At 59.4% G+C, this 47,990-nt stretch carries 44 protein-coding genes and 1 tRNA gene (1 of these 45 only partly in view); 29 read left to right on the forward strand and 16 right to left on the reverse strand.

Features of this window, described 5'->3' with window-relative positions; genetic code table 11:
* The 7 genes from nadA to OHL16_RS18445 form a co-directional block, all read left to right on the forward strand.
* Positions 1-982, forward strand: partial view of a quinolinate synthase NadA gene (nadA, locus tag OHL16_RS18415; protein WP_263368663.1) — the 3' portion only. It extends 158 nt beyond the left edge of the window; 982 of the gene's 1,140 nt are visible here — the last part of the coding sequence; its start codon lies beyond the left edge, outside the window; it ends in the stop codon at positions 980-982.
* 13 nt (positions 983-995) lie between these two features.
* Positions 996-1,433, forward strand: a complete 438-nt coding sequence (locus tag OHL16_RS18420; RefSeq protein ID WP_263368664.1) for a DUF2203 domain-containing protein — start codon at positions 996-998, stop codon at positions 1,431-1,433.
* A gap of 171 nt (positions 1,434-1,604) precedes the next feature.
* Entirely contained in the window at positions 1,605-2,453 is an 849-nt protein-coding gene (locus tag OHL16_RS18425; RefSeq protein ID WP_263368665.1) for an FkbM family methyltransferase, read from the forward strand.
* A gap of 89 nt (positions 2,454-2,542) precedes the next feature.
* Positions 2,543-2,971, forward strand: a complete 429-nt coding sequence (locus OHL16_RS18430) for a Fur family transcriptional regulator (RefSeq protein WP_263368666.1) — start codon at positions 2,543-2,545, stop codon at positions 2,969-2,971.
* A 33-nt stretch (positions 2,972-3,004) separates the two neighbouring features.
* Positions 3,005-4,501 carry a catalase gene (locus tag OHL16_RS18435; protein ID WP_263368667.1) on the forward strand — a complete coding sequence of 499 codons (1,497 nt, stop codon included), beginning with the start codon at positions 3,005-3,007 and terminating at the stop codon, positions 4,499-4,501.
* A 212-nt stretch (positions 4,502-4,713) separates the two neighbouring features.
* On the forward strand, positions 4,714-5,253 hold the full coding sequence (locus OHL16_RS18440) for a peroxiredoxin (protein WP_263368668.1): 540 nt from the start codon (positions 4,714-4,716) through the stop codon (positions 5,251-5,253).
* 91 nt (positions 5,254-5,344) lie between these two features.
* A complete protein-coding gene (locus tag OHL16_RS18445; protein ID WP_263368669.1) occupies positions 5,345-5,893 on the forward strand; it encodes a carboxymuconolactone decarboxylase family protein in 549 nt (182 codons plus the stop codon).
* Positions 5,894-5,939: 46 nt separating this feature from the next.
* Here the strand turns inward: OHL16_RS18445 and OHL16_RS18450 are convergent, their stop codons facing one another.
* Entirely contained in the window at positions 5,940-6,884 is a 945-nt protein-coding gene (locus tag OHL16_RS18450) for a M28 family peptidase (protein ID WP_263368670.1), read from the reverse strand.
* A 213-nt stretch (positions 6,885-7,097) separates the two neighbouring features.
* Between OHL16_RS18450 and OHL16_RS18455 the strand changes: the two genes are divergently transcribed.
* Positions 7,098-8,237: a lactonase family protein gene (locus tag OHL16_RS18455; protein ID WP_263368671.1), complete on the forward strand. Its 1,140-nt coding sequence runs from the start codon at positions 7,098-7,100 to the stop codon at positions 8,235-8,237.
* Between the two features lie 197 nt (positions 8,238-8,434).
* A complete protein-coding gene (locus OHL16_RS18460; RefSeq protein WP_263368672.1) occupies positions 8,435-9,577 on the forward strand; it encodes an SH3 domain-containing protein in 1,143 nt (380 codons plus the stop codon).
* Between the two features lie 9 nt (positions 9,578-9,586).
* Here the strand turns inward: OHL16_RS18460 and OHL16_RS18465 are convergent, their stop codons facing one another.
* The gene (locus tag OHL16_RS18465; protein ID WP_317891095.1) at positions 9,587-10,741 is read right to left on the reverse strand and encodes a DegT/DnrJ/EryC1/StrS family aminotransferase; all 1,155 of its coding nucleotides are present in this window, start codon (positions 10,739-10,741) and stop codon (positions 9,587-9,589) included.
* Positions 10,742-10,969: 228 nt separating this feature from the next.
* On the opposite strand from OHL16_RS18465, the gene hfq reads away from it, so the two are divergent.
* From hfq to atpC, 9 genes are all read left to right on the forward strand, one after another.
* Positions 10,970-11,278, forward strand: coding sequence for an RNA chaperone Hfq (gene hfq, locus OHL16_RS18470; protein ID WP_263368673.1), 309 nt, complete (start codon positions 10,970-10,972; stop codon positions 11,276-11,278).
* Positions 11,279-11,321: 43 nt separating this feature from the next.
* Positions 11,322-12,818 carry a GTPase HflX gene (gene hflX, locus OHL16_RS18475; RefSeq protein ID WP_263368674.1) on the forward strand — a complete coding sequence of 499 codons (1,497 nt, stop codon included), beginning with the start codon at positions 11,322-11,324 and terminating at the stop codon, positions 12,816-12,818.
* A gap of 338 nt (positions 12,819-13,156) precedes the next feature.
* Positions 13,157-13,624: a F0F1 ATP synthase subunit B family protein gene (locus OHL16_RS18480; RefSeq protein ID WP_263368675.1), complete on the forward strand. Its 468-nt coding sequence runs from the start codon at positions 13,157-13,159 to the stop codon at positions 13,622-13,624.
* On the forward strand, positions 13,621-14,340 hold the full coding sequence (locus OHL16_RS18485) for an ATP synthase F0 subunit B (protein WP_263368676.1): 720 nt from the start codon (positions 13,621-13,623) through the stop codon (positions 14,338-14,340). The genes OHL16_RS18480 and OHL16_RS18485 overlap by 4 nt, the downstream gene beginning before the upstream one ends.
* A complete protein-coding gene (gene atpH / locus OHL16_RS18490) occupies positions 14,340-14,879 on the forward strand; it encodes an ATP synthase F1 subunit delta (RefSeq protein WP_263368677.1) in 540 nt (179 codons plus the stop codon). The genes OHL16_RS18485 and atpH overlap by 1 nt, the downstream gene beginning before the upstream one ends.
* Before the next feature lie 71 nt (positions 14,880-14,950).
* On the forward strand, positions 14,951-16,492 hold the full coding sequence (atpA, locus tag OHL16_RS18495; protein WP_263368678.1) for a F0F1 ATP synthase subunit alpha: 1,542 nt from the start codon (positions 14,951-14,953) through the stop codon (positions 16,490-16,492).
* Between the two features lie 2 nt (positions 16,493-16,494).
* Positions 16,495-17,586 carry a F0F1 ATP synthase subunit gamma gene (locus OHL16_RS18500; RefSeq protein WP_263368679.1) on the forward strand — a complete coding sequence of 364 codons (1,092 nt, stop codon included), beginning with the start codon at positions 16,495-16,497 and terminating at the stop codon, positions 17,584-17,586.
* A gap of 18 nt (positions 17,587-17,604) precedes the next feature.
* Positions 17,605-19,047, forward strand: a complete 1,443-nt coding sequence (gene atpD, locus OHL16_RS18505) for a F0F1 ATP synthase subunit beta (RefSeq protein WP_263368680.1) — start codon at positions 17,605-17,607, stop codon at positions 19,045-19,047.
* 110 nt (positions 19,048-19,157) lie between these two features.
* The gene (atpC, locus tag OHL16_RS18510; RefSeq protein ID WP_263368681.1) at positions 19,158-19,589 is read left to right on the forward strand and encodes an ATP synthase F1 subunit epsilon; all 432 of its coding nucleotides are present in this window, start codon (positions 19,158-19,160) and stop codon (positions 19,587-19,589) included.
* Positions 19,590-19,705: 116 nt separating this feature from the next.
* Here the strand turns inward: atpC and aroE are convergent, their stop codons facing one another.
* Positions 19,706-21,334 carry a shikimate dehydrogenase gene (gene aroE / locus OHL16_RS18515; protein WP_263368682.1) on the reverse strand — a complete coding sequence of 543 codons (1,629 nt, stop codon included), beginning with the start codon at positions 21,332-21,334 and terminating at the stop codon, positions 19,706-19,708.
* A gap of 195 nt (positions 21,335-21,529) precedes the next feature.
* On the opposite strand from aroE, the gene pgeF reads away from it, so the two are divergent.
* Positions 21,530-22,381: a peptidoglycan editing factor PgeF gene (pgeF, locus tag OHL16_RS18520; RefSeq protein ID WP_263368683.1), complete on the forward strand. Its 852-nt coding sequence runs from the start codon at positions 21,530-21,532 to the stop codon at positions 22,379-22,381.
* Between the two features lie 137 nt (positions 22,382-22,518).
* Here the strand turns inward: pgeF and OHL16_RS18525 are convergent, their stop codons facing one another.
* Complete coding sequence (locus tag OHL16_RS18525) at positions 22,519-22,854, reverse strand: HU family DNA-binding protein (protein WP_263368684.1); 336 nt, start codon at positions 22,852-22,854, stop codon at positions 22,519-22,521.
* 251 nt (positions 22,855-23,105) lie between these two features.
* The gene (gene sppA / locus OHL16_RS18530; protein WP_263368685.1) at positions 23,106-24,215 is read right to left on the reverse strand and encodes a signal peptide peptidase SppA; all 1,110 of its coding nucleotides are present in this window, start codon (positions 24,213-24,215) and stop codon (positions 23,106-23,108) included.
* Between the two features lie 252 nt (positions 24,216-24,467).
* Here sppA and OHL16_RS18535 point away from each other — a divergent pair, with 252 nt between their 5' ends.
* From OHL16_RS18535 to OHL16_RS18545, 3 genes are all read left to right on the forward strand, one after another.
* Positions 24,468-25,298, forward strand: coding sequence for a dolichyl-phosphate beta-glucosyltransferase (locus OHL16_RS18535; RefSeq protein WP_263368712.1), 831 nt, complete (start codon positions 24,468-24,470; stop codon positions 25,296-25,298).
* Positions 25,299-25,610: 312 nt separating this feature from the next.
* Positions 25,611-27,524 (forward strand): NHL repeat-containing protein, encoded by a 1,914-nt coding sequence (locus tag OHL16_RS18540; RefSeq protein WP_263368686.1) that lies wholly within the window; start codon positions 25,611-25,613, stop codon positions 27,522-27,524.
* A gap of 123 nt (positions 27,525-27,647) precedes the next feature.
* A complete protein-coding gene (locus tag OHL16_RS18545; RefSeq protein WP_317891096.1) occupies positions 27,648-28,526 on the forward strand; it encodes a proline dehydrogenase family protein in 879 nt (292 codons plus the stop codon).
* Positions 28,527-29,448: 922 nt separating this feature from the next.
* Here OHL16_RS18545 and OHL16_RS18550 read toward each other — a convergent pair.
* The 3 genes from OHL16_RS18550 to OHL16_RS18560 all read right to left on the reverse strand — a co-directional run bounded on the left by OHL16_RS18550 (position 29,449) and on the right by OHL16_RS18560 (position 31,579).
* On the reverse strand, positions 29,449-30,048 hold the full coding sequence (locus OHL16_RS18550) for a DUF3106 domain-containing protein (RefSeq protein WP_263368688.1): 600 nt from the start codon (positions 30,046-30,048) through the stop codon (positions 29,449-29,451).
* Positions 30,049-30,214: 166 nt separating this feature from the next.
* Positions 30,215-30,700: an anti-sigma factor gene (locus OHL16_RS18555; RefSeq protein ID WP_263368689.1), complete on the reverse strand. Its 486-nt coding sequence runs from the start codon at positions 30,698-30,700 to the stop codon at positions 30,215-30,217.
* A 93-nt stretch (positions 30,701-30,793) separates the two neighbouring features.
* Positions 30,794-31,579, reverse strand: coding sequence for an RNA polymerase sigma factor (locus OHL16_RS18560; protein WP_317891097.1), 786 nt, complete (start codon positions 31,577-31,579; stop codon positions 30,794-30,796).
* Positions 31,580-31,742: 163 nt separating this feature from the next.
* Here OHL16_RS18560 and OHL16_RS18565 point away from each other — a divergent pair.
* A tRNA-Val gene (locus tag OHL16_RS18565) sits at positions 31,743-31,817 on the forward strand.
* 26 nt (positions 31,818-31,843) lie between these two features.
* Here OHL16_RS18565 and OHL16_RS18570 read toward each other — a convergent pair.
* Positions 31,844-32,377 carry a tyrosine-type recombinase/integrase gene (locus OHL16_RS18570; protein WP_396127222.1) on the reverse strand — a complete coding sequence of 178 codons (534 nt, stop codon included), beginning with the start codon at positions 32,375-32,377 and terminating at the stop codon, positions 31,844-31,846.
* A 214-nt stretch (positions 32,378-32,591) separates the two neighbouring features.
* Between OHL16_RS18570 and OHL16_RS18575 the strand changes: the two genes are divergently transcribed.
* From OHL16_RS18575 to OHL16_RS18590, 4 genes are read left to right on the forward strand one after another with little or no spacing between them, the layout of a single operon-like run.
* Positions 32,592-33,623 carry a DNA recombination/repair protein RecA gene (locus OHL16_RS18575; RefSeq protein ID WP_263368690.1) on the forward strand — a complete coding sequence of 344 codons (1,032 nt, stop codon included), beginning with the start codon at positions 32,592-32,594 and terminating at the stop codon, positions 33,621-33,623.
* A complete protein-coding gene (locus OHL16_RS18580) occupies positions 33,620-35,134 on the forward strand; it encodes a DNA polymerase Y family protein (protein ID WP_263368691.1) in 1,515 nt (504 codons plus the stop codon). The genes OHL16_RS18575 and OHL16_RS18580 overlap by 4 nt, the downstream gene beginning before the upstream one ends.
* Positions 35,127-38,345, forward strand: coding sequence for a DNA polymerase III subunit alpha (locus OHL16_RS18585; RefSeq protein ID WP_263368692.1), 3,219 nt, complete (start codon positions 35,127-35,129; stop codon positions 38,343-38,345). The genes OHL16_RS18580 and OHL16_RS18585 overlap by 8 nt, the downstream gene beginning before the upstream one ends.
* 57 nt (positions 38,346-38,402) lie before the next feature.
* A complete protein-coding gene (locus OHL16_RS18590) occupies positions 38,403-39,053 on the forward strand; it encodes an SOS response-associated peptidase (RefSeq protein WP_263368693.1) in 651 nt (216 codons plus the stop codon).
* 312 nt (positions 39,054-39,365) lie between these two features.
* On the opposite strand, the gene OHL16_RS18595 is transcribed toward OHL16_RS18590, so the two are convergent.
* The 4 genes from OHL16_RS18595 to OHL16_RS18610 all read right to left on the reverse strand — a co-directional run bounded on the left by OHL16_RS18595 (position 39,366) and on the right by OHL16_RS18610 (position 43,063).
* Positions 39,366-40,019 (reverse strand): response regulator transcription factor, encoded by a 654-nt coding sequence (locus OHL16_RS18595; RefSeq protein WP_263368694.1) that lies wholly within the window; start codon positions 40,017-40,019, stop codon positions 39,366-39,368.
* The gene (locus OHL16_RS18600; RefSeq protein ID WP_263368695.1) at positions 40,016-41,149 is read right to left on the reverse strand and encodes a sensor histidine kinase; all 1,134 of its coding nucleotides are present in this window, start codon (positions 41,147-41,149) and stop codon (positions 40,016-40,018) included. The genes OHL16_RS18595 and OHL16_RS18600 overlap by 4 nt, the downstream gene beginning before the upstream one ends.
* 69 nt (positions 41,150-41,218) lie before the next feature.
* Entirely contained in the window at positions 41,219-42,019 is an 801-nt protein-coding gene (locus tag OHL16_RS18605; protein ID WP_263368696.1) for an ABC transporter permease, read from the reverse strand.
* 84 nt (positions 42,020-42,103) lie between these two features.
* Positions 42,104-43,063 carry an ABC transporter ATP-binding protein gene (locus tag OHL16_RS18610; protein ID WP_263368697.1) on the reverse strand — a complete coding sequence of 320 codons (960 nt, stop codon included), beginning with the start codon at positions 43,061-43,063 and terminating at the stop codon, positions 42,104-42,106.
* A 103-nt stretch (positions 43,064-43,166) separates the two neighbouring features.
* Here OHL16_RS18610 and OHL16_RS18615 point away from each other — a divergent pair, with 103 nt between their 5' ends.
* Positions 43,167-43,433 carry a hypothetical protein gene (locus tag OHL16_RS18615; protein ID WP_263368698.1) on the forward strand — a complete coding sequence of 89 codons (267 nt, stop codon included), beginning with the start codon at positions 43,167-43,169 and terminating at the stop codon, positions 43,431-43,433.
* A 315-nt stretch (positions 43,434-43,748) separates the two neighbouring features.
* On the opposite strand, the gene OHL16_RS18620 is transcribed toward OHL16_RS18615, so the two are convergent.
* Entirely contained in the window at positions 43,749-43,904 is a 156-nt protein-coding gene (locus OHL16_RS18620) for a hypothetical protein (protein WP_263368699.1), read from the reverse strand.
* Between the two features lie 682 nt (positions 43,905-44,586).
* Between OHL16_RS18620 and OHL16_RS18625 the strand changes: the two genes are divergently transcribed.
* The gene (locus OHL16_RS18625) at positions 44,587-45,645 is read left to right on the forward strand and encodes a metallophosphoesterase (protein ID WP_263368700.1); all 1,059 of its coding nucleotides are present in this window, start codon (positions 44,587-44,589) and stop codon (positions 45,643-45,645) included.
* Here the strand turns inward: OHL16_RS18625 and OHL16_RS18630 are convergent.
* Both OHL16_RS18630 and OHL16_RS18635 read right to left on the reverse strand, forming a co-directional pair.
* The gene (locus OHL16_RS18630; protein ID WP_263368701.1) at positions 45,642-46,130 is read right to left on the reverse strand and encodes a CDP-archaeol synthase; all 489 of its coding nucleotides are present in this window, start codon (positions 46,128-46,130) and stop codon (positions 45,642-45,644) included. The genes OHL16_RS18625 and OHL16_RS18630 overlap by 4 nt on opposite strands.
* A gap of 705 nt (positions 46,131-46,835) precedes the next feature.
* Positions 46,836-47,666, reverse strand: a complete 831-nt coding sequence (locus OHL16_RS18635) for a helix-turn-helix transcriptional regulator (RefSeq protein WP_263368702.1) — start codon at positions 47,664-47,666, stop codon at positions 46,836-46,838.
* Positions 47,667-47,990 lie beyond the last annotated feature (324 nt).

Raw genomic sequence — 47,990 nt, forward strand, 5'->3', positions numbered from 1 at the left:
GCACCACTATCAGCGCGACGAGGTCATCCGCTTCGCCGACTACACTGGCGACAGCTACAAGCTCTCAAAGATCGCCTCGCAGACCGATGCAAAGTACATGCTCTTCTGCGGCGTGCACTTCATGGCGGAGACTGCCGATGTTCTCGCCCGCCCCTGGCAGCAGGTCATCCTGCCCGACCTCAACGCTGGCTGCTCGATGGCCGACATGGCCGAGATCGGCCAGGTCGAGGACTGCTGGGACTCGCTCGAGCGCGCCGGTCTCACAGGCGACCTGATTCCGCTCACCTACATGAACTCCGCGGCAGCGATCAAGGCGTTCTGCGGAGAGCACGGCGGCCTCGTCTGCACCTCGTCGAACGCTCGCGGAGCCTTCGAGTGGGCCTTCGAGCGCGGCAGCAGAATTCTCTTCCTGCCTGACCAGCACCTCGGCCGCAATACCGCGTTCGCCATGAATATTCCTCTCAGCGAGATGGTCGTCTGGGACCCGTACCAGATCAATGGGGGTGTCAGCCCCGACCGTCTGCGCGCGGCGAAGGTCATCCTCTGGAAGGGCCACTGCTCGGTCCATCAGCGCTTTCTCCCCGAGCACGTCGATCGCGTTCGTCGCGACTACCCTGAGATGCAGGTCATTGTGCATCCTGAGTGCCGCTGGGAGGTCTGCCAGAAGGCCGATGCACTGGGCTCGACCGAGCGCATCATCGAAGTCATTGAGAAGGCTCCAGAGGGCGCGAGCTTCGCCGTCGGCACGGAGATCCATCTCGTCAACCGGCTCGCCAAGCGGTTCGCCCCGCTGGGCAAGCGGGTCATAACGCTTGACGACTCCGGCTGCCTCTGCACGACGATGTATCGCATCTCGCCGCAGCATCTCGCCTGGTCGCTCGAAAACCTGGTTGCAGGCCACGTCGTCAACCGCATCCAGGTGGATGAGGATGTCAAGCATTGGGCGAAAGTTGCCCTTGATCGTATGCTTGAGGTGAAGTGAGAGGGAAGCACGATTGAGCCGCATCTTTACACTCAGCGAGGCGCAGACTCTGCTGCCTGTCGTCGAGGCGCTTCTACGCAAGGCGCAGACCGCAGGTCAGCACGTCTCTGAGCTTGAGGACGAGATGCAGCAGCTCAGCCAGCGGATTTTTCTGCTCGGCGGCGTGCACGTCGACGTCGCGGTCGCTGCGCGCCGCCGCGCCGAGCGGGATAAGTCTGTGCAGGAGGCAAAGGACACGCTCTCCGAGATCGACGCAATCGGTGTGCAGGTGAAAGACCTGGAACAGGAGCTGCTCGACTTTCCCTCCGTTCTCGACGGCAAGTCGATCCTGTTGTGCTGGAAGCTCGGCGAAAAGGAGATCGCCTACTGGCACACTCCCGAAGACGGCTTCGCTGGACGCAAGCCGCTGGATCCGCGCCAAGGCAAGACGGAACGCGAACGGCTGAACTGAGGAACTGCTTCCCGGCGTTCTCGCGGAAATTCATTGAATGGTATGGGATTCTAGGTAGACTCGAATGGTTATGGTCCCAGGCAGTATTCTGTGTCCAGCAACTCATCCTCCCCATGGTGGCCACGTATGGCGTTTCAAAATACGAGAAGCATCCTGAGTCTTCAATCACCGTTGAGCAGTTGGAAGCTTCTGCTTGTTGCGGCAACATTTACCCGTCCCAAATTCCGCTTCATCTCGCGGCCACTTCTCTGGCCTTTCATTCACAAGGGTGAGATCTCTCTCCGTTATTGGTGCTCCCAGCGCTATCTGAAGATCTTTCTGCGAACATCCGAGTTATCAAGCGATTTTCAAAGCGCTCTCGAACTCTGCGCTCGAGATACCTACCATCTCGACCATGGCTTCCATCCTGATCTCGTCATCGATGGAGGCGGCAATGTGGGTCTCTTTACGCTTCGTGTAGCGGCAATGGAGTCTTCGGCTGCCAAGCCTCCGAAATTTGTGATTTATGAACCGATGCCGCATAACAGCGAGCAGTGCCGAAGGCATCTTGCAATCAACCGGATTGACGCAGAGATCGTGAATGCCTGCCTGGGTGGGACCCGCAGATCGATCCCGTTTTACTGCCGCGGAGCGATCGACAGCAGCTTCGACGCTGCGAAGCCCTACGACAGTGTCCTGCAGATGCCCGTCCATCTCCTGAAGGATGCGATTGGCACTTACCCTGCGAAGCGTATCCTCATCAAACTCGATATCGAGGGTATGGAAGTGGAAGCTCTCTCCGCTCTTCTGCCCACAGAGGAGCGGCCAGTGTATGTCGTCGGTGAACTGCATGATGTCTCTGTGAACCTGCCCGCGTTGGAGCGGCTTATGGAGGAGCACGGTTGGAGCTTCGAGTGCGGGGAAGTCGCCGGCGACCAGGCAATCTTCCGGGCATGCTCTCCTGCGGCTCTTCCGCTCCTCCCCTCCATAATGCAGATAAAAGGACGTGCTGCCGCGGGTCGCTCGATCGAGATGGCTTAGCGGCCAGCCTGCCTTCCCAGGGAAGCCTGTGGATAACTTAATTTATCGAACGATAATATTTATCATCTTTTCCGGGATAGACTGAGGAAGTGCAGACCCTGTCGAAACTGACGTTCCGTGAACTCTGTGCCGAACATGGCATCGCAGTGACGCATCAGCGTCAGATGCTGTACGAGGTCATGCAGAGCATGGAAGGCCATCCCAGTCCGGAAGAAGTCTACGCCCGGATCAAGAAGAAGGTGCCAGCGATCTCGCTGGCAACCGTCTACAAGAACATCCACTTGTTTGTAGAGAGCGGCATCTTTCGCAAGATGAGCATGCACCATGGCTCAGTGCGCGTGGAGATGAACGACGAGGCACATCACCACATGGTGTGCTCACGCTGTAAGTCAATTACCGATATCGGAGAGCAGGAGCTCGGACTTGTGTCGAAACGGCATCGCCTGCCCGGAGGCTTTTTGGTCGAGCGGTATGCCGTCGATGTGATTGGCCTCTGTGCAAAGTGTCAGAAGGCTTAGTTTCAACCTTATAACCGTATTTTGAGGTGAAGCATGGCAGAAGAGCTAAAAGGCAAAGTAATGACAACGGATGCAGGCCGGCCAGTCGGCGATAATCAGAACTCTCTTACGCTCGGACCGCGCGGTCCTGTCGTGTTCGAAGACTTCCTTCTGTTCGAGAAGATGGCGCACTTCAACCGCGAGCGTGTCCCGGAGCGCGTCGTTCACGCCAAGGGCTCAGCCGCATACGGCACGTTTACCGTGACGAATCCGGATATGGCGAAGTACACAACTGCCAAACTCTTTGACAAGGTGGGCAAGCAGACCCCCACCTTCCTCCGCTTCTCGACCGTTGGCGGCGAGAAGGGTTCAGCCGACACTGAGCGTGACCCACGCGGCTTCGCGCTGAAGTTCTACACCGAGGAAGGGAACTGGGACATGGTGGGCAACAACACCCCAGTGTTCTTCATCCGCGATCCGCTCAAGTTCAGCGACTTCATCCACACGCAGAAGCGCGACCCCGCGACCAACCTCAAATCGCCGACGATGATGTGGGACTTCTGGAGCCTGTCACCTGAGTCGCTCCATCAAGTGACGATTCTGTTCTCTGATCGCGGAACTCCGGACGGCTACCGCCATATGAATGGCTACAGCAGTCACACCTTCTCGCTCATCAACGCCAAGGGTGAACTCTTCTACTGCAAGTGGCACTTCAAGACCAAGCAGGGGATCAAGAACTTCACGCGCGAGGAGGCCGATAACATGAAGTCGGTCGACATGGACTACTCGCAGCGCGACCTCTTCAACGCCATCGAGAAGGGCGATTTTCCCAAGTGGAGGGTTCAGGTCCAGATCATGCCCGAGGCCGATGCCGCCACGTATCACATCAATCCGTTCGATCTCACCAAGGTTTGGCCGCATAGCGATTACCCGGTCATCGAGGTCGGCGAGCTTGAGCTCAACCGCAACCCGGAGAACTACTTCGCCGAGGTGGAGCAGGCGGCGTTCGACCCGAAGAACGTTGCCCCCGGCATGGGATTTTCGCCGGACAAGATGTTGCAGGGACGCCTCATCAGCTACCCTGACGCACATCGCTACCGCATCGGTGTCAACTACAACCTGCTGCCGGTGAATGAGCCGAAGTGCCCGTACAGCACTTACAATCGCGACGGCTCCATGCGCTTCAATGCGAACGGCGGCAGCACTCCGAACTACGAACCGAACAGCTTCGGCGGCCCGACGCAGCACCCGAAGTATGTCGAGCGTCCGACAAGCTACAGCACGTCCACTGTTGGCCGCTTCAGCCACCGCGAGCACGACAGTGACTACTACACGCAACCCGGCAACCTCTTCCGTCTGATGAGTCCGGACGCGCAGGAGCGGCTGGTGGGCAACATCGGCTCCAGCCTCAGTCAGGTTGAGCAACGTATCCAGGACCTGCAGATCAACCACTTTTACAAGTGCGATCCGAAGTATGGTGAAGGCGTTGCAAAGGCCATCGGTCGTAAGATCGAGGACATTGTGAAGAAGGAAGAGTTAGTTTCAGCCTAGGTAGGAATAACTACCTTACTAGCCTGTTGTCACAACTTGAAACTATGCAAAAAACGGCCTGAAATATGGCCGTTTTTTCTGCTTTAAGTGGCTATAACTGATATGATTGTAAATGTAGTTTAAGTGTCTTTTGTCCGTTTTCTAGCTACGTAACTTGTAAACTTACTGTTCATGACTAATTGATTGATCGAACCCTGGGAGGGTACTGCAATATGCTTCAGATTGGCGAAAAATTTCCTGACTTCAGCCTGACGGCAACTATCTCGACTGAAAAGGACGAGGCCAAGGCATTCACCACCATCACGGAAGAGTCGTACCCCGGCAAGTGGAAGGTGTACTTCTTCTGGCCCAAGGACTTCACCTTCGTGTGCCCGACTGAGATCGCTGCCTTCGGCAAGTTGAACGGCGAGTTCGCGGACCGCGATTGCCAGATCCTGGGAGGCAGCACCGACAACGAATATGTCCACGCTGCGTGGCGCACGCACCATGCAGACCTGAAAGATCTGCCCTTCCCCATGCTGTCAGACATCAAGCGTGATCTCTGCGGGCAGCTCGGTATCCTTGACGAGAAGGCCGGTGTTGCGCAGCGCGCCACGTTCATCGTCGACCCGGACAACATCATCCGCTTCATCTACGTGACAGACCTCTCTGTGGGACGTAATCCGCAGGAGGTGCTGCGCGTGCTCGATGCGCTGCAGACCGATGAGTTGTGCCCCTGCAACTGGCAGAAGGGCGAGGCGACACTCGCTTAACGTTTCCACAGTAAATACGGGCGTGGCCGCTCACGCGGTCGCGCCCCTTTTTCATACGTGGCTCTTACGCACGTGAAGGATGGACTCTGTAATGGCACTGGATGAGTTGATCGGCGGCCTCCCCGCCTATGCAAAAGACCTCAAGCTGAACTATTCCTCGCTGGTCAAACAGAACAACGAACTGACCCCACAGCAGCTCTGGGGAACCGTTGTCGCGGCCGCAATCGCAACGCGCAACCCTGACCTCACTGCGGCAGTCATCGCAGAGTCCGAGGCGAACGGCCTCAATGCGGGAGCGCTCGACGCGGCCAAGGCGGCGGCGGCGATTATGGGGATGAACAACGTCTACTACCGTTTTCATCACCTCACCTCGAACGAGAAGTATGCGGCCTTGCCGGCGCGCCTGCGCATGAATGCGCTTCGCGGGCACTCGGTCGACCACGTCGACTTCGAACTCTGGTGTCTCGCTGTAAGCGCCGTGAACGCCTGCGGTAAGTGCGTTGATTCCCACGAGCACGTGCTTCGCCAGAAAGGCGCGACCGAGGAGCTGATCAATGCGGCCATCCGAGTGACTGCGATCATTCACGCCATCGGCGTAGTGCTTGATTCGGAGAAGGCATCGCCAACTCCTGCGGCATAATCTCTTTCAGCCGTAATAGAAAGGTGCGGACCGAGTCAGCACCTTTCTATTTTGCGGGAGTTGTTGCTACCGACTCCGGCCTGCCTCCGTTGCTCCACTTTGGCTTCCACCCTGTATTCGCCAGCCACTGAATCGGCTGCACCATTGACGCGATTGCGTTCGTCATATGAGCAAAGTCAATCGTGCGAATCTCATCCGACGGCTGGTGGTAGTCCTTGTGTAGGCCGTAACTGGATACCGTGTGCGCGATGATCCCGCGCCGCGCAAGCGCATAGTTATCGGAGCGCTGGTAAAAGCCCTCCGTAGGATGGGGGTCTTTCACTAAATGCGCTCCGTGTTTAGCGAGTTCTGTCCCGAGATCTGACCGTTCAAAACCCGTTAACCACAACGCCCCCGCAGGTACCGTCGAATCTGGGCGTCCAATCATCTCGAACTCGAGGTTTGCGACGATATTCGCAAGCGGGACCGGAGGATGATCGAGGAATGCGCGATTCCCAAAGCCGCCAATCTCCTCAGAGCCGAAGAGGGCAAAGATGATCGTGCGCCTTGGCCTCGGACCGGCCGCGAGCAGATGCGCAAGGCTCAACACCGCTGTCGTGCCTGAGGCGTCATCGTCCGCTCCGTTATAGATGCTGTCACCGTTCACAGCGGGGCCGACGCCCAGATGGTCGAGGTGTGCGGTCAGCAGGACCACCTCATTCGGCAACTCCGATCCGCGAAGAATCCCGACGGCGTTCCACGTCTCTTTGCGAGGCGTGTCTTCGAATTTGGAGAACCGCTGCTGCATACGCGGAGGCAAAGGGTTCGGGAGCGGAGTCTTTTGAAGGTAGGTTCCGTTGTCGCCTCCGGCCTCCAGGCCAATCTCTGCGAACTGGGATGCAGCAAAGAGGGCGGCGATGTGTTCGTCACGGGTAGCCGAACCCCGCCCATGCAACTCGTCATCGGCGAGAAATGCCATGTCGGCGCGTATCTCGTGCTCCAGCGAGAACATACTCGCTGCCGTTTTCGTTCCCGCCGAGTCCAATGGATGGGTCTGTTGCCCATGGCAGGCAGGTTCAGGAAATAGCGCAAAAACCAGGACGGCAGCAGACACCAGACGCAGGGATTGAAGCGACGACATGACGCCGATTATAGAAGAGCTTCCTCAGAGGTTTACGGGAACTCGCTGGCTTGCGAAGATGTAGATCGGAGAGGTCAAGGCGCAATGAAGGCAACAACAGTGGCCAGGCAGTGGAGCGTGGTTTTTTTCATTCTGGTTGTGCTGTCAGCTTTGACAGGCTGTGGCGATTTCTTTATTTCACCCCACGCAGCCGGCGGAGGGGGCGGAACGACGACCGGCAACTACGTCTACGTCGCGAACGGCACGACCGACACGTTAGCAGGATACTCCATCGGAACCGGCACTCTAACGGCAATCTCAGGCTCTCCGCTTTCGGTCGGATACGCTCCTCTCGCTGTGGCTGTTACTCCTTCCAACACCCTCCTTTACGTCGCCGGCGCAGGCGCCATCTATGTTTACAAGATCAACTCCAATGGCTCACTCACCGGCTCCAGTGGTGGCGCGGCCGTTGCCGTTGTTAACGTCGCATCACTCGCTGTCTCGCCCGACGGCCAATGGCTCTTTGGTCTCGACGTCACAACTACGGTCTTGGACGAGTTCAAGATTGATCCATCGACCGGCGCACTAGCCGGGGTGGGAACCATCCCCTACGTAGTCTCAGACGCCCATGTAGCGCCCAAGGAGGTGCGCGTCGCGCCTACTGGAAACTTCGTCTTCGCCGCGCTTGGGACGGGTGGAGACGTCGTCTTCACCCTCAATACGACAACTGGCGCCGTAGCCACCAGCCAGCACCTTGCGCTCAACTCGTCGCAGACCAGCGACAATGGGATCGCCATCGACAGCACGACCTCAAACCTCTTCATTGCGCGCAGTGGGCTCAATGGCGGAGTCGCTGTCTACAGCATCGGCGCGGCCGGAGCGCTTACCCAGATCAGCGGATCACCGTTTAGCGCCGGATCGGGGCCGGCCTCGGTCGTGCTCGATAAATCAGGCAAGTATGTGTACGTCGCCAACCGCACCGACGCTACTATCTCGGGCTACTCCATCGGCGCGACGGGAGCTCTGAGCGCACTCAGGGGTTCACCCTACACCAGTGGCACGCTGGTCACGTCGCTCGGTACCGATAAGACCGGAGCCTACATCCTCGCCGGGGCGTTCGGCGGTTCGCCCGACCTCTCCATGTACACCATTGGTACCACCAATCTTGGGCAACTTGCGCTAGCCACCAGCACCGCTACGGGAATGGATCCAGCCGGCGTCAACGAAATCGCTCTTACTCACTAACTTTGGAGCGGTTGACCAGAATGGTATCCGGTCCTGGATTTCCGAGGCAGTTTTACAGGTCTGTCTTTCTATCTCGATAATATGTGTACAGCGGCCCATGAAGGCTGCGGGGTTTTACGGCCATCTTCACCACCTTGCGACAATCCGGTTCAATCAGCGCGTTCTCCGCACTGGCGCGAAGCCTCGGAGCCTGTCTCGTGCTGGCCCTCACGTTGACCGGCTGCTCTCGTCTTCGCCCGAAGCCCCCTCAGCAATACGTCTACGTCACAGCGAAACAGACCTTCCTGAGGGACCGTGTCGCCGCCGTCTCCAACCGCGTAGGCACCGTCGAGAACGGAGAGAAGCTCCAGGTCCTTGAGCGTGGACGCCGCTTCCTGCGCGTTCAGTCCGAGAAGGGCGAGCAGGGTTGGATTGACGAGAAGGCCGTCGCGACCCAGGAGATCTTCGATCAGTTCGGAGCCTTGAAGCAGCAGCATCAAGGTGACCCCACGATCGCCTCCGCTGTTGTGCGAGACGACGTCTACCTGCACTCCAAGCCCGGACGCGATACCGACCGCTTCTACCGGCTGTCTGAGGGGGAAAAGCTCAAGCTTCTGCGCCGGGCGACGCTGCCTAAGCCACTGCCTCCGGGCCAACGGCCGCCAAAGCCGGTTGCGCCTGCCGATTCGGGGGATAAGCCCGCGGAAGAAGACAAGGCAGAGACTTCGGTCCAGCCAGTTCAGCCGATGGAAGACTGGTGGCTGGTTCGCGACTCCAAAGGCGACACCGGATGGCTTTACAGCCGCATGATCGACGTGGATGTGCCCGACTCGGTCGCTCGCTACTCCGAGGGCCAGCGTATGGTCGGGGCTTACGTGCTTACCACTGTCAACGATCCGGACGCGCCGCAGGACGACAAGAACATCCCCATCTACGTCACGGTGTTTGGCCCTTACAAGGCCGGCCTGCCCTACGATTTCGACCAGGTGCGTGTCTTCACGTGGAACATTAAGAAGCATCGCTACGAGACGGCCTTCCGCGAGCGCAACTTTGAGGGCTATCTTCCAATAGAGATCAAGATGGCCGCCGATCGGTACGGAAAGGCCCCCGCTGCCACGGCGCCCGCTCCCACCTTCACATATCGGGTACTCTCAGCCGACGCGGCGCCCGTCGTTCCCGATCCCGTTACTGGGGATATAGTGCCGGGCAGGACCGTCCTCAAGACCTATCGGCTTGAGGGCAATGTTGTTCGTCGTATTCTTGCGCCCGGCGAGACGGCCCCCGACGTGGCCCACCCCGAGCCCATCGCCGACAAAAAGAAAGACCTCAAGAAGAAGGGAATAGCGAAGAAGCGGCATTAGCCGTGTTCCTCAGCGATAGAACTCCCGTATCGCCTCGACCACTGTCTGCTGCTCGTCCTCTCGCAGTTCCGCATACATCGGCAGCGCGAGCACCTCGTCGGCGGCCCTTTCGCTAACCGGGAAATCTCCCTGTTTGTATCCCAGGCTGCGCAGGCTCTCTTGCAGGTGCAGCGGAAGGGGATAGTAGATCTCACTGCCAACCTGTCGCTCCATCAGGTGCTCTCGCAGCGCATCGCGTCGAGGTGCGCGAATCACATACTGGTGGAAGACATGCGTGGCGCGAGCGTCGGTCTCCGGAAGCACGACGCCATCCGCAACGTTCGTTGCCGCAAGTCCAGCCTGCCGGAACAGTTCGTCGTAACGGACAGCCCGTGCCTGCCGCTGCCGGTTCCACTCCGGCAGATAGCGCAGCTTCACCTCCAGCACTGCAGCCTGAAGCGTGTCGAGCCGCGAATTCCAGCCCACCTCGTCGTGGTAGTAGCGCCGCCGCATCCCGTGGGCGCGCAGCATCTGTGCCCGTTCCGCGAAGGCGTCCGATCCAGTCGTCACCAGCCCGGCATCCCCCATCGCGCTCAGGTTCTTCGTCGGATAGAAGCTGAAGGCCGCAAGATCGCCCAGAGCGCCCGCGTGAACTCCTCTCCACGCTGCACCGAAGGCCTGTGCCGCGTCCTCGATCAACAGAACACCGTGCCGCTGCTTCAGGGCCGCAAAGGCGTCCCAGTCGGCGCATTGCCCATAGAGGTGGACCGGCATCACGGCCCTAACCTTCCCTCCATCCGCAGTTGCGAGAACGCGCTCGACGGCCTCGGCAGAAAGATTGAAGCTGCCCGGTTCGATGTCTGCCAGCAGAGGCCGCGCTCCCGCGCGCAGGATCGAGCTGACTGAAGCAAAAAAGCTGAAGGGAGCCGTGATAACGGCGTCGCCGGGCCCGATTCCAGCCGCAACCATCGCCAGCCAAAGGGCATCGGTCCCGCTGGCGCAGCCTATGCCGTGGCTTGCTCCGCAGGCCACGGCAGCCGCGCGCTCGAAGCTCTGGACCTCTGGCCCCAGAATAAAACGCTGCGAAGTGCAGACTTTTTCGATGGCAGTCAGAATCTCTTCGCGGATCCCGGTGAATTGGCGGGAAAAGTCAAGCATTGGTACGGGTTGAAGCTTGGTAGGCACGACTCTCATGGTATATCGGCACCGCGTCATAAATCGCTCGCCGTTCGTCTAATAGACAACGGGAGAGTCCCATCAGGGCTCTCCAAGTTGAAAATTGTTACTGATACTCGTATCGTTTACCTCTCAGCTCCTTTCGACGGCGTTTCCGTCGGCCGGAGTCGTCTGAAGTCGGTGGAGTACGGCGGGACTTCTTGTTGGAACTACTTTTACCTAAAGGAGATCGGCACCATGGAATCAAAGCCGGCACAGAACATTCAGGATACGTTTCTTAACACGGTGCGCAAAGACAAGAGCCCGATAACGATCTATCTGGTTAGTGGAGTCAAGCTCACAGGAAAGATTCGCTCCTTCGACAAGTACTCCGTGCTGCTTGAGAACAACAGCCAGGAACAGTTGATCTTCAAGCATGCCATCTCGACTGTGGTTAGCGGACGAATCGCGGGGGGCGCGTCTCACACTGAAAGCAGACCAGCTGCTACGCACGCTCCCGCGGCTCCCGTGGCCGAGATTACGAGTGCGGCAGCAGCCAGCCGTTGATCGTTAATATTGCGGCGCACCGCTTGACTTGTTGCCTGATACGTTGACAGACTCCTTCATTGGCGTAGATGGGAAGACCTCGCCCAAGCGGCGCTCCCTCGTCGAGCTTCAACAGGCGGCAGCAGCAGAAGACCGCCTGCCGCCCGGCCGGTCCCGTGCCGAGCGAGCCGCGCTGGTCGCAGTCGAGTTCACTGGCGAGCGTCGCAAACTGACCTCGGCAGCAACGCTCGCGCGAAAGGCCGCACAGGTTCTTGCAGAGGCAGGCAGCGAAGCCCCCGATCCCGTGCCGCACTCCGCAGATCTTGATTTCGAAGCCTCCGTCGCTGAGTTCGAGGAACTCGCCCGCAGCGCCGGAGCTGAGATCGCCGCGACTCTTGTCCAGCACCGTCCCCGCCCCGATCCCGCGACACTTGTCGGCCGAGGCAAACTCGAAGAGATTTCTGGCGTCGTCGGCTCCACGCATGCCAACCTCGTGCTCTTCGATCATGACCTGACGCCCTCGCAGCTCCGCAACCTCGAGGCGAAGCTCCCCTGCCGCGTCATTGACCGCACGCAGCTCATCCTCGACATCTTCGCCCGCCACGCGCGCACTCGCGAGGGCCAGCTTCAGGTCGAGCTCGCGCAGCTTGAATACCAGCTCCCGCGCCTTGCGGGTCGCGGCCGCACGATGAGCCAGCTGGGTGGCGGCATTGGTACTCGAGGTCCCGGCGAGACGCAGCTCGAGACCGACCGGCGCAAGATCAACCTCCGCATCGACCACGTCAAGCGCCAGCTCGAATCCGTGCGGCGCATTCGCCGGCAGCAGCGTCAGCGCCGCGAGGCAGTGCCTGTCCCGGTCGTCGCTCTGGTCGGTTACACCAATGCTGGAAAGAGCACGCTCTTCAACGCGCTTACCGAGGCTGGCGTGCTTGAGTCCTCGCGCATGTTCGCAACGCTCGACCCCAAGCTCAGCCAACTTGTGCTGCCTTCGCGCCGGCGCGTGCTTCTCTCAGATACGGTGGGCTTCATCCGGAACCTTCCCCACACACTCGTCACCAGCTTCCGGGCAACGTTGGAAGAAGTGGAACGCGCCGAGCTTCTGCTCCATGTCCGCGACGCCTCAAACCCCATGCTCGACGAGCAGAAGGTGCAGGTGGAGCGGGTTCTCGGCGAACTCGACGTCGCCGGCAAGCCCATCATCGAGGTATGGAACAAGATCGACCTGCTCGCGCAGGAGCAGCGCGGCCAGATCGCCGGGCCAGGCAGGGCCGCCGTCTCGGCGCTCACCGGGGAGGGCCTCGACGGTCTTCTGGCCGCCATTGACGCAGCCCTGACTGCTGACCCCATCATCGAGATGCAGTTCCGCCTTCCGCAGTCGGAGGGAGCCATCCTGGCCTCGCTCGAGGCAGGAGCCATCCTCAGCGACAAGCGATTTGACGGTAATCTGGCGTTCTTCACCGCACGCGGGCCCGCTTCGCTACTTGATCGCTTCCGCAGGTTTCAGGAGAAGGGTCGTGAAGCTGGAAAAGTGGTTGAAAAACAAGCTCCAGAATTAGCATAGGTCGCCTGAAAGGGGAGCGGAGGTGGTGTCCCCAATCACGCGACCTATGTGACCCAGAGAAGGGTCCGGGTGGTGTTTAAAATTCTACGGGTTTTGCCGCGGAAGTCAAAGGCGACCCCGTGACCAAATGGAGACCCAAAAAACGTTCTAAAACCGCACGTATCAATCGATTATCGAAACGCCCTGGTTTGACACTCGACGAAACGCTTTGCTAAAACAAGGTGTACCGCAATCTTGCAATTTAATAAGCAGGTCATCCTTCTATCAGTTCGCTCTACTCGAAAGGCTGGGTAGACGGCGAACAACAGTACATCCCAACGGCTTCGGCCACCCTATTCATGGACGAGATACTCAATCAACTCGGTGGACTTGTGCTCGGCTCCGTGCCGACCATGATCCTCTTTATTCTTCTGGTCACCGCGTACGGCCTGCTGGTTCGCCGGCCTTTGAACCGCGTGCTGGCCGAGCGGCGCGCTCGCACCAGTGGCGCTATGGATCAGGCCCGCGGAGCAATTGCAGCAGCCGAGGCCGAAGCGACAGCCTACGAAGAGAAACTGCGCGCCGCCCGCGCTGAGATCTTCGCCGCCCGCGAAGCCCGGATCAAACAGTGGAACGCAGAGCGGGAAGTCGCACTCGATCAGGCGCGCCAGGCCTCGCAGAACCGTATCGCCGTCGCCCGCCTAGACATTGAAAAGAGCGCAGACGAGGCTCGCGGTCATATCGAAGCCCTCAGCAGCGAGCTCAGCTCCCGTATCCTCACCGCCGTGCTGCCTGCCAGCGTCGCCGCCACGGAGGTCGCCCAGTGAGCCGCTCCACGCACAAGAAACTCTTCGCTGGTCTCTTCCTCGCATCGATGCTGATCATGCCAGTAGCTTCGCGCCTCCACGCTCAGGGGGCTGCACCGGTCGCCACCTCCGCTGCTAGTTTCAGCGCGCCGGAGACGCAGGCGCCCGAGAAGAATAAGGAAGAGGATGAAACCGAAGCCTTCCGTCACTCCGCCGCCGTCAAGGCCATCGGAGCGAAGCTCGGTCTCAATCCCGACCAGGCTGCAACAGTCTTTTCCGTTCTCAACTTCGCAGTCCTCGCCATCCTGATTGGCGGGTTCCTTCTGAAGAAACTGCCCAAGACCTTCCGTGATCGCTCCTCGTCGATTCAAAAGCACTTAGTCGAGGCCCGCACGGCTACCGAGGAGGCCAATGCCCGCCTCTCGGGAGTTGAAGCCCGTCTCAGCAAGCTAGATGCGCAGATCGCTGCGATGCGCGCCCAGGCAGAGAAGGACATCGCCGCCGAAGAGCAGCGCATCAAGGCATCCGTAGAAGAGGAGAAACAGCGTATTCTCTCCTCAGCCGAGCAGGAGATCACCTCGGCCACGGCGCAGGCCCGCCGCCAGTTGCAGCAGTATGCCGCCGAGCTTGCGATCGAGCAGGCTGCGCGCAAGCTCGCCGTGAATGCAGAGACCGACCGCCTGCTCGTACAGGATTTTGCCCGCCGCCTTACTGGTGAGAAAGAGGGGCATAACTAATGTCGGCCATCGCTCTCCGCTACGCACAGGCCTTTGCTGCAGTTGTTGCATCGCACAAGCTCGATGCCCTCGCGACCCGCAAGCAGCTCTCCGATTTCAACGACACCCTGGCCGAGAGCCACGCACTCCGCGAGGTGCTCTCGAACCCCGCGATCCCGAGCGATCAGAAGCTGAGGGTTCTCGATGTCATCGCTTCGCGCCTTGGCGTGCTCCCGCAGGTTCGCAACTTTCTCGCGGTCATCATGGATCACCAGCGTATCTATGAGCTCAGTGAGATTCTTGACGAGTACCGTGGTCTGGCTGACGAGCAGGCCAGTCTCACCGAGGCGGAGGTCACCACGGCCCATCCGCTCAACAGTCAGGACCGCGCCGAGCTTGAGGCGCAGGTCGCAAAGCTGGCCGGCAGCCACGTTCGCGCGACCTACCGCGAGGACTCCTCGCTCCTTGGCGGAGTCGTTGTCCGCATCGGATCGACGGTCTACGATGGCTCGATCAAGGCCCAGTTGCTTGGCCTGAAGCAGAAGCTGATCAGCGCATAGCCCGGCTGCAACCGCTCCAGGCGCGACAAAACTTGAAAAAGAGATTGATACGAATCGAGTAGAAGGAAGACATGGCACAGATCAACGCAGATGAGATAACCGAGCTGCTTCGCCAGCAGATTGAGAACTACGAGCAGAAGATCCAGGTCGACGAGGTCGGCACCATCATCTCCCTCGGCGACGGAATCGCCCGCCTCCACGGCCTCGACAAGGTCATGGCCGGCGAGCTCATCGAGTTCCCCCACAACGTCGCCGGACTCGCGATGAACCTCGACGAGGACCAGGTTGGTGCCGTGCTCCTCGGCGACTACACCGAGCTGAAGGAAGGCGACCAGGTCAAGCGTACCGGGCGCATCATGTCGGTCCCCGTCGGCAACGCCATGATCGGCCGCGTCGTCAATGCTCTCGGCCAGCCCGTCGACGACAAGGGCCCCATCAACGCCACCGAGTACCTCCCCGTCGAGCGGCTCGCCCCCGGCGTTATCTCCCGCCAGTCTGTGCGCGAGCCCATGGCCACCGGCATCAAGGCCATCGACACCATGATTCCCATCGGCCGCGGCCAGCGCGAGCTCCTCATCGGCGATCGCCAGACCGGCAAAACCGCCATCGCGCTCGACACCATCATCAACTCGGCCAAGAACGACCTCATCTGCATCTATTGCGCCATCGGGCAGAAGCGCTCCTCGGTTGCGCAGGTTGTGCAGACGCTCGAAGAGTACGGCGCGATGGCCTACACCATCGTCGTCGCCGCCACGGCCTCCGAGCCCGCGCCGATGCAGTACCTCGCGCCCTTCGCCGCCACGGCCATCGGCGAGTACTTCCGCGACAACGGCAAGCACGCCCTGGTCATCTACGACGACCTCTCGAAGCACGCCGCGTCCTACCGCGAAATCTCGCTGCTCCTCCGCCGTCCCCCGGGACGCGAGGCCTACCCCGGCGATGTCTTCTACCTCCATTCCAGGCTCCTCGAGCGTAGCTCGAAGCTTTCCGATGAGCTCGGTGGCGGTTCGCTGACGGCGCTTCCCATCATCGAAACCCAGGCAGGCGACGTCTCGGCCTACATTCCGACCAACGTCATCTCCATCACCGACGGCCAGATCTTCCTCGAAACCGACCTCTTCAACTCCGGCGTTCGCCCGGCGGTCAACGTCGGCCTCTCGGTCTCGCGTGTAGGCTTCTCGGCGGCCGTCAAGGCCACCAAGCAGGTCGGCTCCACGCTCAAGCTCGACCTCGCGCAGTACCGCGAACTGGCCGCCTTCTCGCAGTTCGGCTCCGATCTCGACGCCGTCACGCAGCGTCAGCTCAACCGCGGCCAGCGCCTCACTGAGCTGCTTAAGCAGCCGCAGTTCCAGCCGCTCACCGCAGAGAAGCAGGTAGCCATCCTCTTTGCCGGAACCAGCGGCCTGCTCGACGACGTCGCGGTCAGCGACCTCCGCGCCTTTGAAGACGGCCTCTACCCGTACCTCGAGTCCACGGGAACCGTTCTCGCCGACATCGCCACCAAGAAGGCCCTCGATGACGACATCAAGTCCCGCCTTACCCAGGCGATCAAGGACTACAAGGCTGACTTCCTCGCCTCGCGCAAGGAGAAGGAGGCGGCTGCGGCCAAATAACCATGGCAAACGTACTCGATCTTCGGCGTCGCATCCGCAGCGTCAAGAACACGCGGCAGATCACCAAGGCCATGAAGATGGTCTCGGCGGCTCGCCTGCGCCGCGCACAGGACCGCGCCATGACGGCCCGCCCTTACGCGCAGATGCTCAGCAGCGTGCTGGAGTCGCTCGTCCGCCGCACCGACATGTACAACGAGCAGACCGGCGAGATCCTCCATCCGCTGCTCGTCGAGCGCGAGGAGAAGAACGTTCTGCTCGTCGTCGTAGCGGGAGACAAGGGCTTCGCTGGCGCTTTCAACTCCAACCTCATCAAGGCAGGCCACGCTTTCATTACCGAGCGCCGGGCCAAGGGTCAGAACATCGACATCGAGCCAATAGGGCGCAAGGCCATCGCTTTCCTGGCCAAGAAGTATCCGACCGCCGTCTACGAGAAGAAGGAAGAACACTACGATAACGAGCTCGCTACCCACTATGAGGTTCTGCGCCACCGAGCTGAGCCCATCGAGATCACCGAGCCCCAGGCCGACCTGCTTCATAAGGTAGAGATCGACGAGGTAAGCGACGTCGTTCACTCCATCATCGAACGATATACCCGGGCCGAGATCGACTCTGTCTATCTCGTCTACAACGAGTTCAAGTCGGTCATCGCGCAGCGTGTCGTCGTTGAAAAGCTCCTTCCCATTCGCAAGCTGGGCTCGCACGAGATTACGGCCGCCGAAGAGATGACCGAGGAGCAGCGCGAGGCTGCAGCACACGCAGCAGCCACCGCTGGCGTCAGCGTCTACGAGCCTGAAGAGTCGGTGATCGAATTCGAGGCTAAGAAATTCGGTACGGCTGACGTCGAATACATCTTCGACCAGAAGCCCGAGCGCCTCTTCCGTCACCTCATGCCGCGCTATATCACTACGCAGATCTTCCACGCACTGCTTGAAAGCGTGGCCTCGGAGCACGCGGCGCGCATGACCGCGATGGATGCGGCGACCAACAACGCCGGCGAGATGATCGACGCTTACACGTTGCAGATGAACCGCGTGCGGCAGGCAGCGATTACGAAGGAAATTATTGAGATTGTGAGCGGAGCAGCAGCTCTGTAAAAGAAACGAAAGAGACCTATGGCAGAGAATATTGGAAAAGTAATCTCAATCAGCGGCCCGGCCGTTGACATTCAGTTCGAAGAGGCCAGGATGCCGGCCATCTATCAGGCCGTGCGCATCGTCAGCGAAGGCTTCGACGTTCCTAAACCCATGGACGTCGTCGTCGAGGTTCAGCAGCACCTCGGCGAAGGCCGTGCGCGCTGCATCGCCATGGTCGCCACTGAAGGCCTCGTCCGCGGCATGAAGGCCATCGACACCGGCGGCCCCATCACGGTCCCCGTAGGCCGCGAGACCCTCGGCCGCGTGCTCAATGTACTGGGAGAGCCCGTCGACGAACTCGGCCCGGTCAACGCCAAGCACCACATGCCCATCCACCGGCAGGCTCCGGCCTTCGACGAACAGTCCACCTCAGAGGAGATGTTCGAGACCGGCATCAAGGTCATCGATCTCATCCAGCCCTTCTTGAAGGGCGGCAAGATTGGCCTCTTCGGCGGCGCCGGTGTCGGCAAGACCGTCGTCATTCAGGAGCTCATCAACAACGTCGCCTCCAAGCACGGCGGCTTCTCCGTCTTCGCCGGCGTCGGCGAGCGCACCCGCGAGGGCAACGACCTCTGGCACGAGTTCCAGGAGTCCGGCGTCATCGATCCCAAGGATTACAACAAGTCCAAAGCGTCGCTTATCTACGGCCAGATGACCGAGCCGCCAGGGGCACGTCTCCGCGTCGCCCTCACCGGCCTCACCGTCGCCGAGTACTTCCGCGACAACGAGGGAGCCGACACGCTACTCTTCATCGACAACATTTTCCGCTTCACTCAGGCCGGCTCCGAGGTCTCCACCCTGCTTGGCCGCATGCCTTCGGCCGTGGGCTACCAGCCCAACCTTGCCACTGAAATGGGCGAGCTGCAGGAGCGTATCACTTCGACCAAGAAGGGCTCGGTAACCTCCGTGCAGGCCGTCTACGTTCCCGCTGACGACCTCACCGATCCGGCCCCGGCCACGACCTTCGCTCACCTCGACGCCACCACCGTGCTCTCGCGTCCTCTCTCTGAGCTGGGAATTTATCCCGCTGTAGATCCGCTGGCCTCCACCTCGCGCATCCTCTCTCCGCGCGTCGTCGGCCAGGAGCACTACGATGTCGCCCAAGGCGTCAAAAAGATCCTGCAGCGCTACAAGGACCTTCAGGACATCATCGCCATCCTCGGCATCGACGAGCTCTCCGAAGAGGACAAGATCACCGTCGCCCGCGCCCGCAAGGTGCAGCGCTTCCTCTCGCAGCCCTTCCATGTGGCCGAAATCTTCACCGGCATCCCAGGAGCCTACGTCAAGGTTGAGGACACCATCCGCTCGTTCAAGGAGATCATCGAAGGCAAGCACGACGACATCCCAGAGCAGGCGTTCTATCTCAAGGGAGGCATCGAGGAGGTCCTTGTCGCCGCCGAGAAGATGAAGGCAACGGTATAAGGCAGCCATTAGCCGCCAGCCCTTGGCTTTTAGCTCGGGCTGGCGGCTGTAGACAATGTAAATTCAACAAGCCTCCAGCTAAGAGCTGGAGGATAAGAGCTAAAAGCTAAATGGCAGACACACAACAAACCGGCCTCTTGACCGTACGGCTCGTCACCTCAGACCGCGTCCTCCTCGATGCAACCGCCGAGGCCGTCGAGTTGCCGTCCATGTCGGGCTACCTCGAGGCCCTCTACGGTCACGCGCCGCTCCTCGCTGAGTTGGGCGCAGGCGAGGTTCGACTCCACGGCGGCAGCTCCGGCGACCAGAAGTTCTTCGTCGCGTGGGGCTTCGTCGAGGTCCTTCCAGAGCGCGTCACTATCCTCGCCGAGACAGCTCTCCACCCCAACGAGATCGACGTTGCCGAGGCTCGCCAGGAGCTCGCCGAGGGCGAGAGGCTCTGGAACGAGGCAGGCGACGACGGCGAGAAGTACGACGAAGCCGCTGCCGTTACCCGCAAGGCCGAGGAGAAGATCGCCTCCGCCGAAGGCAGAAGCACCTAGACCCCACTCAGTTTTTCAGGGGTCTTGTTTCAAAGGATTTGTTCAGGTTCCCTGTTTCACAAACTAGAAGGCCGCCCAGTTTGGGCGGCCTGTTTTTTCAGCCAAAGCAAGCTGCGTCAGGACGCCTTCCTTGCTTTGGCCGGCTTCGCCTCCGGAGCGGGCTTGGCCTCTGGAGCAGCCTTGGTCGCAGGCGCTGGCGTCCCTTCAGCGGCCGCCTCGGCCTGCTGCTTCAGCACATGGATCACGACCCGCAGCATCTCTTCCTCCGGAGCGGGCTTGCCCGTCCATATCTCGAACTGCCGCGCTCCTTGATGCACGAACATCTCCACGCCGGTTATCACAGGGATATTCTGCTGTCGCGCCAGCCTGAGCAGAGGCGTCTCGACCGGGTTATAGACCAGGTCGAAGACCAGTTTCGTGTTCAGGTCCTTTGCATCGAGAATCGGCGAGCCCTTGATCCCTGCCATTCCGATCGGCGTCGCGTTGATGATCGCGTCAAACGAGGTCTTCGGCAAGGCATCCTTCTTGATCGTCTTTGAACCCGACTGCTTCGCCAGCTTTTGCGCCGTTTCTGCCGTGCGATTCAGGATGAAGACCTCCGCGCCCTTGTCCCGCAGGCCGAAGACAGCCGCCCGCGCCGCGCCGCCCGCGCCAAGCACCAGCACCTTCGCGCCGCGCAGCGACATCCGCCTCTCCAGAGGCCCAACGATGCCCGCAACGTCCGTATTGAACCCGTAGAGCTTGCCGTCCTGCGCGCGCAGCACAGTGTTGCAGGCTCCAATCTTCGCCGACAGGGGATCGGTGCGCTCCAGATGCTGCATGATCTCCTGCTTATGCGGCATCGTGATGCTCAGTCCCTGGATGGGAATCTCCTGCACCAGCTTCAGCAGGTCGCTCACCTTGATGGCCTGTAGCGCCAGATAGACCGCGTTCACCGTCTCGCGCCGGAACGCCGTATTCATCATGATGGGCGAGAGGGAACTCTTGATGGGATTTCCTGCCACGCCATAGACCTTCGTCGCTGCATCAACCTGGTCGATGCGGTACGTCTCGATCAGTGTGCGCGCCGCGATCTGCCCCGGCCCCGTCTCTTCGCCCGGCGTTGCCGCGGCAAAGGTAAACGCGCTTCCCGCGCGCAGCCCAAGCACGCGCGAGATGATTCCCATATCGCCCATGGAGATGCCGATGATGTTCGAGTGCTCGTTCATCCGCTCGATAAAGCGCATCAGCGTCACGTTATCGGTCAACGTCTTCGCCGTGGGAACGACCTTCATGAAATCAGGCTGAAAGGGCTCAATCCTCTTGTAGATTCCATCGAGGTCCTTCGTCGCGTTGAAGTCGTGATGGCTGATGATCAGCGCCACGCCGGTATCACGCAGCTTCTGAAGCTCACCCTTCTTCAATGCCTCAGAGGACTCCAGTTCGAGATCCACCAGGTGAAATCCCGAGTCTGCCGCCTTGGACAGGACCTCCATCTCTGCCGCGAGGGTGCCAGTAAACCTTCCGCCATTGGCCTTGCGGCGACAGGTCGCGATGCCGGTGGCAGCCGTATTCTCCGCGAAGAAGTTTTTTAGCTTCGGAAGCGCAAGCAGGGGTTTTTCAAGGTAGTCGAGACGAAACTCAAGAAACGGGGTCTCTTTGACAACAGCGCTCGCCTTTTCAAGCATTTCCGAGGCGGAGTTGCCAATGATTGCGACACAGATCTTTCCAATGCGGGAACGGAGAAGTTGGGGGGATAGGGGCACATTCGCTCTCATGTTAGACGGGGGGTATCTTACAGACCTGTGACTCAGGATGCAAATTTTGTTGAAAATAAAGGGAGTTAGCTGGAGGCCAGAAAAGCCACACCTACCCCATGACCGATAGACGGCTAGGAGCCGCGAAGGTCACCCCTCAAGGTTGAAGTCTTCCGGTGTCTGGGGTTTTAGAATGAGGGAATTATGGCTGCGGCTGACGTAGTGAAGGTTCCGGGATGGGAGTTCGATTGGCTGCGACATGGCTTCAGCACGCGAAGCGGTGGGGAATCATCGGTTTACGGCGGACAAACGCTGAATCTTGGCTGGACGAAAGAGGATGACCCGGAGGCTGTGGCGGCGAACCGGCGACTCTTCCTGCAGTCACTTGCGGGAGAGACGAACGGTATGTCCGGCCTCCGCCTGGTCACCATCCGGCAGGTTCACTCCAGGACGGTTCGAGTTATCAGGGCGGACGATGGTGCGCTGGGAAGCCGTCTCGAGTCTCCAGAGGGCAAAGCGGTGCTCGAAGGGGACGGCCTTGTGACCGATGTGCCCGGAGTGCTTGTGGCGGTCGGCACGGCGGATTGTGTGCCTGTGTTGGTCGTTGATGAGGCGAAGCGCGCTGTGGGGGCCTTCCACGCCGGCTGGCGCGGTACTGTCGCGAAGATCGTCGAGCAGGGTGTTGTGACCATGCAGCAAGAGTATGGATCGCGGCCTGAGGACCTTAGAGCAGCGATTGGCCCCGGCATTGGCGCGTGCTGCTACGTCGTCGGCGATGAGGTGCGCTCGAACTTCGACGCCCAGTTTGCCTATTCGGGCGAACTCTTCCGCGAGGCCGAGAGCTCTTCCAATGGCAGGAGGCAGTTCTACGTCAATCTCTGGGAGGCGAACCGGAGGCAGCTTCTGGCGTCCGGCATCGCGCCGGAGCGCATCGCCGTCATCGGGGAGTGCACAGGCTGCTCGCGCAACGCTGCAGGCGAGAGGCGCTACTTCTCACACCGCGTTGAGCATGGCGTGGCAGGCCGCATGTTGAATGCGATCGGGGTCGTCGCATAAAGAACTGATTCGAAGCTCTGGCCTTGCATCTGGCTGTAGTCGAACTGCAACAAATGGCAAGCAGACGCGGAACATAACTGATGAGCGAAAGAAAGCAAGCGCCTCCTTTCGATGATGGTGCAGCGGTGAGCTTCCGACTACATCGCTGGAGGGTGATGCGGATCGACGCTCTCAACCTTCTTCGCCTTGGCCGGGTCGGGCGGGTTCACTGAATCGCGCAGTTCCTTGGAAGGTTTGAAGAAGGGAACTCGCTTCGCAGGAACATCAACTTTGGCTCCAGTCTTCGGATTGCGGCCAGTCCGGGCGTTTCTCTGCCGCGTCCTGAAACTGCCGAAGCCGCGAATCTCAATCTTGTCGCCGGATTTGAGGGCGCCGATGACAGACTCAAAGAGGGTATCGACGATAACTTCGCCATCGCGGCGGGTCAAGTCGCCCAGTGCGGTCACCTTGTCGACAAGATCAGCTTTGGTCATGAGTGAGATTCCTTTCCTGCATTTGGGGAGGGCTTGTGGGTATCGCCGACATTCCCTTTGTTATTGATTGTAGATGGGATGTGGGTTTTTAGGGAGAAGGATGCTTCAAAAGAAATAAAGAAGTGATCATGTTGCCAATAGATGCTGAAAAATGTGTCCAGGTCACTAACCTGAAGAAAAAAGACCCCTTCTTCAGGGGCCTCATTCGAATCAGATTTCACTATCTCAGGTAAATCTTGATCTGCCGTCTTTTACTTCCACATGAAGTAAAAGCCCGGAGCGCGGTTCAGTAGCTGGCTGGGGTTGGGAAACAGGTCTTCGCCGTCATCGGCAAGAACCGCCAGCAGGCCACGTTTGTTCTTCGGGGGGCGAACAATAGTTGGTTCCCCCGAGATTCCCACATCACGCGCGGTATCGATCAGCGCCGTGCGGAAGCCACCGATTTTGTCGATCAATCCCAGCGGAAGCGACTGCGAACCCGTCCACACCTGGCCCGTAGCCAGCGGCTTGATCTTATCCGCGGTAGTGTGACGTCCCGTAGCCACATCGCTGACGAACTGGGTGTACATATTGTCCACCAGCGACTGAAAGTAAGCCTGCTCCTTCGGTGTCAGATCGCGGCTCGGGTCGCCCGCATCCTTCAGTTCGCCGGCTGTGATCGTGATGTTCTTCAGCTTGGCCCAGCGCAGCAGATCGCCGTAGTTGGTCCACTCCATGATCACGCCGATGGAGCCGACCACTGAAGCGTCGTTGGCATAAATCTTGTCGCAGCCGCTCGCGATGTAATATGCGCCGGAGGCTCCCACCGACTCGACCGAGGCGACAATCTTCTTATGCTTCTCGCGCCGAATGCGCATCACTTCCTGGTAGACCTCCTGCGAGGCCGCCGCGCCGCCGCCGGGCGAGTTGATGTGCAGCAGGATCGCCTTGACCGAGGAGTCGTCTCCAAACTTTCTAAGCTCCGCGTTGATCGCCTCCGGCGAAAGAATGACGCCAGTAATATCGACGACTGCGATCGCGTTGCTGCTGAGTGCAAGGCCCGCGCCGGTTCCCGTGACTGAGCGCATCGTCACCCACACCATCACGCTGATCAGCAGGCACAATGCGGCAAACGATCCGCCAATGACTCCGACGTAGAACCACGGCGAGCGCTTGACCGGAGGCGCGGCGTTATACGGCGGCCTGTAAGCCGGCGGGTATCCTGCCGGATACCGAGGCTGATAGCCGGGAGGATACCCCGGCGCTCCATATGGAGGCGGCGGATACGCCGAAGCGGGCGCGGCATACGGGCCGGACTGCGGCGGCGGAGGCGGCGTTGACGGAGGAGTTGCGGGCGATGGATGTTCGAAATCTTCCGGCATGGTGTGGAGTGTAGCAGGGTGACGTTACCTCGAAAAGTCGAGGTTGCCGGCGCCGAGTGCAACGCCACGACGGCAGTTCCTGCCGCCACACCCGAACTTTCCGCCGTCACCCTCATAAAATGCTTTAGTTGAACCGAAATTCCTGAAAATCCGTCAAATGATTGCAGTATGATGAACGGCATTCCCGTTCTATTCTCGTCGCGATTCTAGGGGGTCGCCCCACGGGGATTTTGGAAAGGTCTTTTGAAGCCCATGGCGCATCCGCAGTTGAGTATCGTTATCCCGGCCTACAACGAGAGCGGCCGCATTGAAGATGCGCTGGAGAGAGTTACGTCCTGCATCGACCAGCAGGGCTGGGACGCAGAGGTTCTGGTCGTCGACGACGGGTCGAAGGACTCCACGGCGGCCATCGTGCAGAGCTGGATGCTCAATTATCCCCGGCTCCACCTGGTCCAGAATCCAGGCAACCGCGGCAAGGGATACTCAGTGCGTAACGGTCTGCTGCAGGCTGCCGGCGACATCGTGATGTTCACCGACGCTGACCTTTCGGCTCCGATGGAAGAGGCTGAGAGGCTCATCGCGGCCATCCACGATGGTGCCGACGTTGCGATCGGCTCCCGCTGGCTCGACCGCGCGCGCCAGACCATCCACCAGCCGCTCTACCGACAGTTCTTCGGGCGGTGTTTCAACTGGATCACTCGCACGGTGATGGGCCTTCCCTTCAAGGACACGCAGTGCGGCTTCAAGGCCTTCCGTCGTCCCGTTGCGCAGGTCATCTTCCGCCTTCAGACCATCGAGCGCTGGGGCTTCGACCCAGAGATTCTCTTCATCGCGCGCAAGCTGAAGTACGTCATCCGCGAGGTTCCGGTCACCTGGGGCCATGACGAGCGCAGCCGCATCAGCTACCTCAGGGACGGAATGAAGATGCTCGAGGACATGGCTCGCATCCGCGCCAACTCCATCGCAGGCCGTTACGACGAGGCCATCGCTGCCATCAAGGACACCAGCGCAATGGTCACTCCACCGGTCGCCAAGTCCGCCGTTGCTGTCGATCAAGTGGCGAAGGCCGGAGCGCCGCAGTAAACCCGCTCCCACCCTCAAAATGCTCCGAAACTGCTCCCGTTCCACGAACGGTCTGGTATATGCAAAATCCTGCTCACAGAACGCAAAATTATACAGGGTTGAGAATCTTGTAAACTTTGCAGCAGGGTCTCTTACGTCGCGGTACCAGCTCTGACTCCTCCCGATATGACCTGATTGTCGTACTGTGCCCTAGCCGATTTGGGTACAGTCATGCTTCCTTCTGCTTGCTACCTTGGTTTTGACCCATTCGTTGGGCTCGCTGTATCTATCGCAGGCCTTGAAAACATTGGTGGAATCGACCAAGGGAGCTGTATGAAGTATCGGGTCCCCCCGCGCGGGGTAAGTTTGATTTTGGGGTTTGCGAGCGCACTGGCGCTGATCGGGTGTGGATCAGGCGTCGTACCTGCGTCCATTGGTTCAGGCAGCTCAGGCAGTTCGACTGGCTCAACCGGGAGTTCGACGGGCTCGTCGGGAAGTTCGACGGGATCCTCTGGCACAACCACACCGAACACGGTCGCACTCGCCGGAATGATTCAGGGCGGCCAGAAGCCCATCGTCGGTGCCAGCGTGTCCATGTACGCAGCGGGAACGACGGGTTACGGCACAGGAGCTGTCTCGATCCTTAACGGTTCGACGTCCGTCGTCACAGACGCAAAGGGCAGCTTCAGCATCAGCAGTTACACCTGCCCCTCCGCAACCTCGCAGGTCTATCTCATCGCCACGGGCGGCGACGCCGGCTCCGGCGAGAACAGCAGGATCGTCCTGATGTCCGCGCTCGGCAACTGCGGCAGCATCGAGTCCAGCTCCACTGTCAACATGAACGAGGTCGCGACGGTCGTCTCCGTCTACGCGCTGTCGCAGTTCATGACGCCCGGAAGCACGGCCGTTGGAACCAGCGCCACAAACGTGACCGGCCTGGTGAACGCCTTTCAGACGGCCGCAAACCTGGTCGACTTCTACGCTGGAACCCTGCGCTCCACGACGCTGGCCGCCAACGGCACCATTCCGCAAAGCACCATCAACACTCTCGCGAACATCGTCGCCGCCTGCGTCAATACCACCGGCAACACCACCGCCTGCTCTTCGCTCTTCTCGGCGGCCACGCCGCAGGGAGGCTCAGCACCGGGAGACACGCTCGCCGCGACGCTCGACATCGCTCTCAACCCGGGCAACAGCGTCAGCGCGCTTTACAACCTCATTCCTTCGAATAGCCCGTTCCACCCAAGCCTCGCCGGAGCGCCCAACGACTGGACGATCAGCGTCGAATACACCGGCGGCGGTCTCAACTACGGCCAGCTGCTCGCCATTGATGGTGAGGGCAACGTCTGGGTCCCCAACGCCATTGACCCTGGAACTATCAGCGAGTTCAGCCCCACGGGCGCTGCTCTCTCCGGAACCACTGGCTTCAGAGGCGGCGGGCTCAGCTATCCCCAGGCCCTCGCGATCGATACCACCGGAAACGTCTGGGCCGCCAACGAAGGCAACAGTACTGTCAGCGAGCACACCTCCGGCGGAACGCCGCTCTCAGGATCAGGCTTCACCGTGCCAGGACCCACCAAGCCCTTCGCCCTGGCGCTCGATGCCGCAGGCAACGTCTTCACCGCCAACGGCAACAACACCGTCACCAAGCTGAACAGCTCCGGCACGCTGAAGGCAACGATCGTCAACGGAGGCCTCGATTATCCCTACGCCGTTGCCATCGACTCCAGCCAGAGCCTCTGGGTTGCGAACTATGGCGTCAGCAACAGCGTCTCCAGGTTCTCCAACACAGGCACGCCTGTCTCGACCACCGCCTCCACTGGCGGCGGAATCTCGGGCGCAGTTGGCGTCGCAGTCGACGCACACAGCAACGTCTGGGTCGCCAACTTCAACAGCAGCTCAGTCAGCCAGCTCAACAGCGCTGGCACGCCGCTCTCAGGAACTGGATTCGCCACCTCTGCTGATGTCAGCGCCGTGGCCATCGACGGCAGCAACACCGTCTGGGCAGCCAACACCGACGGCTCCATCAGCCACCTCGCCAGCAATGGCACGGCGATCTCTCCGGCCACCGGATACGTCTCCGCCGGGGCCACCGGAGAGGTGGGCATCGCAATCGATCCCTCGGGCAACGTCTGGACCACAGACAACTACGTCAACAGCATCTTCGAGTACGTCGGCGCCGCCTCGCCCGCAGTCGTCCCACTCCAGCAGGCGGTCAAGAACAAGCAGCTAGGCCAGCGTCCCTGATCGATGCCTCTGGCTTGCGAGACAAATGGCATGAAAGAATATACTTCGGCCGTCTCCGTGACGGATTAAGGGGTATTTCTTTTGCTTCGATCTGTTTTTATCTCTCTCTCTCAGAATAAGCAGTTGCGCGCCTTCTCTGAGCGCTCTTCCATCGGCCACGCGATGTCGAGCCGCTTCGTCGCCGGCATGACCATCGATGACGCCCTCGCCGCCTGCGAGCACGTCAACCGCGAAGGCATCGCCGCCACGCTCGACGCCCTCGGCGAAAGCGTCACCAGTGAGGCCCAGGCCCGCGCCTCGGCCGATGTCTACCACCAGCTCATCGACGCCATCTCGGCCCGCGGCCTCAACGCCAACGTCAGCGTCAAGCTCTCGCAGCTGGGCATGGACTTCGACCCTGCGCTCGCCGAGCAGATCGTCGGCGAGATGGTCGAGCACGCCGCCTACGTCAATACCTTCGTGCGCATCGACATGGAGGGCAGCCCTTACACCGATGCAACCCTCGCCATCACCGAGCGCCTTCACGCCCGCCCCGGCTGCCAGGGACACGTCGGCACTGTCCTCCAGGCCTACCTCTTCCGCACCGCACTCGACGCCGAGCGCCTGCTGGAGCAGGGAATTCGCATCCGGCTCTGCAAAGGTGCCTACAAAGAGTCGCCGCAGATCGCCTTTCCGCTCAAGCAGGAGGTCGACGACAACTACGTCAAGCTCATGAAGCGCCTCGCCACCTCGGGCGTCTTCTGCGGCCTGGCCACCCACGACGAGGCCATCGTCGATCAGATGCTCGCCTTCGTCCGCGAGGAGCACCTTCCGCCAAGTGCCTTCGAGTTCCAGATGCTCTACGGCATCCGCCGCGACCTCCAGCGCAAGCTGGCCAAACTGGGCTTTGGAGTCCGCGTCTACATACCATTCGGCCCCGAGTGGTACCCCTACTTCATGCGCCGTCTGGCGGAGCGCCCCGCAAACGTGCTCTTCCTCCTCAAGAACGTCCTAAAGACCTAGGGAGTCACACATGCAGTAAGCGCTACCACCACCCTTTGCGCACTTCGCGCTTTCCTCAGTGACCTTTGCGTTCGCAGTTGCAGTTGCCGCTGCCATTTGCAGTTGAGGTCGCCGTTTGCTGTTGAGGCTGCCGTCGCAGTTGCAGTTGCAGTTGCTGTTCTTGTTGTCATCCCCGAAGGGGATCTGCTTTTCGCCTCCGTCCATTGCTCTTCTTGTCCTCATTCCGCGCCCTGAGCGACGCCAGGGGCGAAGTACCTGCCTTCGCCGTCGCCGATTTCCCAACAAAAATCCTTGTCAAGCCCCAGGCACCTCGAATCCATGGGCAATCGATCAATAAGTCGAAGAAAAATAATGGCTTACATGGCAAAAATATTGCAGGAGAAAGTGGCAGAGCAGTTTCTCTCAATCCGCTAGAATGGAAATAGGAAAGAAAAGCCCCGGCCAAAGACCGGGGGTTTCTTCTCAATGCGAACAACTCATTTGTTTTCAATATTTTGACCCCTAACCCCTTTAGTTCGAATATTTTGCAGAATAAGTCCGAACCTAAGTCTTTACCTGTCAATATTTTGAAGCAAAAGCACCCGGGGGGAGACCCCTCATTGGCGGGTGAAGCGGACAGAGAGGTCTGAGCCAAAAGTTGTATCAGTAGGCTTGTCGAGTGGGATGGGCAGCACTGTCATGCAACGACAGAATACAAGCACTATGGAGGAAGGGAGCCGCTCCGGAGACTGACCTCGGACTTGCACCACTTAGCGATCGTATCGCCTCACCCTGATTGGCTTGATCGTCTGTCCGTGAAGCGCATCCTCGGGAGCTGGGCCAAAGGCAGGCGGTTCACTTCCATCCATAGCCCCGCCCTCTCCGACCGCAATGAAAATAGCCGCCTTCGGGCGGCTATCTCCTTTGTGGCAAGGTAGCTTTATTACTTGCCGAACTCGGGATTGTCGTTTGGCCGTTGCACCGGAAGATACGGCTCCACGGCAAGCAAATTCGAAATCGTGCCGCGCTCCTGATCGGAGAACTGTCCGCGGAAACGGTCCGAGTTCAAAATAGCCTGCCTCTGCGGCACAGGCATCTCGCGCAGATCGCGGAAGGCACGAGCGACCATGCGGCGTCGGTCCACCGGAAGGCTTCCGAGCTGTCCGAGAGCGCCACGCACCTGCGTGCGCTGCTGAGGAGTCAGATGCTCCATCGCCTCGGTGCGGGCCAGCATGCGCCGGCGCTGCTCCGGCGGCATGTTATTCAACTGGGTCAGGCTGTCGCGCATGCGTTGCTGAGTCGCAGAAGGAAGATCGCGGAAGCCAGGTTCGTTCTCGAGCGCCTTTTGCTGCTGCGCAAGAGGAAGATTGCTGTGCCGTTCCATCCACTGCGACAGGTGCTCCTGCCTCTGGGCGGCCCCCTTCTCTGCCGCATGATCCTGCGCTGCGTGCACCTGAAAGGATGAGGACGCATGCTGCCCGCCGAACCCTCTCTTAGGGGGCTGCGCGCTGGCCGAGGACGCGGCAAAAAGCGCCAGAGCCACAGCGAGGCCTGCAGGAACTCTTTGACGAAATGGGGCGAACGGTGACATGAGAGTTAGCGAAAGAAGAAGGCAGAATGACGCAATTAACCAGAACTTCTGAACACTCCGAGCTTACTGCGTTTTCAATCCTTTCCGCGACAAAAAAAAGACGTTCAAAATCTGGAGACTAGCTGACGGGCGTTGCGGTCGAACTGTCGTCCGCCGAGTTGTCTTCCAGTAGATCCATGGTCTGCATCACCTGATCGTTCTTCTCAAAGATCTGCAGGTCATTCACAGTCGCTGAGACCTCAGCCCTGCCGAGGTGCAGGCCTGAGATGCTGGCAATGCTTCCACCGCCGACCAGGAGCACGAGCGCCAGAGCGCCAGCCAGAGCCGGGCGGAACTGCCGGCCGGTATTGAACAGCAGACGTGCGTGCATGCGCTCCAGCCAGCCAGCCGGCTCACGTTCCTGCTCCTCGCGCAGCCTGACGGCGAGCTTCTGGTCAAAGTAAGCCGAAGGCTCCGGAGCCTGCCACGTGTCGAGCAGAGCGAAGGTCGACTCCAGAGAGTGAAGCTCTTCACGGCAGGCAGGGCAGGTGTCCAGATGCGCGCGGGCATCTGCGTTCGACGGATTTGACGGGTCGAGCAGCAGGTCCGGGAGAGTCGATTTCAAGTCGCGGCAGATCATGGTGAGCCTTTCTAATCCTTCCTGTTTGGACGTGTCCAACAGGTCAAGGACGCGTCCGTCAAGGCCCCGCGAACGGGGCTAAATAAACTCCTTCAACCTCCCGCGCAGCGTCTGGTATGCGCGGAAGAGCAGTGATTTCGTAGCGGATTCACTTAGCTTCAGAATCTCGCCGATCTGTTTGTAGTCCATCCCTTCGTACTTGTGCATCAGCACTGCCATGCGCTGGCGCTCGGGAAGGGCAAGGACGTGTTGACGAATGGCGTTGAGACGCTCACTGCGGAGCAGGTTTGTCTCAACGTTCGGAGTCGAATCGGCAACATCGACGGTGGTTCCGGTCTCCGAGTCTGTCTCATCCAGGTAGACCGTTGAGGCGTTGCGCTCGTGCCGCGTGTCGCGGACGTAGTTGACGCCGAGATTTGTGGCAATGCGATAGAGCCAGGTGCTGAATCGCGCTTCAGCGCGATAGGTCTCGCGCGAACGGTAGACGCGGAGGAAGACTTCCTGTGCCAGTTCTTCGGCGACCGCCTGATTGTGCACCATGCGGTACATGAAGTGGATGATCGGCTTGCGGTACTTCTGAATCAGGAAGTCGAACCCAGCCATATTGCCGGAGCGAAGCTCCAGCATGATGGCGGCGTCATCCATCTGGCTGAATTTGCCGGACATCGGCTGCGTTTCAGCCTTCTGGAGGTTCTCAAGTAGCCCGGGCCTGATCGCGAGCGTTGCCATACTGGTGCTAACCCCATCTTCGGCTCCGGGTTGCGTTTCTGCATTGAATTCCGGAGGATCTTCCGCCATGTCCTTCGGGGAGAGGGGAAGAACGTCACGCAGCGGCTCTCCGGGGCTAGGGGAACGGGGGGGCATTCTCGGCTTTCATTGTAAATCGTGACAGCCCATCATTCTCGGCTATTTCAAGCAGTTAGGAGTCGATCGGGCGGGCGCGCTGGCGGGCATCGGAGACTGGTGGTATCCTACTGATACAACGTCGCCTGCGGAGGCTCCCCCGCCGCATTTCCTGAGCAATTCAGGGCGCATAACTCAGCGGTAGAGTGCCACCTTCACACGGTGGAAGTCGTAGGTTCGAATCCTGCTGTGCCCACCATCTAAATCATTGAATACAAAGGGAGCCTAACTGGGTTCCCCCTGTAGAGCGGCCAACTCGTCACCATTCGTCACCAATTGAGCCATTCGCTCGACTGCTGCGCGTTGATGGGTCGGAGTCGGTTGGGTGTAGATGTCCATGGTCGTGGACATGTGTGCGTGCCCGAGCTGCGCCTGAGCGTCTTTGGGAGAGGCTCCGGCCTGCGAGAGCAGGGTTGCGTGAGTCCGTCGTAGGGTATGCCAGCCAAGCCAGGGCGCCCCGATCTGCTTGCCAGCCGGTTTGAGGTGGCGGGCTAACAGGTTGGAGTCGCTGAAAGGCATACCGGTACGGGTAGGGAAGACCAGACCATCGCGTTGCGTAGAGACATCGTAGTGACGTCTCAAATCCGCTGCGAGGGACTCTGGTAGGGGAAGGGTACGTTTGGTCTTCGGTGATCCAATCGAACCGCGATACGCGGCCTGTTGAATCCGAATGGGGCGGTTTGCGAGATCCACGTCCTGCCAGCGCAGGCCAAGAATCTCCCCGACGCGCAGACCAGCAAGAATGCCGGCCAGCGCCATCGTTCGCGCTGGCTCCGCGAGCACGGCCAACAAGCACTGGCTTTGCTTCGCTCCGGGCTTTGGCCCCGGCGAATCCTGGCTTGCTGGCAAGGCTCGCCTACGGCAGCGAACTGGGATCTCATTGATTCTAAATAGTATGCACAATATATGGTGCAGTAGAAATTTGACACTTGGCCAAGGGAATAGGCGAATATAAGGCGAATATAATTGCTTTATGCCTGATGCCTCGACAATCCGGCTTCAAATTGAATCCACACTCGCTAGGAAGATTCCTTCGGCGCTCACCCCGCCTCCGAAAATAGTTCGGCCAGTCTCGTCTACGGGGATCGAGACGCTCGATGAACTGCTCAATGGAGGGTTGCCAGTCGGAGCCATCAGTGAGCTGGTTGGCCCCGAATGCTCGGGACGTACGTCCGTGGCGCTCTCGTTTCTCTCGCGCATTACACAGGGGGCAAAGGTCTGCGCTTGGGTTGATGTATCGAATGCCTTTGATCCTGCATCAGCGGCAGCGGCGGGCATCAATCTCGCACGACTGTTGTGGGTACGATGCGGTGCAGTGCAGAAGAGTGTCCAGCGAGCGGGTGGCGGGTTCTCCATACCAGAGAAGTTTCTTGTGCCACCTCCAGAGAAAAAGGGTCTGCATGGCGGCGGATTTGGGCCGCATCCACGAGGCGAGGTCAAGGGGCTCTCCGAGGCGATCGGGGGCTTTCTGCGACCGGAGGCAACAGCTCCCCGCAGCGGGGAACCGCAACGCAGGATTCGGCAAAAGCAGGAGACTCTCGAGTGGGGCCGTCGCGAGCCGACGACGAACATCGTTCGACCATCGCCTGCGCTCAGGCCCTGGTCGAGAATAGAGCAGGCGCTACGTGCAACCGACCTGCTTTTGCAGGGCGGTGGCTTCAGCGCGATCGTACTGGACATGGGAGGTCTTGCGCCGGAGTTTGTATCGCGCGTGCCACTGGCGACATGGTTTCGGTATCGCGCCGCTGCTGAGAGAACACAGTCCAGCATCCTTCTGGTAGCCCAGTTCGCCTGCGCGAAGAGCAGTGCCGAGCTGCTGCTTCGGTTCCAGCCGGCGGATGCGCTCCGCGATGAAGCAACTGTCTTCACTGGAATCAAACCCCACGTCGAAGTTGCCCGGCGTTTCACAGAGGTTGCAGGGAACGTCATCCCTCTTCGGAAACCGCCGCAAAGCATAAACGCTGCAACCTGGCATAGCTGTACCGCATGGGCAGGTCGCAGATGACCAATCCAGCCGAGCTGTATGCGTGTCTCTATGCTAAGGAGTTCCCCGCGCAGGCTCTTCTGCGTCTCAGACCTCAGTTGCAAGACAAGCCTTGCGTCGTGACGGAGGGCGAGCCTCCGTTACAACAGGTCTGTTCGCTCAACACCAGGGCACGACTGCTCGGTATCCGGTACGGCATGACTCAGGTCGAGGTCGATACCTTTCCTGCATCTGTCGTGCTGTCGCGTTCAAACAAAACAGAGGCGTCTGCGAAGAGCATTCTTCTTGAATGTGCCGGTGCCTTCTCACCGCGCGTTGAGGGTCGCAGCGAAGACGCGGCATTTCTCTGTGGCATCGACATCGCAGGTACAGGCAGTCTCTTTGGCCAGCCGGAGATGCTAGCACGTAGCCTTTTGCAGCGCGTGCGAGCAGTTGGGATGTCAGCCCGAGTTACAGTTAGCCACAACTTCCACACGGCTATCTGCCTTGCCAGAGGTCTGTCCCCGCGCATTCCGATCAAAGTGATCGCATCAGGAGAGGAAGCGAGCGCACTGTCATCTTTGCCGTTAGCCGTCCTCGATCTCACGGAGACGCAGGAAGAGACTTTTGCTTTGTGGGGGATTCATAACCTTGGAATGCTGGCCGCGCTGCCGGAGAAAGAGCTGATCGCTCGCATGGGGCAGGACGGCAAACGCTTTCGCCAATTGGCACGTGGAGAACTGCCGCATCTGTTCCAGCCGATCGAGCCTCCCTTCACTCTGGATGAGCGGCTTGAGTTGGATTCGCCTGTGGAACTGCTGGACTCTCTGATGTTCGTGATCGGTGTCATGCTCGATCAACTAATCCTGCGTGCCAGAGTTCGTATTCTCGCCCTGGCCACCATCACCGTCGCTCTCACGCTGGATGGTCGAGAAACACATACGCGGACGGTGCGTCCTGCGCTGCCATCGAACGACAAGCAGCTATGGATCAAACTGCTGCATCTCGACCTTGAAGCGCACCCACCGCAGGCTTCCATCCTTGCCGTTGCCCTTCACGCAGAGCCAGGTAGTACGAGCAAGGTGCAGCTTGGTCTCTTCTCGCCGCAGCTACCGGAGGCAGCGCGGCTGGACGTGACATTGGCTCGAATCCGAGCAATCGTCGGCGAGGACAATGTTGGCCGAGCCGTGCTTCAGGATACCCATGCGACTGATGGTTTTCGTATGGAGCTCTTCACCGTGCCGTCTGGCGACTCTGCTCTGGTTGCCTCTCCACAGCCGCGTGCCTCCATGCGGCAGCTTCGTCCGCCGGAGACAGCTTCGGTCACCTTGCGAAACTCACGGCCAGCGATGTTTTTCTTTCGAGAGCGCCGCTACGCAGTAGAGCACGCTTACGGCCCGTGGCTTGTCGAGGGTGACTGGTGGAACCAGCCACTCTGGGGCTTCGAACAATGGGATCTGGTCGCGCGGTCGCAGGACGGAGGGATGCTCTGCTGCTGTATGATGCGCGACCTCATGCGGAACCAATGGCAGATGGCGGCGTTCTATGACTGAGCGTTACATCGAACTGCATGCCGCCAGTGCCTTCAGCTTCCTGGAAGGTGCTTCTCAGCCAGAAAAGCTCGTGGACCGCGCTGTCGAGTTGGAGATGCCAGCGATGGCTCTGCTCGATCGCAATGGGGTCTACGGAGTCGCTAGATTTCATACCAGTGCGAAGAGGAATAATCTTCGCGCTCATGTTGGAGCGGAGGTCGTGGTGTCAAGTCTAGGTCTACGCCTCACCCCACCGGCATGGCTGCCGCATCAGCATGTTGTCGAGCCTGCCCGTCTTCCGTTACTGTGCGAATCGCGTGAAGGCTACCAGAACCTCTGTCAGCTCATCACTCGGTTCAAGATGCGCGAAACGACGAAGCAGGAGGGCGCAGCTAATCTTGATGATCTCCAACAATACGCTTCTGGCCTGGTATGCCTGACTGGCGGCGACGAAGGCCCATTGGCATCTGCCTTGATGCGCGGCGGCGAAGAAGCAGGCCGTGAGGCTGTCGAGCGATTGATAGGCATCTTCGGGCCTAAGAATGTTTATGTCGAACTGCAACGCCACCATGAGCGCGAAGAGGAATGGCGGAACCAGGCTGCCATTCGCATCGCACGTTCTTTGAAGCTGTCGGTGCTTGCGACGAATGGCGTGCGATATGCGACTTCGTATGACCGGGAGATTTTGGACCTGTTCACCGCAGTACGTAATCACACTGAACTCGATTGTGCGGGGCGTCTTCTCGCTCTTAATAGCCAGCGTTACCTCCGCACAGCACGCGAGATGGCGATTCTGTTCCGCGATGTGCGCGGAGCAACAGAGAACACAATCGAACTCTCTTCTCGCCTGAAATTTGAGCTGAACGATCTTGGATATGAGTTTCCACGCTATCCAGTGCCGGATGGCGAGACGATGGACAGCTTTCTGCGGAAGCGCACTGAGGAAGGCGTGCGGCGACGCTACGGTCCAAAGAATGACGCCACCCTGATGGAACACGCGAAGAAGCAGGTAGAGCATGAGCTGGCGCTGATCGCAAGGCTCGGCTTTGCCGGATACTTCCTCATTGTTTGGGACATCGTTCAGTTCTGCAAGCGTAACGGCATTCTGATTCAGGGGCGCGGTAGTGCAGCAAACTCTGCCGTCTGCTATGCCCTCGAAATTACAGCGATCGATCCGGTCGGCATGGAGCTGCTCTTCGAGCGATTCCTGAGCGAGAGCCGGGGTGAATGGCCCGACATCGACCTCGACCTGCCGTCCGAAGAGAAGCGCGAGCAAGCGATCCAGTATGTCTATCAGCGTTACGGCGAACTGGGCGCCGCCATGACGGCCAACGTGATTACCTACCGGGGTAAGTCCGCTGCGCGTGAGGTTGGCAAGGCACTTGGCTTCGACCAAGAGTCTTTGGGCCGGCTATCGAGCCTGGTGAGCAATTGGGAGTGGCGCGGCAAGAACGATACGATGGCGCACTCCTTTCAAAACGCAGGCTTCGATATCCACCATTCGCGCATCGCCAAATACCTCGAACTCTGCATGAGGATTCAGGACCTGCCGCGCCATCTCGGCCAACATTCGGGCGGTATGGTGATCTGCCAGGGCCAATTGAATCGGGTTGTACCTCTGGAGCGGGCCTCGATGCCCGGACGGACGGTGGTCCAGTGGGACAAGGAAGACTGCGCAGATCTTGGCATCATCAAGGTAGACCTGCTCGGCCTCGGCATGATGGCAGTCATCAAAGACTGCCTGGAGTTGATTCCCGAACACTATGGTGACAGGGTGGATCTGGCGCAGTTGCCTGAAGACGAAGAAGTCTATCGCACACTCCAGAGGGCCGACACTGTGGGCATGTTCCAGATCGAGAGCCGTGCGCAGATGGCCTCTCTGCCACGGAATTGTCCTGATCGCTTCTACGACCTTGTGGTCCAGGTTGCCATCATTCGGCCAGGCCCGATCGTGGGCCAGATGATGCACCCATATATGCGGCGGCGGCAGAAGAGAGAGGAGGTCACATATCCTCATCACACGCTCGAGCCCGTGCTGAAACGCACATTAGGCGTGCCGCTCTTTCAGGAGCAGTTGCTTCGCATGGCCATGACGGTCGCGAACTTCTCTGGCGCGGAGGCCGAAGAGTTGCGACGTGCTGTCGGGATGCGCCGCTCCTGGGAGCGGATGAAGAATCTCGAGGTCAAGCTCCGCGCTGGCATGACGGCCAACGGTATCGACACGAAGACGCAGGACAATATTGTTCAGCACATCAGCTCCTTTGCGCTCTATGGCTTCCCGGAGTCACACGCGGCCAGTTTCGCTCTGATCGCTTACGCGTCGGCTTACTTCAAAGTGAAGTACCTTGCCGCCTTCACCTGCGCCATCCTGAACAACCAACCGATGGGCTTCTACTCGCCGGCTGTATTGGTGAAAGATGCACAAAGACACGGCCTCCGTGTAAAACCCATCGACATTCAGGTATCGGAGTGGAGTTGCACGGTTGAACACGAACAAGATGGTACGCTCACGATGCGAATGGGCCTGGGCTACGCCAAGGGCCTCCGAAGCCAAGCCGCCGATGCCTTGATCGCCTCTCGTAAGCAAGATGGGTCATTTCGATCGACTGATGATGTCACGCTGCGGGTTCCGATGCTGAACCGGAAAGAACTGACCTTGTTGGCCCGCATCGGTGCCTTGAATCAGATCGAAGGAGTCGCACATCGTCGTGACGCTCTATGGCAAGTAGAGTGGGCCGGCAAACCGGAAGGTCCACTTCTGCGGCAACAAAGCGACTGGCTACGCGAAGAAGATAAGAGCCTGCCCCTCCACCAGATGAATACGGAGGAACGGCTGGTTGCTGACTACGCAGGCACAGGACTGACTGTTGGCAAACACCCCATGCACTACCGGCGTCGTGAGCTGCGGTCACAGGGTATTTTGTCCTCAGAAGACCTCCGCCTCTGTCGCGATGGGCTGTTTGTGCGAACCGCTGGCTGCGTGATCGCGCGTCAACGGCCTGGCACAGCGAAAGGCTTCATCTTTCTTTCGATGGAAGACGAGACAGGCATCGCCAACGTCATCGTTACACCTGATCTATATGAGCAGGATCGCCTAGTGGTCACGCGAAGCAAGTTCTTGCTGGTCGAAGGTCCCCTCCAGAATCAGGATGGCGTCATTCATGTCAAAGCCGTTCGTCTATCGGCGCTTTCCAGCAGTGATCTGAACTTGAGTTCCCATGACTTTCATTGATGGCCTTCGTTCCCCATCGCCTCAATCGGTGGTAGGTTGATTTCGAGGTGGAGGTCGATGTGCGGAAGGTACGGCAGACGGGGCGATAAGCAGCGGATCGCAGAGGCATTCAACGTGAAGGGCGGCCTTGATGAGGTCGACTTTGCAGAAGACAATGACTGCGCTCCGGGCTCGATTCAACCGGTTGTCCGAATGAATGATGACGGCGAACGCGGTCTTACCGTTATGCGATGGGGTTTCAAACTGCCCGACCGCTTCCTGTTCAATACGCGGTCTGAGGACGTCACCAAGACGAGCTTTTGGAAGGAAAAGTTTGCCGAGAACCGTTGCATCGTACCTGCATCCTCGTTCTTCGAGTGGCAGGGGACGAAAAAGTCGCCAAAATCGAAATACGAGATCACAGTCCCTGGGAGTACGCTCTTCGGGATGGCCGGTGTCTGGGCTCCGTGGAAGAACCCGAAGACAGACCAATGGGAGAAGACGTTCTCGATCTTCACCAGCGAATCAAATAGCGTTATGAAGGCGATCCACGATCGTCAGCCGGTCGTGCTGGAGCCTCGCGATTTCAAGGAGTGGCTTGAAGAGAGCGAACGGCCCCCGGTCCATCTTTTACGGATCTTGCCGAATGAAGAGATGGCAGTGACACTCGCGAGCGATCAAAAGAACGCTAGAGGGGAAGAGCCTACTATCAGGGGTCTCTTCGATTGAGGAATCCTAATTGGTTCACCAATCTCGCATCACGCAAAGCCGATTCGAACTTAGGTCGCCATAACTAGTTCGATTGCGTTCAAGACCTGAAGGCCACTTTCTCAGCTCAACTGGTGAAAAATTGCCTTCTTATCAACTATTCGGCATTCGGCCCGTAACCCACACTCTTTTGGGTTACGATTCGCAAGTTCGTGAGAGCTCGGCTTTGTGATAAGTTGCGGGCCTGTTATGAGGCTGGACCAACTGGCTAACAGGAACTCCAAGTGATTGTTGGATACCGCTGGCCATCTACTGACGCGGCCGCTTCAGTCATCACAGCCAACCTTTGGCGCGGGCGATACGGGCTGCATCGACGCGGTTGGACGCGCCAAGTTTGGCGATGGCCTCGGAGAGGTAGTTGCGTACAGTGCCCTCGGAGAGATGCAGCTCGGAAGCGATCTCGGGGGACGAGCGGCCATCACCGGCGCGTTGTAGGATCTGTCGCTCGCGATCTGTGAGCGGGTCGAGTTCGGCGCTCCAGGCCTCGGTGGCGAGGGCGGGGTCAACGACGCGGAGTCCGCGGTGGACGCGGCGGACGGCGTCGGCCAACTCGGCGGCTGGATGGTCTTTGAGAAGATAGCCGCGAGCCCCGGCGTCGAGCGCGCGGCGGAGATAGCCGGGGCGGGCGAAGGTTGTGAGGATGATGCAACGGACGGCGGGTTGACTGGAGCGCAATGCCGCAGCGACTTCGAGGCCGGTCATCTGTGGCATCTCGATGTCTGTGACCAGGACCTCGGGGGCGTATTTAATGACGGCATCGAGGGCGGCTTGGCCGGTGCCGGCGCGCGCGACGACGGTGATGTCGGGCTCCATCTCGAGCAGCGCTGCGAGCGCTCCGAGCACCATGGCCTGATCTTCGGCGAGGATCACGCGGATCTTGTTATTGGCTGAACTTGAGCTGGCATCGGGTTTGTGGGCGGGTGTCATGCGGGGGTGCCTTGCTGTGAGGTGATGGGCAATTCGATGAGCAGGTGCGTGCCACGGTCCCAACGGATGGAGAAGCGTCCGCCCAGTCCACTGACTCGCTCGCGCATGCCGCGGAGACCATTGCCCTCCTGCCGAATGGCGTGGCGACCGTCGTCCTCGACCAGCAGCGCGTAGTAGCCGTCGGAGGTGGTGGCGAGGCGCATCGTGCAGTGCGTGGCTTCCGCGTGACGGACGATGTTGGTGACGGCCTCGCGCACGGAGAGGGAAAGTACCGTCTCTTCTGTCGGCGTGAGTGCGGGCAGGCCTTCGGGCGGAGCTTCCCAAGTGAAGGTGACGCCTGCTGCGTCGAGGGTGCGACGCGCCTGGGCTAGCTCGGCAGCGAGGCCTTGGGAGCGGTAGCCTCCGATGGCTTCGCGGACCTCGGCGAGGGCAGTGCGGGCGGTGGTCTCGACATCGGCGATCTCCTCTGCGGCCCGTTGCGGATCGAGCTGCATCAGGCGCCTAGCGAGCTCAGCCTTGAGTACGATAACTGACAGCGTGTGGCCGAGGACGTCGTGGAGATCGCGGGCGATGCGCTCGCGCTCGGCGGCGGCGGCGAGCGCGACGTTCTCCTCCTGCGCGGCGCGCAGCTTGCAGTCGGCTCGTTTTTGTTCGGCAAAGACGATGTTCCCGCAACCGATGACCATGAGCAGGAAGATGGCGATGAAGACGTTGGGCCAGTGGATATGGAAGAGGTGGCCGGGTGAGTTGAAATAATAGCCTTCAGCGACGATGAGGACGGATCCGGCGACGAAGAGGGCGAGAGCGCGACGAGTGGATTCGATGCTGAATGGGAGGAAGGCGGCCGCGTAGATGAAAAAGCTGGATGCGCCCGGGTTCCAAGGGAAGGTGATGAGGCCGAGGAGGAATGTGGCGGCGATCATCCAGTAACGGGCGGGACGGCCCTCGTCGCTCAAACGAACGAAAGCGGCGAAGATGCCAAGGAAGGTTACGAAGGCGGCGAGGGTCGCGAGCCACAGACGCAAGCTCGGTTCAAAGATGGGATCGATGAAGAGGAAGCCGGTGTAGGCGAGCCAGATCCAGGTCCAGTTGCGCCAACGCTGCGTCGAGATGGGGATGGTGCCACTCATGGAGTGTTCCTGTGCAGTTTACGCCGTGGGGATCAGGAGTTGTCGCGCAACGAGGAGTTCTGCTCCCGGCTATGCGTTTTGCTCCCGGCGGTGGAAGATGAACCAGCTAAGGCCGAGCATAACCATGGTGAATCCAGCGAGTGCGCTCCAGTGCTTGGCTACGGGCATTGAGTCCTGGTAGCCGAAGATGCTCAGCATCAATTGCGAGAGGTGGTAGGTGGGCAGCGCAGGCGCGAAACTCTGCAGCCAGTGCGGCATAAAGCGCAGTGGAACCCAGAGGCCGCTGAGATAGGACATGGGGAGATAAATGAGGTTCACGATGCCGGGAGCGGCGTTGGCCGGGATGATCAGCGCAAGCAGCAGGCCCATGCTGGCGAAGCTGATGGAGCCGACTGCAGTGAGTGCCATCATGCGCGCGAATTCAGATGCGGTAAGCGAGACCTGGCCGAAGATGACACCGATGGTGGTGAGCACGCTGACGATGATGAGGCCGAGGGCAACGGCGCTAGCGCACTTTGCAAAGAGATAGGCTGGAACGGGCATGGGACTGGCACGTTTCAGCTCCAGCCATCCAGCGGCGCGTTCGCCGGCCATGCCGACGCCGATGCCGAATAACGCTGCGCCTATCAGACCGAAGCAGGCGTAGCCGCCGAGCATGTATTTGGCGATATGCACGTTGCCTTCGTAAGAGTGGCGATTGGCGATGCCGAAGAGGACGTAGAACATGACGGGAAATCCGACGATGGCGAGCGAGAACGAGCGAGTGCGAAGGAGCTTGAGGAACTCGTATTTGGTTTCTTTGCGGAAGATGCGCAGTACATTGGCATTGGCTGGCGGGGAGGCGGGATAAGCGATGGTCGGGGTGGACATAGTGGCTCCAAAGGGCGGTTACTGCTTTTCGGTTGCTGGTCGATGGTTGGCGATGATCGCGTGTGGGTCGAATTTGTAACTGGCTTAGTTTTTTGTGAGGGCAAGGAAGGCGTCTTCGAGGGCGGGGCTGGCGATCTCGAGACCGCTGAGACTCTCGTCGCGGAGCAGCATCTCGCGGATGACGACCTCTGCGTGCTGGGCTGTGACGGTGGTGGTGCCAGTGTTCTCGACGACGGAGGTGACGCTCGGCAGCGTCCGGATGAAGTCTGGCGGGAGTGAGGTGTGGCAGCGGATCTGGCGGCCTCCGCTCATGCGCTTGATCTCGGCAGCGGTCCCTTCGCTGACGACGCGGCCTTTGTTGATGACGACGATGCGATGAGCGAGGGTTTCGGCCTCTTCGAGGTAGTGGGTGGTGAGGAGGACGGTCTTGCCGCGGGCCGCGAGGGTGCGGATCTGCTGCCAGAGACCGCGGCGGGATTCGATGTCGAGGCCGACGGTAGGTTCGTCGAGGAAGATGAGGTCGGGATCGCCGCAGAGAGCGAGGGCGAAGAGGACGCGCTGCTTTTGGCCGCCTGAGAGCTGGCCGAACATGCGGTCTTCGATGCCTTCGAGGTGGGCGATGCGGACGATCTCGGCGAAGGGCAACGGGCGCGAGTAGTAGCTGCAGAAGACGTCAATGTGCTCGCGGACCTTGATGGTCTCGGTGATGCGGGCGACCTGCAGCATTGCTCCGATGCGGGTTCGGGTGAGGGCGAGTCGGGGATCGCTGCCGAAGATGCGGACCTGTCCCGATGTGGGGGTGGCGAGGCCGAGCATCAGGCGGACGGCGGTGGATTTGCCCGCGCCGTTGGGGCCGAGGAGGGCGACGACTTCACCAGGGTGCAAGGCTAGGGAGAGGCCGTCGAGTGCTGTCGTGGACTGATAGCGCTTGGTGATGTTGTCCAGCATAGCGATGGGCGCCGGTGTGAGCGTGGGTGTCCTGAGTGCGTCCACGGGCTCCAAGCTCAACTTCTCGCTGACCGGTAGAAGTGCTGTTGCTGGCATGCGTCTCTCCTGTGAATAGAGGAATGATCTCTCTTACATGACCAAGGATGAGCCAGGCTGTGGATTGCCAGTAGTGCCGAACGTCAGCAAAGCGATATGACAGATGTCACGTGTGCCCGAACATCGCGAGGACTTCGGCCTTGATTCTCAGTTGGCGAGATTTCAGAAAATCATCGATCATCGCGGGGTCGTGGCGACCTTCCCAACCGGCGCGCTCGCGTACCTCCATTTGGGAAGGGGCTATGCGCTGTCGGGAGACAAGAACAAGGCCAGAACCGCGTACCAGGAGTTCCCCACTCTCTGGAAAGACGCCGACCCCGATCTTCCTGCTCTCAAGCAGGGCAGGGCCGAGTATGCGACGCTGAAGTGAAGGGCAGACGGCCTTGACCCAGTACCCATGAACGGGCTTGCCTTCACCGATCTCAGTCAGACCTTCTCTGCGAGTGATAAATCGGCGATTCACTCATCGAGTGGATTGGTAACAATGAGCCGGCTAGGATTGAGGAATGCGCTCACCGGGATGCGATGTCAACTGTTGCGAACAGGGCAATGCACTCATTGAGGCTCGATACTAGCCCTTCTTGGAGTTCCGAGCGTGCCGGCCAGATCGACGTATTCGCTCTCGCCGCGCACCCTCCGATCGACCTGTTGCGCCCGTTCGACAGCGAAAAGATAAAGGCCTGGATTACCCATTGCTTGAGTCATGCCCACCGTAGAACTGCTTGAGGTCGCCCTGTACGGTGACCGGCGTCTTGTCGATGTTATCCAGACGCCGCCAGATGAGGATGAAAAGGGCTGACATGAGCAGTCCTAAAACGACTTCTCCGATGTGGTCTTGCACTAGTTCGTCTCCTGTCTATCTGATACGCCGCGAGCGCATTTAGGTCTTCACAAGATAGCTCGGCAGATAGACGTGGAGCTAATGGAACGCTGTGATCTTGCCTTCTTACTGCTCGGAATGCAAGTGCGATCATGTTCACTCAAGGGAAAAGCGCCGGTCGGTTGATGGCCGGGGGCATTTTGGGCCTGAGATGTGAATAGCGCGTAGGCAGTATTGCCAGCTGGTCTGGCGACCAACCGGCAAGGCCTATGGTGCGCTCAACAGGTGTCAGCCTGCAAACTGCGGTTGAACAGCGTTACTGTTTTGTCTCTGTCGGCAGCCGACTCTCGCCCACGAATGGTGGCCAGCTAGATAGAAACAAGGGCGCAAATAGGGGCACTCTATTTAAGAAAATGCTCCCAATGTTCCCTTCAGCACCTCTCAGCTCTGTGTAAGCCATTGATTCCATTAGTATTGGCTAGATTTACACGGTGGAAGTCGTAGGTTCGAATCCTGCTGTGCCCACCGTCTAAATCAACAACTTAGGGCGAGCTCTTCCGAGATGATATTGGTAGCGATCGGTAGCAATATGTTTTCTTCTCCTCCGTTCATGAGCATTAAGTAGACCGATCCGACCATCTCCCGTACGCTGTCCGCAGCTCTGGCCGTGGTATCGGGCCGCGAGTGACGTAAGTGCGACTGGATGTCCTTCACCGATCCCATCTTCTGTGCCTGGTCGCCATCGTCCGCCTCGAAGAACTGTATCTTGATCTGTGAACTTCGCGAGGTTGGGGAGTCGCCCATGGGGCAGGATCAAAATATTAGCGAAAAGCTGGAGCAGCGGCTCGGACTTGTCCACGCGAGGCAACGCCTCGGAATCGAAAAAGATCACGAAGCCATCTTCGGCCACGGGATTAACTTTTTTCACCCCGAGAATTGGTATTCCACACACTCCATGCTTCGAATTGCCCTCAAGATGACAGGGTTGTATGGCCGTGGACACAGGAACACAGAACGCATTCAGGTGCGGCACAACTGGATCGAACTAGAGCAGCTTCCTTCGCTCTTTGATGGAGTGTCGATTCTACAGATTAGTGACTTACATGTAGATCTGAATCCCGGGCCGATGCGACGGTTGGTGGAGATTGTGCGCGATTTGACTTACGACGTTTGCGTGCTGACAGGTGACTTCCGGGGACAGACTTTTGGCGCTTTCGGTGCGGCCCTTGATGGCCTCGCACATGTGTGTAACCACCTGCGAAGACCTATATATGGAGTGCTGGGCAATCACGACACGATCAAAATGTTGCCAGAGATGGAAGCGATGGGAATCAGAATGCTGCTGAATGAATCCGAGGCGCTTGTCCGTGGAGATGAGAGTATTTATTTGGCTGGGGTTGACGATGCCCACTACTATCGCGCGGACAATATCCAAAAGGCGGCCGGTGCGATTCCGCACGGTGAGGTTTCCATTCTGCTTTCACATACTCCGGAAATCTATCGGCAAGCAGCGCATGCTGGCTTTTCAGTGATGCTGAGCGGGCATACCCACGGAGGCCAGATATGTCTGCCCGGGTCGATTCCGATCACGCTGGATGCAGTTTTGCCGAGGCATATGGGCGCCGGCCCCTGGAAACACTGTGGGATGGTTGGCTATACCTCGGTCGGTGTGGGATCTTCAATCGTCGCTGCCCGCTTCAACTGTCCTCCTGAAATCACCCTTCATCACTTGGTGCGGGCGGAGCCCCGTGCGAGTTCCTAGTAGGGGCGCTCGCGAAGGCGCAATTTAAAGAACAAAACCGACAAGATCATCTCGCCCACCAGAAAGATCGCAACCGTTACACCGATGTCCAGTACGGTCAATGACAAAGCGGGACGGCATGCAAGTATTGGGAACAGCGACTCGGGGATTTGATCGAGGCCAGTGGCTCGGCTACCCGCAACCAAACGCAAACGGCGCTTGCAAAAGCTGGAAAATAAATCGCCCCCCATGGCGATAGCACCGATAACGACTCCGAGTCTCCAACCCATCCCCAGCAACAAAGCGCCAGTAGCTGTGACCAAAAGTGAAAAGAACAATCCACGCAGAGTCTTCGACGGCCCAAACAAAGGCTGACCATCAGCAAGGGTGAGGCCGCCGTCGATGGGGTATAACAAACGCGTGCCCATTAGTCTATTGATGATGACGGGAGTGCCGTTGGCGAGCACCAACAAAGCCAAGAGATCAATAATTATCCGGGTATGCAAATTTTACTGCTCCTCCAGAACGCGTTGAGTTCGACAACGATACACCACTCTCAACTTAGTAGACCCGTCTTTCGGAGAAAGTAATAGACGTCACCCTTGCCGAACCTGCACACTTTCAGTACCGCAAGAGAGCTCCCACCTTCTTGTTTTCGTAATACGAACCGCCTTCTGGAGCTATGGATCTTAGCACCGCTGAGCAGCGCCTTTCGTGCTATCAGGTCATCAATCGGGCCCAGTGGAAGGCTAAAACTCGCACAGCGCTCGCATTGGCGTTGCACTCTCGAAGCCATTTTCCGCGACAGCCGCATTCGATAGTCTCGCCATCCTGTAATGTGTCTAGAAACAGGGTCCTCACTCGGCCTTCGTCCAGGCGCTGCAACACCCTTACTATTTTGAAGCGCGGCTCTCGGATCAGTTCGATGCGGTCATCCACTTCGATCGCACCAGGGCGTTGAACCTTTGGAGACAATCGCAGCGAGCACAGAGACATAGCCGGACGAAACGTTTTCCCTTCGGGCATGTAAATCTGCGGCAGACCAACCGACTGTGAGTCGCAGGAAGGTGTCTATGGCACTCAGAATGGCCGGCGCGATCACGAGAGCGGGACGCCGACAAGCTTCGACCGTGGCCTCAACCGCTTCACCAATCGACGCATGATGTCAGTTCTGGTGGAAACTCCCTGCTTAGGCCTGCCCTAAGAGAGCTTTATGCCGCCGTTGTCGATGCAGAGATCAGCTGTCTGGCCGCAGTCTCCGTCGCAGCGTCGGCGGGAAAGAAGCACTCGATCCGAATCTCCTGCACCGTAATGTCCTGGGGCGTGCCGAGTGTCGTCACGGTTGAGAAGAAGTTGAAGCGCTTATCTCCTTTGACGAAACTCACCGGCAGCACCGGGATCATCGGCGTACCGGGGTCTGGCCAGGTTCGCGGCACGCCGGGATAAGCCAGGAGTTCAGCGAGTAGCGCCCGAGTGCGTCCGTCTGGGACACCGCCAACACACTCTCGGTGCACGCGCTGAACGAGCGACTCCGCGACCGCGTCCCAGTTTGCCACGTACGGGCGCACCGCGCCGAGGTCGAATATCATCCGCAGGACGTTGCTTGGCGCGGTCGACGCGCGCTCACCGAGAAGGAAGTCAAAAAAGCGGGTCGCCGCTTCGTTCGTGCGCAGAATGTCCCAATAGCGGTTCATCACGACCGCCGGAAATGGCTCTTGTTGACTAAGAATCGCGTCGAGCGCGCCGCGGATCGGGGCCAGTTCTGGTGCCTCCAGCGTCGTCTCCGGATACATCGGTGCGAACCCAGCGGCCAGTAGAAGTGTATTGCGTTCGCGGAGGGGCAGATCGAGGACGCGAGACAGCAACAGCACCATCTCGCGGCTTGGGCTCGCGCGTCCGGTTTCAAGAAAACACAAGTGCCGACACGAAACCTCCGCCTCAGTCGCAAGCGCGAGTTGACTGAGGCGGCGAGCGCTCCTCCAGTACCGGAGAAGGGCTCCCACAGAATCTTCTGGGCTCAGCGCCGCGCGACGTCTTAGCATGAGACATAGTATTACCAGCCCGGACGTTACTTCAAATTACCTTTGAAGTAAATATGCGTTCCGGGCCTTCGGTTGAAACGGCCCCTCCAGCGGGCAGTCAAGTGATGTTGCCAGCATGACCGCTTACCCAAGGTGACACGCTTGCACGGCAACCAATTCTTCCCCCGGGGCATGCCCCGGGGGGAAACAAGAAAGAAGCCGACAGATCACGAGCTAGCAAAACCGGAAAGCTTTACGAGCTAGCGAAGGCCAGCGATCAGTTTGAGGACTTGGCCATGTTCGAAGGCGGCGCGGCCGCGAAATGCGTGCGCCCATCCTGGATCA

It is taken from the genome of Edaphobacter bradus, from assembly GCF_025685645.1.
Taxonomy (GTDB): domain Bacteria; phylum Acidobacteriota; class Terriglobia; order Terriglobales; family Acidobacteriaceae; genus Edaphobacter; species Edaphobacter bradus.

What these genes read in the sequence shown, in the direction of transcription:
- OHL16_RS18435 (WP_263368667.1), top strand. Translation starts at nt 3,005, where the DNA reads ATGGCAGAAGAGCTAAAAGGCAAAGTAATGACAACGGATGCAGGCCGG.
- OHL16_RS18440 (WP_263368668.1), top strand. Translation starts at nt 4,714, where the DNA reads ATGCTTCAGATTGGCGAAAAATTTCCTGACTTCAGCCTGACGGCAACT.
- OHL16_RS18445 (WP_263368669.1), top strand. Translation starts at nt 5,345, where the DNA reads ATGGCACTGGATGAGTTGATCGGCGGCCTCCCCGCCTATGCAAAAGAC.
- OHL16_RS18450 (WP_263368670.1), bottom strand. Translation starts at nt 6,884, where the DNA reads ATGTTCTCGCTGGAGCACGAGATACGCGCCGACATGGCATTTCTCGCC.
- OHL16_RS18455 (WP_263368671.1), top strand. Translation starts at nt 7,098, where the DNA reads ATGAAGGCAACAACAGTGGCCAGGCAGTGGAGCGTGGTTTTTTTCATT.
- hfq (WP_263368673.1), top strand. Translation starts at nt 10,970, where the DNA reads ATGGAATCAAAGCCGGCACAGAACATTCAGGATACGTTTCTTAACACG.
- OHL16_RS18480 (WP_263368675.1), top strand. Translation starts at nt 13,157, where the DNA reads ATGGACGAGATACTCAATCAACTCGGTGGACTTGTGCTCGGCTCCGTG.
- atpH (WP_263368677.1), top strand. Translation starts at nt 14,340, where the DNA reads ATGTCGGCCATCGCTCTCCGCTACGCACAGGCCTTTGCTGCAGTTGTT.
- atpA (WP_263368678.1), top strand. Translation starts at nt 14,951, where the DNA reads ATGGCACAGATCAACGCAGATGAGATAACCGAGCTGCTTCGCCAGCAG.
- OHL16_RS18500 (WP_263368679.1), top strand. Translation starts at nt 16,495, where the DNA reads ATGGCAAACGTACTCGATCTTCGGCGTCGCATCCGCAGCGTCAAGAAC.
- atpD (WP_263368680.1), top strand. Translation starts at nt 17,605, where the DNA reads ATGGCAGAGAATATTGGAAAAGTAATCTCAATCAGCGGCCCGGCCGTT.
- atpC (WP_263368681.1), top strand. Translation starts at nt 19,158, where the DNA reads ATGGCAGACACACAACAAACCGGCCTCTTGACCGTACGGCTCGTCACC.
- pgeF (WP_263368683.1), top strand. Translation starts at nt 21,530, where the DNA reads ATGGCTGCGGCTGACGTAGTGAAGGTTCCGGGATGGGAGTTCGATTGG.
- OHL16_RS18525 (WP_263368684.1), bottom strand. Translation starts at nt 22,854, where the DNA reads ATGACCAAAGCTGATCTTGTCGACAAGGTGACCGCACTGGGCGACTTG.
- sppA (WP_263368685.1), bottom strand. Translation starts at nt 24,215, where the DNA reads ATGCCGGAAGATTTCGAACATCCATCGCCCGCAACTCCTCCGTCAACG.
- OHL16_RS18535 (WP_263368712.1), top strand. Translation starts at nt 24,468, where the DNA reads ATGGCGCATCCGCAGTTGAGTATCGTTATCCCGGCCTACAACGAGAGC.
- OHL16_RS18540 (WP_263368686.1), top strand. Translation starts at nt 25,611, where the DNA reads ATGAAGTATCGGGTCCCCCCGCGCGGGGTAAGTTTGATTTTGGGGTTT.
- OHL16_RS18560 (WP_317891097.1), bottom strand. Translation starts at nt 31,579, where the DNA reads ATGCCCCCCCGTTCCCCTAGCCCCGGAGAGCCGCTGCGTGACGTTCTT.
- OHL16_RS18570 (WP_396127222.1), bottom strand. Translation starts at nt 32,377, where the DNA reads ATGGCGCTGGCCGGCATTCTTGCTGGTCTGCGCGTCGGGGAGATTCTT.
- OHL16_RS18575 (WP_263368690.1), top strand. Translation starts at nt 32,592, where the DNA reads ATGCCTGATGCCTCGACAATCCGGCTTCAAATTGAATCCACACTCGCT.
- OHL16_RS18580 (WP_263368691.1), top strand. Translation starts at nt 33,620, where the DNA reads ATGACCAATCCAGCCGAGCTGTATGCGTGTCTCTATGCTAAGGAGTTC.
- OHL16_RS18585 (WP_263368692.1), top strand. Translation starts at nt 35,127, where the DNA reads ATGACTGAGCGTTACATCGAACTGCATGCCGCCAGTGCCTTCAGCTTC.
- OHL16_RS18590 (WP_263368693.1), top strand. Translation starts at nt 38,403, where the DNA reads ATGTGCGGAAGGTACGGCAGACGGGGCGATAAGCAGCGGATCGCAGAG.
- OHL16_RS18595 (WP_263368694.1), bottom strand. Translation starts at nt 40,019, where the DNA reads ATGACACCCGCCCACAAACCCGATGCCAGCTCAAGTTCAGCCAATAAC.
- OHL16_RS18600 (WP_263368695.1), bottom strand. Translation starts at nt 41,149, where the DNA reads ATGAGTGGCACCATCCCCATCTCGACGCAGCGTTGGCGCAACTGGACC.
- OHL16_RS18605 (WP_263368696.1), bottom strand. Translation starts at nt 42,019, where the DNA reads ATGTCCACCCCGACCATCGCTTATCCCGCCTCCCCGCCAGCCAATGCC.
- OHL16_RS18610 (WP_263368697.1), bottom strand. Translation starts at nt 43,063, where the DNA reads ATGCCAGCAACAGCACTTCTACCGGTCAGCGAGAAGTTGAGCTTGGAG.
- OHL16_RS18615 (WP_263368698.1), top strand. Translation starts at nt 43,167, where the DNA reads ATGTCACGTGTGCCCGAACATCGCGAGGACTTCGGCCTTGATTCTCAG.
- OHL16_RS18625 (WP_263368700.1), top strand. Translation starts at nt 44,587, where the DNA reads ATGTCCTTCACCGATCCCATCTTCTGTGCCTGGTCGCCATCGTCCGCC.
- OHL16_RS18635 (WP_263368702.1), bottom strand. Translation starts at nt 47,666, where the DNA reads ATGCTAAGACGTCGCGCGGCGCTGAGCCCAGAAGATTCTGTGGGAGCC.